Source organism: Aeromicrobium sp. Root472D3 (assembly GCF_001426485.1).
GTDB lineage: Bacteria > Actinomycetota > Actinomycetes > Propionibacteriales > Nocardioidaceae > Aeromicrobium.
On sequence record NZ_LMET01000001.1, the window covers coordinates 2,011,514 to 2,066,568 of the forward strand.

Below are 55,055 nucleotides of genomic sequence, written 5' to 3' on the forward strand. Positions count from 1 at the left end.
TCGCGGGTGGCCTCGAGGCCGCCAAGGCGTTCATCAAGCAGCTGTGCGCGGCGCAGATCGAGCTCGCGTCGACCGCCGCCAAGCCGGTCCGCGACTTCCCGATCTTCCTCGACTACGAGGACGACGCGTTCGAGGCCGTCGAGGCCATCGCGAAGGCCCCGCTCGCCGAGGCCGCGACGATCCTGCACAAGGCCGAGCGCGAGGACCGCGAGGCCGAGATCAAGGCCGACGTCATCGACCAGCTCGGCGAGAAGTTCGCCGGACGCGAGAAGGAGCTCGGCGCCGCCGTCCGCTCCGTCCTCAAGTCGGTCATCCGCGAGCGCGTCCTGCGCGACAAGGTCCGCATCGACGGCCGTGGCCTCGAGGACATCCGTGCCCTCAGCGCCGAGGTCGGCATCGTCCCCCGCGTGCACGGCTCGGCGCTGTTCCAGCGCGGCGAGACCCAGATCATGGGCATCACGACGCTGAACATGCTGGGCCTGGAGCAGAAGCTCGACACCCTCTCGCCCGAGACGTCGCGCCGCTACATGCACAACTACAACTTCCCGCCCTACTCGACCGGTGAGACCGGCCGGGTCGGTTCGCCGAAGCGTCGCGAGATCGGTCACGGCGCCCTCGCGGGCCGTGCGCTGCTGCCCGTGCTGCCGACGCGCGAGGAGTTCCCCTACGCGATCCGTCAGGTCTCCGAGGCGCTGAGCTCGAACGGCTCGACGTCGATGGGCTCGGTCTGCGCGTCGACGCTGGGCCTGCTCAACGCTGGCGTCCCGCTGCGCGCGCCGGTCGCCGGCATCGCGATGGGTCTGATCTCCGGTGAGGTCGACGGCCAGCAGACGTTCGTGACGCTGACCGACATCCTCGGAGCCGAGGACGCCTTCGGCGACATGGACTTCAAGGTCGCCGGAACGCGCGAGTTCGTCACGGCCCTGCAGCTCGACACCAAGCTCGACGGCATCCCCGCCGACGTGCTGGCCGGTGCCCTGCAGCAGGCCTACGGCGCCCGCGTCGCGATCCTCGACGTCATGGCCGAGGCCATCGACGAGCCCGACGAGATGAGCCCCTACGCGCCGCGGATCATCACGATCAAGATCCCCGTCGACAAGATCGGCGAGGTCATCGGCCCCAAGGGCAAGATCATCAACCAGATCCAGGACGAGACGGGCGCCAACATCTCGCTCGAGGACGACGGCACGGTCTACGTCGGTGCCGAGAACGGCGAGGCCGCCGAGGCCGCGCGCGACGCGATCAACGCGATCGCCAACCCGACGATGCCCGAGGTCGGCGAGCGCTACCTCGGCACCGTCGTCAAGACGGTCGACTTCGGCGCGTTCGTGTCGCTGGCGCCGGGCCGTGACGGACTGCTGCACATCAGCAAGCTGCGCGACCTCAACGGTGGCCAGCGCGTCAACAACGTCGAGGACGTCGTCAAGGTCGGCCAGAAGATCCAGGTCGAGATCGCCGAGCTCGGCGACCGCGGCAAGCTCTCGCTGATCCCGGTCATCGAGAAGTCGGACGAGCCCGAGGCCGTTGCGGCCGAGGAGCCGGCCGACGCCTGATCGTCGCTCCAGAAGGGCCCCGCTGCCACGGCAGCGGGGCCCTTCTGCGTCCCATGACAGGATCGGCGCATGACGACGCCCCCCGACGAGCTCGACGCCGCCGACCCGCTCGCCCCGTTCCGTGACCGCTTCGTGATCGACGACGACCTCGTCGCCTACCTCGACGGCAACTCGCTGGGACGCCTGCCGCGGGCGACGCTCGACCGGCTGGCCGCGTTCGTGCGTGAGGAGTGGGGTGGGCGACTGATCCGCGGGTGGTCCGAGGGGTGGGTCGACCTGCCGGTCGAGGTGGGCGACGAGCTCGGCGCGGCCCTCCTCGGTGCCGCGGCGGGCCAGACCGTCGTGGCCGACTCGACGTCGGTGTGCATCTACAAGCTGCTGCACGCCGCGGTCGGCCTGCGTCCGGGGCGCGACCAGATCGTGATCGACGCGACGAACTTCCCGACCGACCGCTACCTCGTCGAGTCCGTCGCCTCGGCACGCGGCATGGAGGTGCGGTGGCTCGAGCCCGACCTCGTCGAGAACGTCACGGCCGACGTGCTCGCGGCGGCGCTCGGCGACCGCACCGCGGTGGTGCTGCTCAGCCACGTCGACTACCGGTCCGGCACGCTGCTCGACCTGCCGGGGCTGACGCGGCAGGTGCACGGGGCCGGGGCGGTCGTGATCTGGGACCTGTGCCACTCGGCGGGCGCCGTGCCGATCGACCTGGACGCGGCCGAGGTCGACCTCGCCGTCGGCTGCACCTACAAGTACGTCAACGCCGGCCCGGGCGCGCCGGCGTACGTCTACGTCGCGCAGCGCCACCTGGCCGACGCCGCCCAGCCCATCGCGGGGTGGTGGAGCGCCGCCGACCTGTTCGCGATGTCCGACACCTACGAGCCGTCGGGCTCGGTGCGCCGGATGCTCAGCGGCACGCCGCCGGTCGCCGGCATCCTCGCCGTGCAGGAGGGGGTGCGGCTCATCGCCGAGGCAGGGGTCGACGCCGTCCGCACCAAGTCCGAGCAGCTGACGGCGTACGCCGTCGAGCTCGTCGACGAGCTGGGGCTCGAGGTCGTCACGCCGCGCGACCCGGCGCGGCGGGGGAGCCACGTGACGGTGCGCCACCCCGACGCCCGCGCGGTGACCGAGCGCCTCGTCGAGCGAGGCGTCGTGCCCGACTTCCGCGAGCCCGACCTCATCCGCCTGGGCCTGTCTCCGCTGACGACGTCGTACGCCGAGGTGGCCGCGGCGGCGCGCATCCTGGGCGAGGTGACCGCGCCGATAGGCTGAGCGGCATGACACGGGTCGCAGTGCTGGGCGCCAAGGGGCGCATGGGGTCGGAGTCGGTGCGGGCCATCGGTGCCGCCGACGGGCTCGAGGTCGTCGCCGAGATCGACCAGGGCGACCCGCTCGACCTCATCACGTCGTCGGGCGCCGACGTCGCGCTCGACTTCACGCAGCCGGCGGCCGCGCTCGACAACGTCACGTGGTGCGTCGAGCACGGCGTGCACGTCGTCGTCGGGACCTCCGGCTTCGACGACGAGCGCATCGCGGCGGTGCGGTCGTTGCTGGGCGAGGCGCCGACGACCGGCGCCCTGATCGTCCCGAACTTCTCGATCGGCGCGATCCTGATGATGCGGTTCGCCGAGACGGCGGCGCCGTTCTTCGAGTCGATCGAGGTCATCGAGATGCACCACCCCGACAAGATCGACGCCCCCTCCGGCACGGCCGTGCGCACCGCCGAGGTCATGGCGGCGGCCCGGGCGGCTGCCGGTTCCGCGCCACTGCCCGACGCGACGACGTCCGACCCCGACGGGGCCAGGGGCGCGCGGGTGTCCGGCATCCCCGTGCACGCGGTGCGTGCGCGCGGGTTCGTCGCGTCGCAGGAGGTGCTGTTCGGCGGCGTCGGCGAGACGTTCTCGATCCGGCACGACTCGCACGACCGCGGCTCGTTCATGCCGGGCGTCGTGGCCGCGGTGGCCGGCGTCGCGGAGCGTCCGGGCGTGACGGTGGGTCTCGACGCCGTCCTCGGCCTCTGATCCCTCGGTCAGAGCTGGCGGACGAGCGCGGCGACCAGCGCCGCCGCGACGACCATCGGCAGGAACGGCACCCGCAGGGCCAGCAGCAGGGCCGCGACGCCCAGGGCCAGCAGGCGGGCGTCGACCTGCACCGACGACCCGTCGGCGAGCACCTGCACCGCGATCAGCGCCCCGAGCAGCCCGGCGGGGATGAGCTCGACGGCCCGGACGGTCAGCGGGTGCTGCAGCACGGTCGGCGGCACCGACAGCCCGGCGTACTTCAGCGCGAAGCACCCGACCACCATGATCGCGATGCCCGCCCAGACGGTCGTCACGCGGCCGCCCTCGGCCGCCACAGCAGCCCGAGCAGCACCGCGACGCCACCCCCGAGGACGATCGGCAGCCCTGCGCTCGTGACGGGCACGAGCCCGAGCGCGACAGCGGCACCCACGAACGCCACGAGGCGTCCGGTCCACGACGACAGGCGGGGCCACAGCAGCCCGAGGAACGCGGCCCCCACCGCCGCGTCGAGGCCGTACGTGCGGGGGTCGCCGATCGCGTCGCCGGCGAGGGCACCCGCGAACGTCGTGGCGTTCCAGAGCACGAAGATCGAGATGCCGGTCCAGTAGAAGCCGAGTCGCGCCTGTCGCCGGGTCTCGCGCGTCACGCCCATCGCGGTCGACTCGTCGATCACGAAGTGCGCCGAGGCGAGCCGAGCACGCGGGTCGAGGTCGAGCCGCGGGGCCATGCTGACGCCGTAGAACAGGTTGCGGCTGCCCAGCAGCACCGCGGTCAGCGCGCCCGTCAGCGGGTTGCCGCCCGACGCGACGATGCCGACGAACGCGAACTGCGACGCCCCCGTGAACACCAGCAGCGAGATCAGGCACGTCTGCAGCACCGACAGTCCCGACGCCGTCGAGATCGCCCCGAACGAGACGCCGTACGCACCCGTCGCGAGGCCGACGCCGAGGGAGTCGACGACGATGCTGCGATCGGTCGTCATGCCAGGCTGGTGTGCAGCCGCACCTGCTTGATCGTCGCCCCGGTCGCGGAGCCGAGCTCGCGGTGGGCCCCGTCGGCCGCCCACCCCGACTCGGTCACGAAGGCCCGCAGCGCGTCGTCGGCGGCATTGACCCACCACACGGCGCGGGTGAACCGGTCGGCAGCCAGCGTGTCCATCGCGGCCTGCAGCAGGCGTGAGCCGTGCCCGGCCCGCTGGTGCCCGGCGTCGACGACGAACTCGCCGACCTCGCCGTCGGCCACGCGGTCGCTGTCGGGGTCGAACGAGGGGTGCACCAGCGCGAACCCACGGACGTCCGCGCGCTCGAGCGCCACCAGCACGCGCAGGCGGGCGTCCTGCGGCGTCGTGATGGTCGAGATCCACCGCTCGGTCAGCGCGGCCGGGTCGAGTGCGTCGAGCTCGGCCGCGGGGATCAGGTGCGCGTAGCTCGTGCGCCAGGACGCGAGCTGCACGCGCACGATCGCGGCGGCGTCGTCGGGCCACGCCAGGCGGGCGCTGACGTCGGCGGTGGGGCCGCTCACGACGTCGTCCGATCGGCCGGACGCTCGACGACGACGGTGCCGCCGTGGCGCGCGGCCGTCTCGACCAGGCGGATCGAGGCGAGGAGCGGGTGGTCCTCGAGGACCTTCGCGCCGTTGGCGAGGGCGCGGGTGACGGCGACCTCGCCGCGGGCGCGCTCGAGGCCGATCTGGGCCTGCTGGCGCGCCGTGACGAGCTCCTCGGCGGCCCGCCGGATCTCGGCGGGCACGATCACGTCGCGCACCGCGAAGTCGGTGACGGCGTAGCCGGTGGCGGCCGCGGCGGCGGCGACGGCAGGGGGCACGGTCTCGACGACGATCCCGGTCAGCACCTGCTCGAGCGTGTGCTGGCGCACCGTGTCGCGCAGCCACGCCTTGACCGCGTCGTAGACGACCGCGTGGGGGTCGACGGCGTGCTCGACGTGCGCGACGGGGTCGACGACGGCGACGAGCGCGTTCGCGCCGACCTTGACGCTGATGCCGTCGGAGGTGGGGGTCTCCTGGGGGCGCACGTCGAAGACCTGCACCCGCGTGTCGACCCGGGTGAACGTGTGGCCCGTCGTCCAGAACCGGTACCGGCCCGGCTCGAGGACGTCGACGAGTGCGCCGTGCCGGTGGTGGACGACTCGTTCGTGCGTCATGACGGTGACCATGGGGGACTCTCCTCGATCGGGTCCGGCCGCAGGTCGGTCACGTCCGGCGGGCGGGGGACCCGGAGTCCCGCAGAGCCCGGCACACGCTGCCCCGAGGGGCCGACCGACCCACGACCGGTTGCATGTTCCATTCCACAGATGGTTCCTCGGGGGTACGACGCGTGGACCGTCCGGCTACCGCGTTGGGCCCACTGATCCCCGAGGGCATCAGTCTGTCACGGCGGACGGTCGACGTCCGGCCCGGTCAGACCTCGAGGAAGCTCTCGACCAGGCGCGACTCGGCGCCCTGCGAGTCGAGCATCGCCGCGGACAGCGACGTGTTGCGCGGGCTCGGCCAGACCTCCCAGGTCAGGACGAGCATGCCCGGGAAGCCCGCGACGACGATCGGCCAGCCGCCGTGGTCGGTCACGAACGAGACGACGACCGCGACCAGCAGGGGCGTCTCGGCGTAGATCAGCTTGCGGACCGTCTGGGCCGCGAAGATGCCGACGGCCTCGCGCTGCGTGTCGGCAGGGTCGCCGGCGGCGGGCAGCGGCGAGGCGCTGAGCCACACCCGCTCGGCCAGGAAGGCGCCGGCGGCGACGAGGGCGAGCAGGACGACGGTCAGCCAGATCGGCGGGAACGGCTGGTCGGTCGCACCGAGCATGAAGAACAGGAGCACCAGGAACACACCGGTGAGGACGATCTGGAGGAGGGCGAAGCTGCGGACCTCCCGCGGGGTCGCGTCGTACTCAACACTCGGCATGGACCGAGTTTGGCATACCGTCGGCACGCTCCCGGATTGATAGGGTGACGACATGCGGGCCTACCTCGATCTCGTCCAGCGCATCCTCGACGAAGGGGTCGCCAAGGGCGATCGCACCGGCACCGGCACGCGCAGCGTCTTCGGCCACCAGATGCGGTTCGACCTGTCGCAGGGCTTTCCGCTCGTGACGACCAAGAAGGTGCACGTCCGGTCGGTCGTCGCCGAGCTGCTGTGGTTCATCAAGGGCGACACCAACACCGCCTACCTGCGCGAGCACGGCGTCACGATCTGGGACGAGTGGGCCGACGGCAACGGCGACCTCGGGCCCGTCTACGGCTACCAGTGGCGCACGTGGCCGACGCCCGACGGCGAGCACGTCGACCAGCTGGCCCGGGTCATCGACGACATCAGGGCCAACCCCGACTCGCGACGCCACGTCGTCAGCGCGTGGAACGTGGCCGACCTCGACGCGATGGCGCTCATGCCGTGCCACGCGTTCTTCCAGTTCTACGTCGCCGACGGCAGGCTGTCGTGCCAGATGTACCAGAGGTCGGCCGACGTCTTCCTCGGCGTGCCGTTCAACATCGCCTCCTACGCGCTCCTGACGCACATGGTCGCGCAGGTCACGGGGCTCGAGGTCGGCGACTTCGTCCACACGCTCGGCGACGCGCACCTCTACGTCAACCACCTCGACCAGGCCCGCGAGCAGCTGACCCGCGAGCCGCGCGCCCTGCCCGAGCTGTGGCTCGACCCCGCGATCACCTCGATCGACGACTTCACGCTCGACTCGATCAAGGTCACCGGCTACGACCCGCACCCGGCGATCAAGGCCCCCATCGCGGTATGAGCGTCACGATCGTCGTCGCGATCGGCGACAACGGCGTCATCGGCCGCGACGGCGCGCTCCCGTGGCCGCCGACGGGCGACCTGTCGCACTTCAAGGCGCTGACGATGGGCCACCCGATGGTCATGGGGCGGGCGACGTTCGAGTCGATCGGACGGCCGCTGCCCGGGCGCACCTCGATCGTCCTGACCCGCGACGCCGGGTGGTCGGCCGGGGGTGTCGAGGTGGCGCACGACCTGGAGTCCGCGCTCGCCGCGGCAGCGACGCTGGACGACGAGGTGTTCCTGATCGGAGGGGCCCAGGTCTACGCCGCGGCGCTCGCGGCCGGCTCGGTCGACCGGATGGTCGTCACCCGGGTGCACCAGTCGCCGGACGGTGACGCCTGGTTCCCGGACGTCGACTGGTCGCGCTGGCCCGAGACGTCCCGCGAGGCCCACGACGGATTCGACATCGTCACCCACGACCGCACCTGAGCGGTGTCGTGCGACCCCGCTCCTCCGAGTCCTGGGACCAGCCCGCTCAGCCCGCGCGCTCGGTCGGGGCGTCGGTGACGGGGGTCTGGGTCGTCAGGCGGGCGGCGCGCTCGTCGGCGTCGTCGTCGCCCGAGTAGAGGCCGCTCGGCTCGACCGTGCTGCCGCGGCGGGGCGGAACCCGCTCGACGGTCTCGACGCGGTGGCGGGGGAGGCCGCCCTCGTTCGACGACTGCAGCCAGTCGATCATCCGCTCGCGGACGTGGCAGCGCAGGTCGAACAGCGTCGGGGCGTCGCGGGCCGTCACGAGGATACGGACGTGGACGAACCCGCCGACCGCGTCGGTCACCTGCAGCACCTTGACGCGTCCGTCCCACAGGTCGGTGAGCGGCAGGATGCGGTCGAGCTCGGCGCGCATCCCGTCGGGACTGACCCGCCAGTCGAGGTCGAACTCGACCGCGCCCAGCAGCTCGGAGTGGTTGCGCGTCCAGTTCTGGAACGGGGTCGTCGTGAAGTACGTCGACGGCAGCACCATGCGGCGGTCGTCCCACAGCCGCACCACCACGTAGCTCAGCGTGATCTCCTCGACCCAGCCCCACTCGCCCTCGACGATCACGGCGTCGTCGTACCGGATCGAGTCGCTGAACGCGATCTGGATGCCGGCGATGACGTTGCCGAGCGTCGACTGCGCCGCGAGGGCCGCCACGATGCTGATGACGCCGGCCGAGGCCAGCACGCTCGCGCCGATCGCCCCGGCCCCCGGGAAGCTCAGCAGGATCGCCCCGATCGCCAGCACGACCACGACCATCAGGGTCAGCCGGCGGATGACCAGCACCTGGGTGCGGGCGCGGCGGGCGTTGCGGTTGTCGGCGACGTCGATGCGGTAGCGCCGCAGGCTGAGGTCCTCGACGAACAACGCGATCGAGGCCACGAGCCACGCGACTGCCACGATCGTCGCGATGCGGCACACCAGGTTCAACGGCTCCCACGCCTCGTTGGTCGGTCCTCCGGGCAGCGTCGACCTGATCGACACCCACACCGCGACGACGAGCAGCAGCGCCCGGACGGGCAGGCGGGCGGAGTGGTGCAGCGCCGCGGCCGACGACGAGCGTCGCGCCGCCAGCCGGATCAGCAGCGCCAGCACGCCCAGCAGCACCGCCGCGACGACGACCGCGCCGCCCAGGGTCAGCAGGAAGTCGGTCCAGGAATCGGTCATCCGTCCACTCTGGCAACCCGGGCCCCCGGGACAAACCTCTGAGGACGTGAGTCGAGTCTCGTTCGCCCGGGAGCACCAGCAACGAGGCGGACGTCGGTGACCGGGGAACGGGGGGGGGCGGAGCCTGCTACAGCAGGATGCCGAGCTGTCGGCTCTGCGCGACGAGGTGGCCGTCCTCGTCCCACAGCTCGCAGTCCTCCTCGTGGAAGCCGTTGACGACGTGGCGCGTCGACAGCCTCGTCGCGATCCACCCGGGGCGCGGCAGGCGGTGCAGGTGCACCGTGAGCTGCACGGTCATGGACTGCTGGTGCCCCTCGCCGAGCTCGAGCACGGGGGGAGCGAACGAGTCGCACAGCAGCGCGAGCGCCGGGAAGTCGATCTCGCGGCCGCCCTGCAGGCGCTGCCACAGGTCGATCGACGGGTCGCCGCTGGGTGCGCCGGCCGCCCACCCGGGCATCGACGCGAGCCGGTAGTCGACGCGGCCGAACAGGCCGTCGGCCGGCATGCCGTGGTCGAGCGGGTCGGCGCAGCGGTCGGGCGCCGGGAGGGCGGGGGGCGCGCCGAGCTCGGACGACGGCCCGTCGCCGCGCGGACCGAAGCTCGCGGTCATCGTGGCGACCTGCCGCTCGCCCTGCCACAGCGAGGCGCTGCCGGTCTGGACGCGACGCCCCATGCGGACCGTGGCGGTGCGCAGCTCGGCCGGCCCGGCGACGGGCGGCGACACGTACGTGACGGCCGCGACCATCGGGTCGTCGGCGCCCATCTCGTCGCGCAGGCCGCGCAGCATCGTCGCGAGGATGTAGCCGCCGTTGGGCGTGCCGAGGGGCGTGTGCCAGCGATCGGTCAGCTCGACGTCGCGCACGCCGTCGCCGCGCGGGACCGACGTCGTGTCGGCGTCGTAGATGTCTGGGGCCATGCCGCCATCCTGCCGGTAGCGGGGGACAGGTCGCCAAGCGGTAGCCTCGTGGGTATGACGTCGCCCCTCGCTTCCGACGCCGCGCCCTTCGGGCGCGTGCTGACGGCCATGGTCACGCCGTTCACCCGCGAGGGCGGGCTCGACCTGGACGCGGCCCAGAAGGTGGCCTCCTACCTGGTCGACCAGGGCAACGACGGTCTCGTCGTCAGCGGCACGACGGGCGAGTCGCCCACCACGACGGTGGCCGAGGACGGACGTCTGCTGGCGGCCGTGCTCGAGGCCGTCGGCGACCGCGCCACCGTCATCGGCGGGGTCGGCACCAACGACACGCGCCACTCCGTCGAGCTGGCCCAGCAGGCCAAGAAGCTCGGCGCCCACGGCCTGCTGATCGTCACGCCGTACTACAGCAAGCCCCCGCAGGCGGGTCTGCTCGCGCACTTCACCGACGTCGCGCGAGCCGGCGACGACACCCCCGTGATGCTCTACGACATCCCGGGCCGCAGCAGCATCACGATCGCCGACGAGACCTACCTCGCGATGGCCGACGACCCCCTGATCGTCGCGATGAAGGACGCCACGGGCGACCTCGACCGCGGCGTGTGGCTCATGAACGAGACCGGCATCGCCATCTACTCCGGCGACGACCCGGCCAACCTCGCCTGGCTCGCCCTCGGTGCCGCCGGCATCGTCAGCGTGGTCAGCCACGCCGCCAGCCGCCAGTACGCCGACATGGTCGCCGCGGTCGACGCCGGCGACCTGCCGGCCGCCCGCGCGATCAACATCAGACTTCAGCCCGCCGTCCGGGCGTTGATGAACCACACGCAAGGTGCGATCACGGCCAAGGCTGCCCTGCAGCTGCTCGGCGTGCTCGACCACCGCACGATGCGTGCCCCCCTGCCGGCCGCGACCGAGGAAGAGGTCGCGATCGTTCGCGACGGTCTCGTCGCTGCCGGCCTCCTCCAGCACCACTGACTCGAAAGCTGAACATCTCGATGAGCCACATGCACCTGGAGCTCAATGCTCCGCCCGCACTGCCCGAAGGCGGTCTCCGCGTCATCCCCCTGGGAGGACTCGGCGAGATCGGCCGCAACATGACGTCGTTCGAGTACGGCGGCAAGATCGTCATCGTCGACTGCGGCGTCCTCTTCCCGGAGGAGACCCAGCCCGGCGTCGACCTGATCCTGCCCGACTTCGGACCCATCCGCGACCGGCTCAAGGACGTCGTCGGCATCGTGCTGACGCACGGCCACGAGGACCACATCGGCGGCGTCCCGTACCTGCTGCGCGAGCGGGGCAACATCCCCGTCATCGGCTCCAAGCTGACGCTGGCGTTCCTCGACCCCAAGCTCAAGGAGCACAAGCTCAAGGACGCCCCCAAGTACGAGGTCTCCGAGGGCGACATCATGGACCTCGGGCCGTTCGAGCTCGAGTTCGTCGCGGTCAACCACTCGATCCCCGACGCCCTGGCGGTCGCGATCAAGACCCCCGCCGGCGTCGCGCTGCACACCGGCGACTTCAAGATGGACCAGCTGCCGCTCGACGGCCGCATCACCGACCTGCGGGCGTTCGCCCGTCTCGGCGAGGAGGGGGTCGACCTCTTCCTGACCGACTCGACCAACGCCGAGGTGCCGGGCTTCACGACGTCCGAGCGCAACATCACGCCGGCGATCGACGCGGTCTTCCAGAACAGCACGGGCCGCATCATCGTCGCGTCGTTCGCCTCGCACATCCACCGCGTCCAGCAGGTCATCGACGCCGCCGCCAAGCACGGTCGCAAGGTCGCGTACGTCGGACGCTCGATGGTCCGCAACATGCAGATCGCCCGCGAGCTCGGCTACCTGCACGTCCCCGACGGCGTCGTGGTCGACAAGATCGACGCCGCACCGCCGAACAAGATGGTGCTGATGTCGACCGGCTCGCAGGGCGAGCCGATGGCGGCGCTGTCGCGCATGGCCAACAACAGCCACCAGCAGGTCAGCCTCGAGCCCGGCGACACCGTGCTGATGGCGTCGTCGCTGATCCCCGGCAACGAGAACGCGATCTACCGCGTCATCGACGGCCTCACCAAGCTTGGCGCCAACGTCGTCCACAAGGGCAACGCCCTGGTGCACGTGTCGGGCCACGCCTCGGCCGGCGAGCTGCTCTACTGCTACAACATCGTGCAGCCCACCAACGTGCTGCCGGTGCACGGCGAGATCCGCCACCTGCACGCCAACGCCAAGCTCGCGACCAAGACGGGCGTCCCCAACGTCCTGCTGGCCGAGGACGGCTACGTCATCGACCTGGTCGACGGCCACGCGTCCATCACGGGTGCGGTCGACGTCGGCTACGTGTACGTCGACGGCTCGTCGGTCGGCGACCTGACCGACTCCGAGCTCAAGGACCGTCGCGTGCTGGCCGAGGAGGGCTTCGTCTCGGTCGTCGTCGTCATCGACTCGGCCACCGGCAAGATCCTGACGGGCCCCGAGATCCACGCCCGCGGCATCGCCGAGGACGACTCGGCGTTCGACGAGATCGTGCCGAAGATCGTCGCGGCCCTCGAGGAGGCGCTTTCGGACGGCACGCGCGACAATCGCCAGCTGCAGCAGGTCATCCGCCGCGTGCTGGGCTCGTTCGTCGGACGTCGCCTGCGTCGCCGCCCGATGATCCTGCCCGTCGTCGTCGAGGCGTAGGCCACCGGTCCGCCGGTCCGTCCCCTCATGGACACCGCTCCCCGCGCGTACGACGCGATCGTGCTCGCGGGGGGACGTTCGGCCCGCATGGGCGACGTCGACAAGCTGCAGGTCGTGGTCGACGGTGCGACGCTCCTGACGCACGCCCTCGCGGCGGTGGCCGACGCCCGCCGCGTCGTCGTGGTCGCGCCCGACGGCACGGCCGGGCTGCCGCCCGGGGTCGACCGCGTGCAGGAGGAGCCGCCGTTCTCCGGCCCGGCCGCCGCGATGGGGGCGGGCCTCACGGCCCTGCGGCGCCACGGCGACGCCGCCGACCACGTGGTGGTGGTCGCGGCCGACGTCCCGCGCATCGGCGACGTCGTCGACGCGCTGCTGGCGGGGCTCGCGGCCCATCCCGGACGTGACGGCGTCGTGGCGTCGGGGGTCGACGGACGCCGCCAGCCCCTGCTGGCGGCCCACCGCGTCGCACCGCTGCGCGCCGCGCTCGACGCGCACGCGCCCCTCGCGCACCTGTCGGCGACCCGCGTGACGAGCGGTCTCGACCTGGCCGAGATCGACCTGGCCGAGGTCGCCGACGACGTCGACACCCCCGACGACCTCGACCGGCTCGCCCGCCGGGGCGACCACGACGAAGGAGACCACGATGGATGAGTCCGCCCTCGCCGCATGGGCCGCGGGCCTCGCGGCCGACCTCGGCGTCGACCAGGTGCTCGACGTCGACGCCGTCCTCGACCTGGCGTCCGACGCGGCCCACGGCGTCGTGCGGCCCGCCGCGCCCCTGACGACCTACCTGGTCGGCCTCGCGATCGGCCGCGCCGGGGGAGACCCGGACCGGGTCGCCGAGGTGCTCGAGCACGTCCGCGCCGCGATCGAGGCCTGGGACGCGCCCGATCCCTGACGGCGACGCGCCGCCAGGTTGTTACCCCGACGGTTCTCACAGTGGCGCCCCCGCGACCGTGCGCGAACTGTTACGCGTCGCTGACGTCGTGACACGTCCGGTCGAAACACGCGCTCCCTAGGTTCGGTCGCACGAGATCCGGCACGCCGCCGGGTCGCCGACCTCCGGAGCGTCCCATGACCAGCACCGTCACCAGCCCTCCCGACCAGCAGTCGGCCCCGCCTCCCGCGACGCGACGCCGCACCGGTCGCTGGATCGACGAGTGGGACCCGGAGGACCCCGCCCAGTGGCAGGCCGGGGGCCACCGGGTCGCCCGCCGCAACCTCGTCTGGTCGGTGTTCGGCGAGCACCTCGGCTTCTCGGTCTGGCTGCTGTGGAGCGCGGCTGCGGCGCTGCTGGCCAAGGTGGGCTTCGCGTTCTCGCCGCTGCAGCTGTTCTGGCTCATCGCGGTGCCGAACCTCGTCGGCTCGCTGCTGCGTCTGCCCTACACGTTCGCGGTCCCGAAGTTCGGCGGGCGCAACTTCGCGGTGTTCAGCGCCCTGATGCTCGTGGTGCCGACGCTGCTGTTCGCGTACTTCGTGCAGCGGCCCGAGACGCCCTACTGGGTCTTCGTCGTCATCGCGGCGACCGCCGGCGTCGGCGGCGGCAACTTCGCGTCGTCGATGGCCAGCATCAACTTCTTCTTCCCGGCACGGCTCAAGGGCACGGCGCTGGGCCTCAACGCCGCGGGCGGCAACCTCGGCGTCGCGGTGATCCAGTTCTTCCTGCCGATCATCGTGGGCGGAGCAGGCGCGTTCGGCCTGGTGAAGGCCAGCGAGAGCGGCATCGTGCTGGAGCGTGTCGGCTACCTCTACGCGGCGCTGGCCGTCGTCGCGGCCCTGACCGCGTACTTCTTCATGAACAACCTGTCGGCGGCGTACTCGAGGCCGCGCGAGCAGCTCGCGGTCGTCCGCTACCGGCACACGTGGGTCATGTCGTTCCTGTACATCGGCACGTTCGGCTCGTTCATCGGCTACTCCGCCGCCATGCCGCTGCTGATCAAGATCAACTTCTTCAACCAGCCGGTCCCCACGATCCCCGGCATCGGCATCAACTTCGCGTTCTACGGCTTCCTCGGGGCACTCGTGGGCTCGCTGATGCGTCCGCTGGGCGGCTGGATGGCCGACCGGCTCGGCGGGGCGCGCGTCACCCTGCTCGCGTTCGTCGGGATGATCGTCGGCACCGTGCTCGTCATGGTGTCGCTCGCGGCGCTCGACCCGGTGCCGAAGGCTCCTGCCGGCGCCCCCGCGCCCGATCCGGCGACGTTCCAGTACTCCGACGCGGTCCGCGCGGCCGTCGACCACAACTCCGACGTCTTCCCGTGGTTCCTGGCCGCGTTCCTGCTGGTGTTCGCGGCGACGGGCATCGGCAACGGCTCGACGTACCGCATGATCCCGCTGATCTGGAAGGCGTACGCGACGCAGGCCGGTCCCGACGGGTCGCCCGAGCGCGTGGCGGCCGAGCGTCGCACCACCAAGGAGGCCTCCGCCGTCATCGGCATCGCCGGGGCGATCGGGGCCCTCGGCGGCTTCCTGATCCCGATCACGTTCAGCGCCCCGTGGATCTCGGACCCCGTGGACGCCGTCAAGAGCGCCTTCGTGGTGTTCACGGTCTTCTACGTCGTGTGCCTCGCGGTCACCTGGGTGTTCTACCTGCGGCCGCGCTCGGTCATGGCGAAGGCGGGGGTCTAGCACCGCATGACCGACACCCACTGCCCCTACTGCGCCCTGCAGTGCGCCCAGGTCGTGACGGCCGGCGACCCCGTGTCGGTCGCGGCCCGGGCGTTCCCGACCAACGTCGGCGGCATGTGCCAGAAGGGGTGGACGAGCGCCGACGTGCTGCGGGTGCCCGATCGCATCACGTCGCCGCTGCGACGGGTCGCCGACGGCGGCTTCGAGGTGGTGAGCTGGGAGGTCGCGCTCGACGAGATCGCGGCCCGCGTGCGGGCGATCAGCCAGCAGGACGGGTCCGACGCGATCGCGGTGTTCGGCGGCGGCGGGCTGACCAACGAGAAGGCCTACCAGCTCGGCAAGTTCGCGCGGCTGGCGCTGCGCACCCGCCACATCGACTACAACGGGCGCTTCTGCATGTCGTCGGCGGCGGCCGCCGCCAACCGCTCGCTCGGCATCGACCGCGGCCTGCCGTTCCCGCTGACCGACGTCGCCGACGCGGACGTCGTGGTGCTGTTCGGCAGCAACCTCGCCGACACCATGCCGCCCGCCGTCCAGCACCTCGGGCCGGTGCGGGAGCGGGGAGGGCTCGTCGTGGTCGACCCGCGCCGCAGCGCCACCGCGCGGCTGACCGACGACGGCGCCGGCGAGCACGTGCAGCTCGTCCCGGGCACCGACCTCGTGCTGGCGCTCGGCCTGCTGCACGTCGTGCTGGCCGAGGGCCTCGCCGACGACGCGTACCTCGCCGCCCGGGTCGACGGGGTCGAGGACGTCCGGCGCAGCGTCGCGGAGTGGTGGCCCGAGCGCGTCGCCGCGACGACCGGGGTGCCGGAGACCCAGCTGCGTCGCATCGCCCGCACGCTGGCGCACGCGAGCCCCCACCGCGGCGGGCGCGGTGCCTTCCTCCTGACCGGACGCGGCTCCGAGCAGCACGCCGACGGCACCGACACCGTCACGGCGGTCATCAACCTGGCGCTGGCCCTGGGCCTCGTCGGCGCCGAGCGAGGCGGCTACGGCGCCATCACGGGTCAGGGCAACGGCCAGGGCGGGCGCGAGCACGGCCAGAAGGCCGACCAGCTGCCCGGGTACCGCATGATCGCCGACCCGGCGGCACGTGAGCACGTCGCGGCGGTGTGGGGCGTCGACCCCGACGTGATCCCCGGACCGGGCGTCCCCGCCGTCGAGCTGCTGACGAGCCTGGGGCAGCCCGGCGGCCCCCGGGCGCTGTTCGTGCACGGCAGCAACCTCCTGGTCAGCGCGCCCGACGCGGACGTCGTCCGGCGTCGCGTCGAGGCGCTCGACCTGGTCGTGGTGTGCGACTTCGTGCCGTCCGAGACCGCGATGCTGGCCGACTACGTCCTGCCGGTCACGCAGTGGGCCGAGGAGGAGGGCACGATGACGGGTCTCGAGGGACGTGTGCTGCGTCGTCGCCGGGCCGTCGCACCCCCGCCCGGCGTCCGGTCCGAGCTCGAGGTGTTCGCCGAGCTCGCCGCCCGGCTCGACGCACCCGGCACGTGGTCGACCGACCCGCGCGAGGTCTACGACGAGCTGCGGCGCGCGAGCGCGGGCGGCCGGGCCGACTACGCCGGCATCTCGTACGACCGCCTCGACGCGGGGGAGGCGCTCTACTGGCCGTGTCCCGACGAGCAGCACCCCGGCACCCCACGACTGTTCGCCGACGCGTTCCCGACCCCGTCGGGCCGCGCGCGAATGGTGGCGGTGCGGGCCGTCGGCCCCGACGAGCCGTTGCGCGCCGAGGCGCCCGTGTGGCTCGTGACCGGCCGCGTGCTGCAGCACTACCAGTCGGGCGCCCAGACGCGCCGTGTCGCGCGGCTCAACGACTCGATGCCGTGCGCGTACGTCGAGATCAACCCCGTGCTGGCGTCACGGCTCGGGCTGGAGGGCGTCGAGGACGTCCGGATCACCTCGAAGCGCGGCACGATGGTCGCGCAGGCCCGCATCAGCGCCGACATCCGGCCCGACACGGTCTTCGTGCCGTTCCACTTCGCCGGCGACGGCATGGTCAACGCCGTGACGAACGCGGCCACCGACCCGGTCTCCGGCATGCCCGAGTTCAAGGTCTGCGCCGTGCAGGTCGCGAGGGCCGGCGCGTGAGCGGCACGCGGGTCGTCGTGGTCGGCGCCGGCATGGTCGGCAACCGGTTCGCCGACGAGCTGGGCCGTCTCGCGCCGCACGTCGAGGTCGACGTGCTGGGCGACGAGTCGTACGAGCCGTACAACCGCGTCATGCTGACCGAGCTGGTGGCCGGCCGGATCGACCTGGCGGGCCTGACGCTCCCGACCCCCGACAGCGGGCGCGTGCGGGTGCGCGCGGGGGTGCGGGCGCTCGGGATCGACCGCGCGCGACGCACCGTCGTGACCGCCGACGGCGACTTCGACTACGACGTGCTGGTGCTCGCGACGGGGGCGCGCGCCCGTGTCGTGGACGTCGCGGGGCTGCGCGACGGGCTGCCGCGGGGCGTGCACGTGGTGCGCCGGCTCGACGACGCGCGCGACATCACCGCCGCCGCGCTCAACGCGTCCCACGCCGTCGTCGTCGGCGCGGGTCCGCTGGGCCTCGAGACGGCGTGCGCCCTGCGCCACCGCGGTGTCGGCGTCGCGCTCGTCGCCTCGTCGGCCGGCGTGCTGGGACGCGACCTCGACCCCGAGGTCGCCCGGGTCGTCGCCGACCACGCCGGGACGCTCGGCATCGACGTCGTGACGGGCGCGGCCCTCGCCTCGGTCGGGGTGCGGGAGGGGCGCGTCGACGCCGTGCGCCTCGACGACGGACGCGGCCTGCCGGCCGAGCTGGTCGTGCTGGCCTGCGGATCGGCCCCCGACACGGCGCTGGCCGCCGAGGCCGGCCTCGAGACGAACGTGGGCGTCGTCGTCGACGACGGCCTGCGCACCAGCGACCCGTCCGTGTTCGCGATCGGCGACTGCGCCGAGACGCCCGCCGGCGTCAGCGGACTCGTCGCGCCCGGGTGGGACCAGGCCCGTGCGCTCGCCCGGAGCATCGCCCGCGGCGAGGAGGTCGGCCTTCCCCCGATCGCGGGGTCCGCGATGCGTCTGAAGGCCGTCGGCATGAGCGTCGTGACGATGGGCGTGCGGTCGTCGACGGCCGGTCCCGACGACCGGGTGGTCTCGCTGTCGGACCGGCGGGCGCACCGGCACGTCGAGCTCGTGACGCGCGGCGACACCCTCGTCGGCGTGACGTGCGTCGGCTCGCCCGACCTCGCGTCGTACCTGTCGACGCAGTTCGACCGCCCCGGCATGCTGCCGGCCGACCCGATGCAGCTGCTGATGGGTGCCTCGACGTCCGGGGCCGCCGAGAGCTCCTCGCCGACCACGATGCCGGCGGCGACGACGGTGTGCCGGTGCAACGGCGTCACGAAGGGCGACCTCGTGCGCGCCTGGGACACCGGAGCGACGTCGGTCGCGTCGCTGGCGGGCGCGACGCTCGCGACGACGGGCTGCGGCGGCTGCACGCAGCTCGTCTGCGGCATCGTCGACTGGTTGCGGACGACCGATCCCGCACCCGTCTCACACGGGTCCGACGAGGTCCGTGAGACAAACGTTCCGACGAGGTAACACGCGCATCGCCGTCATGACACACGCCGTTCCTACCGTCGGGACATGACGATCGATCAGCACGCCTCGCGAGGCGCCAAGCAGAAGCTCGCCGTCGTCGGAGCGGGCATGGTCGCCCACCGGCTCGTCGAGGCCCTCGTCGAGCGCGGGGCCGACCGGACGTGGGACATCGAGGTGTTCGGCGACGAGACGCGTCCGCCGTACGACCGCGTCGCCCTGACGTCGTTCTTCTCGGACCGCGACCCCGAGGACCTCCTGCTGGGCGATGGCAGCCTGTGGCGCCGTCCCGGAGTGCGCCTGTACCGCGGCTCGGTCGTCAGCCGCATCGACCGCGAGGCCAAGCAGCTGCACGCCCGCGGCACGACGTTCGACTACGACCGGCTCGTGCTGGCCACGGGCTCGTACGCCACGGTGCCACCCGTCGACGGCGCCGACCTGCCGGGCTGCTTCGTGTACCGGACGGTCGACGACGTCGCCGAGCTGCGGCAGTGGGTGCTCGACCGGGAGGCCGCCCTCGGCCGGAAGGTCAGGGGAGCCGTCGTCGGCGGGGGCCTGCTGGGTCTCGAGGCGGCCGGGGCCCTGACGGCGCTCGGCGCCGACACGACGGTCGTCGAGTTCGCCGAGTGGCTCATGCCGCTGCAGGTCGATCGCGCCGGTGGCGGCGCGCTGCGCCGCATCATCGAGCAGCTGGGCGTCTCGGTGCGCACCTCGACGGCGACCTCCAGGCTCAAGGCGGGCCGTGACGGCAAGGTGGCGCGCATGCAGTTCGCCGACGGCGAGCGGATCGCCGCCGACGTCGTCGTGTTCGCGACCGGCGTGCGGCCGCGCGACGAGCTGGCCCGGTCGAGCGGGCTCGAGGTGGGGGAGCGGGGCGGCGTGGTGGCCGATCCCGGCTGCCTGACGAGCGACGACTCGATCTTCGCGATCGGCGAGGTCGCGCAGATCGCCGGACGTGTGTGGGGGCTGGTCGGCCCGGGCTACACGATGGCCGAGGTCGTCGCCGACCGCCTGCTCGGCGGTACCGCGACGTTCGACGGAGCCGACCTCTCGACCAAGCTCAAGCTGCTCGGCGTCGACGTCGCGAGCTTCGGCGACGCGTTCGCGGCGACCAGCGGCAGCCTCGAGGTCGTCTACGCCGACCCGACGGCGGGCGTCTACAAGAAGCTCGTCATGAGCGACGACGCGCAGACGCTGCTGGGCGGCATGCTGGTCGGCGACGCCGGCGCGTACACGAACCTGCGGCCCATGGTGGGTCGCGCGCTGGGCAGCGACCCGACGGGTTGGCTCCTGCCCGAGGGCACGGAGGCGCCGGGGGCGGGCGCGGCGCTGCCCGACGACGTCACCGTCTGCTCGTGCAACAACGTCACGGCCGGTCAGGTCCGCTGCGCCGTCACCGAGCAGGGCTGCACCGACCTGGCCGGCGTCAAGGCCTGCACCAAGGCCGGCACGAGCTGCGGGTCGTGCGTGTCGCTGGTCAAGAAGCTCGTCGACGTCCAGCTCGCCGAAGCCGGCATCGAGGTCAGCAACGCCCTGTGCGAGCACTTCGCGGTCACCCGTGCCCAGCTGTTCGACATCGTCCGGGTCAGCGAGATCTCGACGTTCAGCGAGCTCGTCGCCCAGCACGGCACGGGCCAGGGCTGCGACATCTGCCGTCCCGTCGCGGCCTCGATCCTGTCGACCCTGCGCCACGGGCACGTGCTCGACGGCGAGAACGCGGCGCTGCAGGACACCAACGACCACGTCATGGCCAACCTGCAGAAGGACGGCACGTACTCGGTGGTCCCGCGCATCCCCGGGGGCGAGGTGACGCCGGAGGGGCTCGTCGCGATCGGGCAGGTCGCGGTCGAATACGGCCTGTACACCAAGATCACGGGCGGTCAGCGCATCGACCTGTTCGGCGCGCGCATCGAGCAGCTGCCCGCGATCTGGAAGCGGCTCGTCGACGCGGGGTTCGAGTCGGGCCAGGCGTACGGCAAGTCGTTGCGCACCGTGAAGTCGTGCGTCGGTCAGTCGTGGTGCCGCTACGGGGTGCAGGACTCCACGACGCTCGCGATCGACCTCGAGCTGCGCTACCGCGGGCTGCGGTCGCCGCACAAGATCAAGCTGGGCGTCTCGGGCTGCGCGCGCGAGTGCGCCGAGGCCCGCGGCAAGGACGTCGGCGTCATCGCGACCGACCGGGGCTGGAACATGTACGTCGGCGGCAACGGGGGGTTCACGCCCCGGCACGCCCAGCTGTTCGCCGAGGACCTGACGACCGACGAGCTGGTCCGGGCCATCGACCGCTTCCTGATGTACTACGTGCGCACCGCCGACCGGCTGCAGCGCACCGCGCCGTGGCTCGAGTCGGTCGAGGGGGGCATCGACGCGGTCCGCGCCGTGGTGCTCGACGACAGCCTCGGCATCGGAGCCGACCTCGACGCCGCGATGGCCTCGCACGTCGACGACTACGAGGACGAGTGGGCCGCGACGCTCGCCGACGAGCAGAAGCTGCAGCGGTTCGCGTCGTTCGTGAACGCCCCCGACACGCCGGATCCCGACCTCGCCTATGTTGAGGAGCGCGGCCAGCGACGTCCGGCCGACGAGGCGGAGCGTGCCGTGCTGATCGCCGGCGCGAGCATCCCGGTGCGGACCACGACGGAGGTGACGGCATGACGACCACGGCGACCACGACGGCGACGACGACGGGCTGGACGCGGATCTGCCGGCTCGACGCGCTCGTGCCCGACCGCGGCGCCGCGGCGCTCGTCGACGGCCACCAGGTCGCGGTGTTCCGGCTCGGCGGCTCCGGCGACGTCCACGCCGTCGACCACCACGACCCGTTCAGCGGCGCCAACGTCATGGCCCGAGGGCTCGTCGGCAGCCGCGGGGGCGTCCCGACGGTCGCGTCGCCGATGCACAAGCAGACGTTCGACCTCGCGACGGGGCACTGCCTCGACGACGCGTCGGTCGCCCTGCGCTCGTGGCCCGTGCGGGTCGTCGACGGCTGGGTCGAGATCGGGAGCGGGACGGCGTGACGGCTCTCGGGCCGGTGCTCGCCGGCACCCGGGTCCTCGTGACGGCGCAGCGCCGGGCGTCCGACCTGTCGCTGGCCCTCGGCCGCCGGGGAGCCGAAGTCACGGTGGCGGCGTCGCTCGGCGTCGAGTCGCACATCGACGAGGACACGCTGCTGGCCCAGACCCGACAGATGATCGCGACGGGCACCGACGTGGTCGTCGTGACGACGGGCATCGGGTTCCGCGGCTGGCTCGACACCGCCGAGGCCGCGGGCATCGGCCACGAGCTGGTCGAGGCACTGCAGGGCGTGCGTCTCGTGGCCCGAGGGCCCAAGGCACGTGGTGCCCTGCAGGCCGCGGGCCTGACCCCCGACTGGGTCGCGGAGTCCGAGACCTCGGCCGAGATCGCCGACTTCCTGGTCGCCGAGGGCGTCGACGGCCTGTCGATCGCGGTGCAGCACCACGGGGCCGGCGACGACGGGCTCGAGAAGCGGCTCGCGGCGGCGGGCGGACGTCCGTTCGGCCTGGTCGTCTACCGCTGGGGCCCGCCGCCCGACCCGGCCGCGGTCGAGCGGTCGGTCCGCGACGCGGCGGCCGGAACCTACGACTCGGTTGTGTTCACGTCCGCGCCGGGTGCCTCGGCGTGGTTGTCGGCGGTGCGCGCGAGCGGGGTCGAGGACGACCTCAAGCGGCTCGAGCAGGAGCGACGCCTCGTGCTCGCCGCCGTCGGGCACGTCACGGCCGATCCGTTGAGGAGCGCCGGGTTCAACCCGCTGCTGCCCGAGCGCGCGCGGCTCGGCGCGCTCGTGCGCCTGCTCGTGATGCACCTCGGCGACGCCTCGGTGGGGGTGGCCACGGCGTCCGGCGCCCTGCGGGTGCGGGCGACCGCCGCGACGCTCGACCACGTCGTGCTGCCGGTGTCGCCCAGCGGCATGGCGATCCTGCGGCTGCTGGTCTGTGAGCCGGGCGTGGTCCGGTCGCGCGAGGAGCTCCTGGCCGTCCTGCCGGGGGAGTCGGACGACCCGCACTCGGCCGAGGTCGCCGTCGCACGGCTGCGCGAGGCCGCCGGACGTCCGCTCGTCCAGACCGTCGTCAAGCGCGGCTACCGCCTCGCCGTCAGCGAGGAGGTCACGCCATGACGACCATCGCCCTGGTGGCCACGAGCCACGGGACCGACGTCGCGGCGGCCCAGAGCGCGATCACGGCGCTCGTCGACGCGGTGGGCGAGGCGGCGCCGCACCTCGACGTGCGCGAGGCGTTCGTCGACGTCCAGCTGCCACGTGTCGACACGGCCCTTGACCTCGTCGACGGCCTGGCGGTCGTCGTCCCGCTCCTGCTCGCACCCGGCTTCCACGTGCGCGTCGACATCAACGGCGCGGCCCGGCGCGAGTGGGTCGTCGCGGCGGGCACCCTCGGCGCCGACGACCGCCTGACGGACGTCATGCTGCGTCGCCTGGCGCAGGTCGGGGCCACGCGCGACGACGTCGTCCTGCTCGGTTCGGCCGGCTCGACCGACGCCGACGCCCTAGGCAGCATCGACGAGGCGGCCGAGCGGCTCGCCGCCGCCTGGGGCGCCCCGGTGGCGGTCGGCCACGTCGGCGGCTCCGGCACGCCCATGGCCGACGTGGTCCGCGCGGCGACCCGCGAACGGCCCGGGCGGAGGGTCGTCATCGTCTCGTACCTCATGGCGCCGGGCTTCTTCCAGGGCCGCATGCAACGGTGCGGCGCCGACCTCGTGACGGGGCCCCTGCTCGACGGCGGGCCCGTCGCCGACGAGCTCGTCTCGCTCGTCCTCGACCGGTTCGCCGAGGCGGCCGAGGGCCTCGACTGGTCGGCCGGCGGACCGCCGCGCGCGTCCGCGGACCCAGTTGTAACCAAATCCGGCACCTGAGTTAACGACCTCGAAACAGCCGTCGGTGAGGCTGGAGGTGCTGGTGGGGAGACACCGGTCCGACGGTCGAGGGGGTGCACATGCTGGTCGATGTGACCCCGACGGCCCCGGCCCGATCGGACGCCGTTCACGCAACGGCGCCGCACCTCGGGCGACCGGTCGCCACCAGCGGGGTGCGAGCTGCCGGCGGAACCAACGGGGGTGTTCCGTCGGCAGCTGCGCATCCGTGCGGCACGGTGACCACCGCGGACGTCTCGGGTTCCGCGGTCGGCCGGCTGCGGGGGAGCGTGTGAATCGCCGACTCGTCCTGTGCGCCCACGGCTCGCAGGATCCCCGCGGGCGCTCGGCGCTCGCGGGGCTCGTCAACGCCGTGCGGCGCGAGGCGAGCGACCTCGACGTCGTCGACGCGTTCGTCGACGTCCAGGAGCCCGGCATCGCCGAGGTGATCGGCGAGACCGCGGGCCCACGCGCCGTCGTGCCGCTGATGCTGGCCTACGACCGTCCCGTCGGGGTCACGATCGTCCAGGCCTCGCACCTCGACCCCGCCGTGGCGGTGACGGCACCGCTCGGACCGGACTGGGTGCTCGCCGAGGTCGGCGTGCGGCGGCTCTTCGAGGCCGGCGCCCGCTCGGACGACACGATCGTCCTGGCGGCCGACCTCGCCACCGACGCCCGCGCGATCTCCGACGTCGGCAAGGCCGCGCGGCTGCTGAGCGCCGTCTGGGGCGGGCGGGTGCACGTCGGGACGCTCGGCGGCCCCGACACGCCACTGGCCGACGCGGTCGACGTGGCGAGGGCGTACGGGCGGCGCGTCGTGGTGTCGAGCTACGTCCTCACGCGGGGGGCCGCCCACGACCGCATGGTCGACGCGGGTGCCGACGTCGTCACCGTCCCGCTGCTCGACGCGGGCCCGGCCGATCCGCGCCTGGTCTCGCTCGTGCTGGCCCGGGCGCGCTCGCGGGGCGGCTGGACGTCCGCCGATCCGGCGCCGCGCAGCCGCCTCGCCAGCTCCTGAGCCCACCGGTCGGCTGGAACCCGTTCCGCGTGCCTGCGGCGCAACCTTCGACCTGTGCTTTACCCTTTGGACCATGGCGACCCGAACGACTTCCCCGCCGCGCAAGCGGCCGTCCGGCAGCCAGGCCCGCAAGAAGCCGACCACGAGCAAGCGCAAGCCGCAGGCCCGCAAGCCTGCCGCCCGCAAGCCCGCGGCCAAGACCGGGCCTGGTCCCTTTGCCGTTGTCCTCACCGCGCTCCTGCGCGCCTCGACCGCCCTGTGGCTCGGCCTGGCCGGCATGGTCGGTGCCGTCGCGCGCAGCATCGGGCACGGCGCGCGCGACCTCGATCCCGAGCAGCGGCGTGACGGCATCGGCTTCGCCCTGCTCGCCCTCGGCATCGTCGCGGCGGGCTCGGTGTGGTCCGACATGCCCGGCGCGATCGGCAACGTCGTGCGCGACGTCACCGGCAGCGCCGTCGGCCTGCTGGCCTGGGCCGTCCCGATCCTGCTGATCGTCGTCGCGTGGCGCACCCTGCGCCACCCCGACCGCAACGGCCCCGTCGGCCGTCAGGTCATCGGGTGGGGCGCCATGAGCGGAGGCATCCTCGGGCTCGTCCACATCGCCCACGGCGTGCCGCGTCCCAGCGACCCCGACCCCGACGCGATGCGCGAGGCCGGTGGAGCCATCGGCTTCCTGTTCTCCGCGATCCCCATGGACCTGCTCAAGAGCGGCTACGTCGTGTCGCCGATCCTCGTGCTGGTCGTGGCCTTCGGCGTGCTGGTGGTCACCAACACCCCCGTCTACGCCGTGCCCGACCGCCTGCGCGAGCTGCGCGACCTCGCCGTGGGGCGCAGGGCCGACGCGGAGGAGTCCGAGCCGGCCGTCGAGCCCGCCAAGCGTCGTCACCCGCGCACGACCCCCGACGAGCCCTACGACAACCCGCTGGTCGACGGCCCCGACGACGTGCGGACCGAGCCCGCGCCCGCCCGCGTCTTCGAGCCCGAGCCCGTCGCGCCGTTCGTGCCCGACCTCGACGCCTACGACGACGAGCCGGAGCCCGAGGCCGAGGTCGAGCTGCCGCCCATGGAGCCGATCCCGGCGCGCGCCGAGCAGCTGGCCCTGTCGGGCGACGTCGTCTACTCCCTGCCCGACAGCACGATGCTGCGCGAGGGCTCGCCGCACAAGGCGCGCTCCAAGGCGTCCGACGACGTCGTCGCGCGCCTCACCGAGGTGCTCGAGCAGTTCCAGATCGACGCCGCCGTGACGGGCTACACGCGCGGCCCGACCGTCACCCGCTACGAGGTCGAGCTCGGCCCCGCGGTCAAGGTCGAGAAGGTCACGGCGCTGAGCAAGAACATCGCGTACGCCGTGGCGTCCAACGAGGTGCGGATCCTCAGCCCGATCCCCGGCAAGTCGGCGATCGGCGTCGAGATCCCCAACGTCGACAAGGAGATGGTCTCGCTCGGCGACGTCCTGCGCTCCGCCAAGGCGCGCAGCGACCACCACCCCATGGTCATCGGCCTCGGCAAGGACGTCGAGGGCGGCTACGTCGTGGCCAACCTCGCCAAGATGCCCCACCTGCTGGTCGCCGGCGCGACGGGCTCGGGCAAGTCGAGCTTCGTCAACTCGATGATCTCGTCGATCCTGATGCGCTCGACCCCCGAGGAGGTGCGCATGATCATGGTCGACCCCAAGCGGGTCGAGCTGACGGCGTACGAGGGCGTCCCGCACCTGATCACGCCGATCATCACCAACCCCAAGAAGGCTGCCGAGGCGCTGCAGTGGGTCGTGCGCGAGATGGACATGCGCTACGACGACCTCGCGAACTTCGGCTACCGGCACATCGACGACTTCAACAAGGCCGTGCGCGCCGGCAAGGTGCAGCTGCCGCCGATGAGCGAGCGCGTGCTGGCGCCCTACCCGTACCTGTTGGTGGTGGTCGACGAGCTCGCCGACCTCATGATGGTCGCCCCCCGCGACGTCGAGGACTCGATCGTCCGCATCACGCAGCTCGCGCGAGCCGCCGGCATCCACCTGATCCTCGCGACGCAGCGGCCGTCCGTCGACGTCGTGACGGGCCTGATCAAGGCCAACGTCCCGAGCCGTCTGGCGTTCGCGACGTCGTCGCTGGCCGACAGCCGGGTCATCCTCGACCAGCCCGGCGCCGAGAAGCTCGTCGGGCAGGGCGACGGACTGTTCCTGCCGATGGGCCAGAACAAGGCGATGCGCATGCAGGGCGCGTGGGTCACCGAGGCCGAGATCCAGACGATCGTCGAGCACTGCAAGACGCAGCTGCAGCCGACGTACCGCGAGGACGTCACCGCCGTCGCGGCCACCAAGCGCGAGATCGACGACGACATCGGCGACGACATGGACCTCGTGCTGCAGGCCATCGAGCTGTGCGTCACGACCCAGTTCGGCTCGACCTCGATGCTGCAGCGCAAGCTGCGCGTCGGCTTCGCGAAGGCCGGACGCCTCATGGACATCCTGGAGAGCCGCGGCATCGTCGGCCCGAGCGAGGGCTCGAAGGCACGTGACGTGCTGATCAAGCCCGACGAGCTCGAGCAGTGCCTCGCGACGATCCAGGTCGGCTGATGACCGACGACGCCTTCGAGATCCGCCGCCGCACCGGGCTGTACCTGCTGCTGGTGCTGCTGTGCCTGGCGCTGGCGGCGGGCTTCGGATGGGTCGCGTACGACCGCCAGCAGCCGCTCCTCGCGGTGCCGGCCGTCGTCCTGGTGCTGGTCGCGGGCACCCACGCCCGCGGTCTGCGCGACGCCCGCACGCCCCTGTTCGTCGCGGACGACCACGGGGTGCGCCTGCGCTCCGACCACGGCTGGGTCGGTCTGCTGTGGAGCGAGCTCGGCGAGATCAAGGTCGAGCCCCGCGAGGGCGTGCGCCACGACCCCCGGATCAAGGTCGTGAGCACCGACGGGCTGCGCTTCTACACGTCGCCGCTGGGCCTCGCCACGAACGTCTCGCCGGGCGAGGCGGAGATCCAGTTGGCGCGCCGCCGTGAGGCTGCCGCATACTGAGGAGTCGTTCCAGCCGCGCCGAGGAGAGGTACTCATGGACGGGGCAACCCAGCCGAGCAACCTGAACATCGCGAACGCCCTGACGCTCGTGCGGATCGTGGGCGTGCCGTTCTTCGGATGGCTGCTGCTGACGCACGACGGCGAGTCGATCGGATTCCGCGTCGCCGCGTGGGTCGCGTTCGCGCTGCTGATGATCACCGACCGCATCGACGGCGACCTGGCCCGCAAGTACGACCTGGTCACCGACTTCGGCAAGCTCGCCGACCCGATCGCCGACAAGGCGTTGACCGGCATGGCGTTCGTCGGCCTGTCGATCATCTTCTCCGACGAGTCGTACGGATGGCTGTTCTGGACCATCACGATCGTGGTGCTGGTGCGCGAGTGGGGCATCACCGTCATGCGGTTCTTCATCAAGAAGTACGGCGTGATGCCCGCGAGCCAGGGCGGCAAGATCAAGACCGCGCTGCAGGCGCTCGCGATCGGCGGGTTCGTCCTGCCGTTCGAGATCTGGAACAACCCGCTGACCGACCTGCTGCTGTTCGTCACGTGGGTCGCCATGGCGGCGGCGGTCGCCGTGACGGTCGTGACGGGCGTCATGTACGTCCGCGACGCCCGGGTCATCCGCCGCGAGGCCAAGGCCGCCGCGCACCCATGACGACGGCCGGCGACGCGGTCGAGGCGCTGCGCGCGGCGGGAGCCACGGTCGCGACGGCCGAGTCCCTGACGGGCGGTCTCGTCTGCGCGACGCTGGTCGGCGTGCCCGGGGCGTCCGACGTGGTCCGCGGGGGAGTCGTCGCGTACGCGGCCGACGTCAAGACGTCCGCGCTGGGCGTGCCGGCCGCGCTGGTCGCCGAGCGCGGCACGGTCGACGCCGACGTGGCGGCCGCGATGGCCGCCGGCGTCCGCGACCGGCTGGGCGCGACGTACGGCGTCTCGACGACCGGGGTGGCCGGGCCGGGCCCCGCCGAGGGCAAGCCCGCCGGCACCGTGCACGTCGCCGTGGCGGGTCCCGCGGGCGTCCGGACGAGGCTCCTCGAGCTGGCGGGCGACCGGGCCGAGATCCGCGCGGGGACGGTCGATGCGCTGCTGTCGTGGCTGGTCGCTACGCTGGGGGAAGAATCTCGGCACGTCCGGGGTTGAGCACTACATGGCAGCGATGGACGGAGGCGCCCGATGACCGCGATGCGACAGCTCGTCGGTGAGGTGCTCCGCGCGCGCCGGATCGCCCAGGGCCTGACCCTGCGCGACGTCTCGGGCAAGGCCCGGGTGTCGCTGGGCTACATCTCCGAGGTCGAGCGCGGCCAGAAGGAGGCGAGCTCCGAGCTGCTGGCGGCTCTCGCCGGAGCGCTCGACGTCCCCCTCTCCAAGGTCCTGCTCGACGTCAGCGCGATGCTCGAGCTCGAGGAGGCGTCGGTCGACCAGATCGCCAGCATCTCCTCGATCGCCCCCGACGTGTCGGTCTCGGCTGCCTGAGGGCCCGCCGCGCCCCGTCCCCGCGGACGGGCGCGAGACGCGACGGACGGTCTGCCGGCCGGCTCAGTCGTGGTGCTCGGCGTTGGCGTCGATCACCGCCCGCAGCCAGGTCGCCAGACCGGGTGCCAGCTCCTCGTAGGGGCGGGCGTACCGCTCGTCGTCGGTGTACAGCGACGCGACCTGCCGGTGCATCGCGTGGTCGGCGTCGTAGTACGTCCGCAGGCCCGCCAGGTGCTCCTCGGCGAGCCGGTCGGCCTCGTCGCTGCCGGGCGACACACCCGCCGCGAACGCAGCGGCCAGGCGGGCGTTGAAGGCGTCGGTGTCGGCCTTGATGCGGCGCCAGTCGTCCGGCGTGAACGCTGCCGTGCGCTCCTGCGACTGGCGCCACGCCTCGGTGTCTCCCCACCGCTGCTCGGCCTCGACCTCGTACGCGGGGTCGTAGTCGGCGCCGAAGATCTCCAGCTTCTGCTCGGCCGTGAGCTCGTTCCCGTTCATGTGTGCACTCATCTCCTTCTCCAGGGCTGCGACCATCACCCGGATCCGCGCCAGACGGTCCGTCAGCAGACCGTGCTGTCGCCGCAGCTGCCCGACGTGGTCGTCCGACTCGTCGAGCAGCGTCGTGATGGTCTCGAGGTCGAAGTCCAGGTCGCGGTAGTACAGGATGCGCGTCAGGCGGTCCAGGTCGTCCCGCGTGTACAGCCGGTAGCCGGCCGACGTCCGCGCACTCGGCGCGAGCAGCCCGACCGACTCGTAGTGGTGCAGCGTGCGCACCGTGGTGCCCGACAGCCGCGCCACGTCCCCGATCAGGTACTCGTCATCGGTCCTGTGCATGACACTCCCTGGTCTCGGTCCTCGGGCCGACGGGGTGTCGGCCACGGTCGACGGTGCCGCCTCACGCTACGTCAGGGTCAAGTCCGTCGGGACCGGCCCGGCATACTGGTTCGGTGAGGCACAGCGAGTTCTGGGACCTGATGGACCGGCACCTCGGTCGCGGCTACGCGCGGGTGTGGGCCGACAGCCACGTCATGAGCGTCCTGGGCGGCCGCACCGCGGTCGAGGCGCTCGACGCCGGCGAGGACCCGAAGGTCGTCTGGCGCGCCGTGCACGCGACGCAGGGCCTGCCCGCCTCCGAGCGCTGACCCCCGGGCCCGCGAGTGGTGCGTCGTGGACGTTTCGGGACGGCGTGTCCGACCGGATCGCACCGCTCGGGGTCGGGAATGCACCACTCGGCGTGTCGGCGATCCGTCGAACACCTGTTCGTATAGGCTCGTGCACAGGTTGGACGCGAGAAGGACGGCATCCACAGACGGGTCGACGAGGCCCACTTCTGTCTGAGGGTCCTTCTAGCGTCGTCGATGACCGGCCACCCACCAGCAGAAACGGATCCACCATGGCTCAGCCCAACAGCTCCATCGCCACGAGCAAGGACAAAGGCAAGTCCCTCGAGAACGCGATGGCCCAGATCGACCGCGCACACGGCAAGGGTGCCGTCATGCGACTGGGCGACCAGGCCCGCGCCCCGATCGAGGTCATCCCGACGGGCGCCACGACGCTCGACATCGCGCTCGGCATCGGCGGCCTGCCGCGTGGCCGCGTCGTCGAGATCTACGGTCCGGAGTCCTCCGGAAAGACGACCGTCGCCCTGCACGCGGTGGCCAACGCCCAGCGCGCCGGCGGCGTCGCGGCGTTCATCGACGCCGAGCACGCGCTCGACCCCGACTACGCCCGCAAGCTCGGTGTCGACACCGACGCCCTGCTGATCTCGCAGCCCGACAGCGGCGAGCAGGCGCTCGAGATCGCCGACATGCTGATCCGCTCCGGCGCCCTCGACATCATCGTCATCGACTCGGTCGCGGCGCTCGTGCCGCGCGCCGAGATCGACGGCGAGATGGGCGACAGCCACGTCGGCCTGCAGGCCCGCCTCATGAGCCAGGCGCTGCGCAAGATGACCGGTGCCATCAACGGCTCGGGCACGACCGCGATCTTCATCAACCAGCTGCGCGAGAAGATCGGCGTCATGTTCGGCTCGCCCGAGACCACGACGGGCGGAAAGGCGCTCAAGTTCTACGCCTCGGTCCGCCTCGACGTGCGCCGCATCGAGACGCTCAAGGACGGCACCGACATGGTCGGCAACCGCACCCGCGTCAAGGTCGTCAAGAACAAGCTCGCCCCGCCGTTCAAGCAGGCCGAGTTCGACATCATGTACGGCCAGGGCATCAGCCGTGAGGGCAGCCTGATCGACGTCGGCGTCGACATCGGCCTGGTCCGCAAGGCCGGTGCCTGGTACACCTACGACGGCGACCAGCTCGGTCAGGGCAAGGAGAAGTCGCGGCAGTTCCTCAAGGACAACCCCGACCTCGCCGAAGAGCTCGAGAAGCGGATCATGGAGGCCAAGGGCATCGGCCCGCAGGCCGACAAGCCGGCGCTCGAGGTCGCACCCGAGCCCGATCTGCCCGCCACCGAGTTCTGATCTGGCGGTCCTGATCCATGGCGCGCACGCCCGTCGACGAGATGACCTCCGAGGAGCTGGCCGGCTTCGCCAAGGAGGTCGTCATCCGCAAGCTCAGCGAGCGTGCGCACAGCCGCAGCGACCTCGCTCAGGCACTTGCCAAGAAGCAGGTGCCTGAGGGGGTCGTCGAGGCCACGCTGGCCAAGTTCGAGGTGGCCGGCCTGATCGACGACGAGGAGTTCGCCCGCTCGTGGGTGCAGGCGCGGCAGCGCGGCAAGGGCCTCAGCTCGCGCGCCCTGGCCAACGAGCTGCGCACCAAGGGCGTCGACGACGAGATCTCCAAGGAGGTCATCGGCGAGCTCGATCCCGCCGACGAGCTCGCGGCGGCCCATCGCCTGGTCCGCACGAAGCTGCGCTCGATGAGCCGGTTCGACGACACGACCAAGACCCGCCGGCTCGTCGGCATGCTGGCGCGCAAGGGGTACCCCTCGCAGCTCGCGTTCCAGGTCGTCCGAGACGAGCTGGGGGCCGAGATCGAACCGCTCGAGAGCATGTGAGGCCTCCTCACAGCGAGTCGCGGGTGCGATCGATCGCGGTGGCCTCGGCGTCGAAGAACGTCAGGCCCCACTCGGCCACCCGCGCGGCGTAGGCGACCGACTCCCGGTCGCCCAGCATCGCGCGCACGGCCTCGAGCTCCTGACGTCGCTCCGACAGCGCCTGCTCGTAGCGGTCGAGCATGTCCCTGACCGCGTCGGTCCCCATCATCGCGCCGAGCATCAGGCGCAGGGCGACGGGATGCTTGAGCACCGGGAAGTCGTCCGTGGGGTCTCGCAGCCACGTGTCGAGCGCCTCCCGCCCGGCGGGCGTGATGCGGAACCTGCGAGTCGTCCGGCGGCCGTCGACGTCCTCGTCCACGCTGACGCAGGCGTGCGACGTCAGTCGCTCGAGCTCGGTGTAGATCTGGCTCATGGCCGGCGAGACCCAGTAGAAGCGCAGGGTGAAGTCGGCACGCTGCTTGAGCTCGTAGCCGGTGAGCCCGTCCTGGTTCTCGCTGTCGATGACCAGCAGGCTCAGCAGGGCGTACGACGTCATTGACAGAGGGGAAGCCACGGTCCTAGCGTACTGTTCCTAATCGGAATATCGGAGGCGATGGCCGTGAGCGACGCAATCCTGCTGGCCGGCACGCGCAAGGGCCTGTTCATCGGCCGCTCGGACGAGCGACGCGAGCAGTGGAGCTGGGACGCCCCGGTGTTCCCGATGGAGGAGGTCTACTCCGTCGCGATCGACGAGCGCGGGCCGGTCCCGCGGTTCCTCGCGGGCTCGACGAGCATGCACTACGGTCCGCAGGTCGTGCGCTCCGACGACCTCGGGCGCACCTGGGACCGGTCGCACGCCGGCACGGTCCGCTTCCCCGAGGGGCTCGGCGCCTCGGTCGAGCGGGTCTGGCAGCTGGCCCCGTCGCCGGCGGACGGCGACGTCGTGTGGGCCGGCACCCAGCCGTCGGCGCTGTTCCGTTCCGGCGACAGGGGCGAGACCTTCGAGCTCGTGCGCAGCCTCTGGGACCACCCCCACCGGCCCGAGTGGGGCGAGGGCTTCGGCGGTCAGGCGATCCACACGATCGTGCCGCACCCCACCGATCCCGATGTCGTGACGATCGCGATGTCCACCGGTGGCGTGTACCGGTCGAGCGACGGGGGAGCGACCTGGGCGCCGCACAACCGGGGCATCACGACGGAGTTCCTGCCGGGGGAGGCCCCGGAGTTCGGCCAGTGCGTCCACAAGGTCGCGGTCGACGCCGCCGACCCCGACCGTCTGTACGCGCAGAACCACGGCGGCGTGTTCCGGTCCGACGACGCCGGTCGCAGCTGGACGTCGATCAGCGCCGGGCTGCCCGCCGACTTCGGATTCCCGATCGTGGCGCATCCCCGTCGCGGCGGCACGGTCTACGTCTACCCGCTCGTCGGCGGTGACGAGCGGTTCCCGCCGCACGGGCACCCGGCCGTGTGGCGCTCGCAGGACGCGGGCGAGACCTGGCACGAGCTGGCCGCGGGGCTGCCGGCCGAGGCGTGGACCGCGGTGCTGCGCGACGGCTTCGGCACCGACCGCGGCGAGCCGGTCGGCCTGCACGTCGGCACGCGGCACGGCGCGATCTGGTCGAGCAACGACGAGGGCGAGAGCTGGCGGGAGATCCGCACCAACCTGCCGGACGTCCTGTGCGTCCGCGCGGCAGTGGTCTGACGGCCGGAGTTACTCGCCGGTAGCATGGCGGCATGTCCTCGACTCTCGCGCTGTACAAGAAGGTCACCGCCCTGCCGCAGGGCAAGCGACTCTTCTCCGTCCTCTACGGGCAGAAGGCTCCGTACTTCGCCTCGATCCACATGACGGTCGAGGAGATGAAGCCCCACCTCGGCCGGGTCGTGATCCCCAAGCGACGGTCGGTGCAGAACCACATCGGCACGGTCCACGCGATCGCGGCGTGCAACGGGCTCGAGGCCGCGATGGGTCTGCTGGCCGAGGCCACGTGCCCGCCCGACATGCGCTGGCTGCCCAAGGGCATGGACGTGCAGTACCTCGCGAAGTCGACGACGTCGCTGACGTGCACCGCGGAGACCACCGAGGCCGACTGGGCGGGTGCCCCCGACGTCCCCGTGACCGTCAAGGCCGTCACGAAGGACGGCACCGTGACGGTGGCGGGCACGATCCACCTGTGGGTCGTCCCGAAGAAGTAGTCGTCCGGCGTCAGCGGGTCGGGTCGAGCAGCACCTTGGCCTGCGACGTCCGGCCCGAGTCGAGCTCGTCCATCATGGCGGCCAGGCCGTCGAGACCGATCGTGTCGGTGTGCAGCGAGTCGACCTGCACCGATCCGTCGGCGATCGAGCGCATCGCCCCGACGAAGTCGTCGTGCGTGTAGGCCAGCGAGCCGATGACGGTGAGCTCGCGCACCTGCCAGTCGCCGTAGCTGACGGTCGAGTCGGTCATCGGGAAGCCGAGCAGCGACAGCGTCCCGCCGCGCCGCACCATCTCCGACGAGGGCTGCAGCAGCGCGGCCGCTCCCGTGCACTCGTAGAGGACGTCGGCGCCGAGCCCGCTCGTGACGTCCTCGATCCACGTCGTCGCGGTGTCGCCGGGCGCGACGACGTCGGTGAAGCCGAGGGCGGTGGCGGCGGCCCGGCGCTCCTCGTTGGGCTCGATGACGAGCAGCCGTCCGGCGCCGGCGTGTCGGGCGTGCTGGGCGGTGAGCAGGCCGATGGGCCCGGCTCCCTGCACGACGACGACGGCACCGAGGGGCTGGCGGGTGCGACGGACGGCGTGGAACGTCACAGCCGTGGGCTCGACGATCGCGGCCTGGACGTCGGTCAGTCCGTCGAGGACGGCCATGACGCGACGTGCCGACACGACGAGCGACGTCGCGAAGCCGCCGTGGGCGGGGGAGTCGGGGGTGACGCCGTTGGCCTCCGCGAACGCGGTGTCGCAGTGGTCGGCGTGACCGGCCAGGCACATCGCGCACGTGCCGCACGCCGGTCCGACGCAGGCGATGACGCGCTGGCCGACCGCGACCGACGTGACGTCCGCCGCGGCGCGCGCGATCGTCCCGGTCCACTCGTGCCCGAACGTCGCGGGCGGGATCTGGCCGCCCGACGTGTAGTTGTGCGTGTCGGTCGCGCAGATGCCGCACAGCGTGATGGTGACCTTGACCTGCCCCGGTGCGAGCTCCTCGGGGGGCGTCTCGCGGTCGAGGACGAGTGAGCTGGGCGCGTCGATGCGGGCGTAGGTGGTCATGCCTCCACCGTACCCAGTGGTTGAATCTCGAACTACATGAGCGGTCGTCGCGACTCTTGGACGGAGCGTCGACGGCCCCCGGGGCTGGCAGGATGTGCGCCATGTCCGTCCTGACCGCGCAGCGCCCGCCCGCGGTCGACGACCGCCGCGAGCGCCGGGCGATCGGCTGGCTCACGCTGGGCCTGCTGCTCGGACCGATCGGCCTGACGGTCGGGTGGTACCACGTGCTCACGGCACCGCGGTGGTCGTGGCGCGACAAGCTCGCGGCGGCCCTCCTGCCGTTGCCGCTCGCCGGCGCGCGGCTGGCGATGCGAGCAGAGCTCGACGTGCCCAGATGCCGCCAGTCGGCCGACGGGTCCGTGGCGTGCACCGACTCACCGCTGTCGACGATCCTCGGGTGGGTCGTCCCCATCGTGATGCTGGTCGTGCTGGCGGTGATGATCCGGCACCTACGGCGGTCGGCGCGACGGCTCGAGACGCACCCGGTGACGTCCGCAGCGGCGGCACTGGCGCTGGCCGTCGTGGCTGCGTGGTGCGCGCCCGTCGTCGTCGACACCGTCGAGGACACCTGGTCCCATCGTCAGCAGGACGCGGTGCTCGACGCGGCGGCGGACGCCGACCGGGCGGGGGAGGCATACACCGTGATCGGCGAGGACGCGCAGAGCGACTGGACGTCCGACGTCGCACGCCCCGACGAGCGCGAGGCCGAACGGCTGGTCGGCGCCGGCAACCGCCGCTTCGACCGGCTGTTCGAGGAGCTCGCGGCCGAGACCGACGAGGACGGCGAGTGGAGCATCTCCGCCGCCGGGCGCCGCAGGTGCCACGTCTTCCCGGTCGTGCCCAGCGGGGATGCAGGCGACGTCCAGGACGTGACGGCCCTCGTGCGGCTCTGCTACGGCGCGGTCGAGGGATCGGCGTCCCTGACGCTCGACGCCCCGCGGTGATCCGATGCGTCGTCACCGGCAGGCGGTCGCGATGCATCAGGATCGGTCGCCGGCGGCGCCACGCCGATCACGGACACGTCCCCGCGCCTGTCGCAGCACATCTGGGATGAGGCGTCCAAGTCGGACGACGCGGACAGCCTCAAGGCCGAGAACTGAGACCCCGCTGGAATTGCCTCACTCCTTCGGGAGTAGGTATCAACCCCCCCCCGGGTCTTTGGCCGGGGGGTTGTTGCCGTTGTGCAGGGCTAGCGGGACTTGCCGTACTCCACCAGCCAGACGACGAAGGCCGAGAACGCGAGCATGACTCCGATGACCAGCAGTCCGAGCGATGCAACCATCACGCCGTTGGAGACCCCGTGGGGGGTTGCGAGGGTAAGGAACACAACGTTGACGGCGATCAGGAAACTAGCCGTGAATCCGAAAGCTATGGGGAGTTGCATCGCCACAGACTAGGCCAGTGCCTACTTCCGTCCATACCTCATGTACAGCACTCCGACGCCGAGCACTGCCCAGACCGCAACGAACGTGACAACGGCCCACGTCGGCCATGTGCCGTTGTCGTGACCGCCTCGGGGTATCGCCGTGAGCGAGTCCAAGCCGCTCAACGGGCTCTCCAGTACACGAAGAGGAAGCCGCCGACGAGAAAGGCGAGTGCTACGCCCGCTAGAGGCCACGGGAGTTCCCACCCTCGGCCCGCCCCCGAGGGAGCGACCTGCATCAGCGTTCTCATGCCGGCGATTCTGCCACTAGTCCTTGGGGCTGATGGACTGACTCAGTCGAAGGCCGCCGAAGGAAAGCAAACCGATCAGAGCCGTGATGAGTCCTGCCTTTACCTCGCCCGTCACACACATGTAGACCGCCCCGAGGGCTAGGAGCGGCAGAGTGCACCACGTCACGAATCTGTAGTACTTGACCATCTCCCAATCGGGTTCGCGCGTCATGGACACATCGTGCCCGTCGGACAGGGCCAGTCCTTCTCCAGTAGGCGCTGATAGCGCCCGGGTATTTAGACGGTCGCAGTCCTTGTGGGCGCGTCGGTCACCCGCGTTTGCTGCCACGTCCTCATGGCGCGACCATCGACCAGTGAAGAATTTCGGTCAGTACGAGGTGTGGTCTGTTCGGGTATGGGCAGGCGCAGGCTTCGCGGTCGGCCTCGCAATCCTGCTGATGGGTGTGCTGTTCGCGAGCCCCAGCGGGTCCTTCTTCCTAGCGCCCGTCGTGTTTGCAGGATCGGCAGAATTTGCCGCGCGGGGTCACAACAAGTCGCTCGGACGCACCTGACTAGTCGGGCAGACTGGTCTTCATGCCCGATGACTTCTGGCCCAGATTCTGGACCAATGTTGTGATGATGTTCCCGTCTATTCGGGGATGCCTTACGCCATCATGACGTGGGGATGGTGGCCGGGCTTCGTGATTGCTTTCGTCCTGGCAATGGCATGGTTCGCTCTGGTCGTGCTTGTCGCACGCCGTCGTCATCAAAGGCATGCGACCGCCAGCGACTCAGTCCCTGACGGCCGGGCCTAGGTTCTGCGCCATCACCCACACAATCGCTGTGCGGCCCGCTCCACTACTTCCTCCCTATGCGCTTGAACAGCAGCAGTCCCAGAATGATGGCCATCAGTGGAAGGAAGATCCACAAGGGAAGGCCGTCGCCCGCCGGGGTTGCCACCGCTACCAAGTTGCTCGTCATGGTCTCTCCTTCAGTTGGTGGGTACGGCTGGGCCACGCCGTTCAGCACGGCAACCCCAGGAGATGTACGCGTCGATCCTTCACGACGGGGGAGAGGTTGCGCGCCGGTGCCCACACCGTCGTGGTCCCGTCAAAGTCCTCGTGTGCACTGGTCTTCGTCAGCATGATCACGAGGCCTTCCCGGTCACCAGCAGCGTCCTTGCGCCATTCCAGCAGCAGGCCGAGTAGGGACGGCTGTTGGTGCATGACGCGGGAGCGCAGCAGCAGTTTTGCCTGCCAGGGATGGTCAGCGTCACAGTCGCCGCACGTCTCGAGCTGTACATGGGGCTAGGTGCCGCTCTGACAGGGCACAGTCCGCTAGGCCGAGGGCTCCTACACGTGCATGATGAAACTGTAGGTTTGTTGGATAATCTAAGGCGCATATGACGAAGACCTACGAAGTGCGCACCTACGGCTGCCAGATGAACGTCCACGACTCCGAGCGCCTGGGCGGGCTGCTGGAGACGGACGGCTACGTCCGCGCCGAGGACGGCACGACGCCCGACCTCGTCGTGTTCAACACGTGCGCCGTGCGCGAGAACGCCGACAACAAGCTGTACGGCAACCTCGGCCACATCGCGTCGGTCAAGCAGAAGAACCCCGGCATGCAGATCGCCGTGGGGGGCTGCCTGGCGCAGAAGGACCGCGACACGATCACGAAGAAGGCGCCCTACGTCGACGTCGTCTTCGGCACCCACAACATCGGCTCGCTGCCGGTGCTGCTCGAGCGGGCCCGCATCGCCGAGGAGTCGCAGGTCGAGATCCTCGAGTCGCTCGAGGTGTTCCCATCGACGCTGCCGACCAAGCGCGACTCGGTCTTCGCCGCCTGGGTCTCGATCAGCGTCGGCTGCAACAACACGTGCACGTTCTGCATCGTCCCGGCGCTGCGCGGCAAGGAGAAGGACCGCCGGCCCGGCGACGTCCTCGCCGAGATCCAGGCACTGGTCGCCGACGGCGTCGTCGAGGTGACGCTGCTGGGCCAGAACGTCAACGCGTACGGCGTCGAGTTCGGCGACCGCCAGGCCTTCGCGAAGCTGCTGCGTGCGTGCGGCGAGATCGAGGGGCTCGAGCGCGTGCGGTTCACGAGCCCCCACCCCAAGGACTTCACCGACGACGTCATCGCCGCGATGGCCGAGACCCCCAACGTCATGCCCCAGCTGCACATGCCGCTGCAGTCGGGCAGCGACCGCGTGCTCAAGGCGATGCGCCGCTCGTACCGCCAGGACAAGTTCCTCGGCATCATCGACCGCGTCCGCGAGGCCATGCCCGACGCCGCCATCACGACCGACATCATCGTCGGCTTCCCCGGCGAGACCGAGGAGGACTTCGCCGAGACGATCGACGTCGTCCGCGCGGCCCGGTTCACCAGCGCGTTCACGTTCCAGTACTCCCAGCGGCCCGGCACGCCCGCCGCCGACCTGCCCGACCAGCTGCCGAAGGACGTCGTGCAGGAGCGCTACATGCGCCTGACCGCCGTCGTCGACGAGGTCGCGACCGCCGAGGCGAGGAAGCAGGAGGGTCGCGTCGTCGAGCTGCTCGTCGCCGACCACGAGGGCAAGAAGGACGGCGCCAACCGCCGCCTCAGCGGGCGCGCCCGCGACAACCGCCTGGTCCACTTCGTGCCCGGCGACCACGACGTCCGTCCCGGCGACATGGTCGAGGTGCGCATCACCCACGCCGCCCCGCACCACCTGGTCAGCGACGACGCCCCGCTCTCGTACCGCCGAACGCCGGCCGGCGACGCGTGGGAGTCGCGCCAGGGACGCACCGAGGTGCGGTCGGTCGGGCTCGGCATGCCGTCGCTCGGCGTGCCGGCACCCCTGCCGGTCGTCGAGTCGCCCTGCGCGGTCTGAGGGGCTGACCCGTGCGGCCGGACGACGTCATCGACGACTTCGACGGCGACGGGCTCGACGCGGCCGTGTGGTTGCCTCACTACCTGCCGCACTGGAGCACCCGCGAGACGTCCGCGGCGACGTTCGACGTCCGCGACTCGGTGCTGCGGCTGACGATCCCGGTCGATCAGGAAGTCTGGTGCGAGGGCGTGCACGATCCGGCGCTGCGGGTGTCGGCGATCCAGTCCGGCGAGCTCTCCGGACCAGCGGGCAGCACCCTCGGTCAGCAACCGTTCCTGCCCGGGCAGCTGGTCGTGCAGCAGCAGCCCGAGCTCCGCGGTTGGCTGCCCGAAGGGGGACGGATCGAGGTGCGTGCCCGGATGGACCTGTCACTTAGGTCGATGGCGTCGGTGTGGATGGTCGGCTTCGAGGAGGCACCGGAGCAGTCGGGGGAGATCTGCCTGTTCGAGATCTTCGGCGACAGCGTCTCGAGCGACGGGACGATGGTCCACGTCGGCAGTGGGATCCACCCCTTCCGGGACCCTCGGCTCACGGACGACTTCGCCGCGATCGGTCGCACCATCGACACCGGAACCTGGCACGTGTTCGCCGCCGACTGGCACGACGACCACGTCGCGTTCTCGGTCGACGGCGAGCTGCTCCGTGCCGTCGAGCAGTCGCCCCGATACCCCCTGCAGATGGTCATCGGTGTCTTCGACTTCCCGGACCGGGACGGTCCGGAGGGGCACGAGCCGTGGCTCGAGGTCGACTGGGTCCGAGGACCGTCCGGACGGTACAAGGTGTCTGGGTCGGCGTAGCGAATTCGACACCCGAGTTCTGTTGCACTTCGAAACCGTCCGTGTGATGTTGAACTCGGTCGACACAGGGTCGACCCGTCCCAACGGGGGGAACATGCACAAGAAGTTCACAGGCGTGCTGGCGGCGACCGCCGTCGCCGCGGTCACGCTCAGCGGGCCCGGCGTCTCGAGCGCGCAGGCCGAGTCGGCGTCCGACAGCGGCGTGACGATCGCCAAGTCGTCCATCAAGTGGGGCACGTGCACCAGTGCGCGTCTGCAGCAGGCCGGCGCCCAGTGCGCCAAGGTCGCGGTCCCGCTCGACTGGAGCAAGCCGCGCGGCAAGAAGATCAAGATCGCGATCTCGCGCAAGAAGCACACCGTCAAGGCCAGCAAGTACCAGGGCGTCATGCTGGTCAACCCCGGCGGACCGGGCGGCTCGGGCCTCTCGCTATCGCTGCTGCAGGGCGCCGTGCCCGAGTACAAGGGCCAGGACGTCGGCGGCGCCTACGACTGGATCGGCTTCGACCCGCGCGGTGTCGGCGAGAGCGAGCCCGCCGTCAGCTGCGACCCGAGCTGGGCGGGCTACAACCGTCCCCGCTACGAGCCCACCAGCGCCACCCCGTACCGCACGTACACCAAGAAGGACCCGTGGCCGGCGATCACCAACGCCTACACGAACGCCTGCAAGGCCAACAACAGCAAGGGCATCCTGCGACACCTGACGACCAAGGACGTCGCCAAGGACATGAACCTGATCCGCCAGCGCCTCGGCGCGTCGAAGATCAACTACTACGGGTTCTCGTACGGCACGTACCTCGGCCAGGTCTTCGCGTCGATGTTCCCGAAGCAGGTGCGCCGCATGGTCTTCGACGGCACCGTCGACCCGCGCGGCGTCTGGTACGAGGCCAACCTGAGCCAGGACACGGCCTTCGACCGCAACATCAACATCTGGTTCAAGTGGGTCGCCAAGCACGACAGCACCTACCACCTGGGCAAGACCGGCGCGGCCGTCCGCAACCTGTACTACGCGACCCGCAACCGGCTCTACGCCAACCCCGTGACGGCGCCCGGCGGCGTCCACGGCACGAGCGACAAGCTCGGTGGCAGCGAGTGGACCGACGCGTTCCTGTACGCCGGCTACTACGAGTCGACGTGGACCGACCTGGCCAACACGTTCTCGTCGTTCGTCAACAACAACGACGTCGCGGCCCTCGAGGCGTCCTACCTCGACGCGTCGGGCTTCGGTGACGACAACGGCTACGCGGTCTACCTCGGCGTCCAGTGCACGGACACGTCGTGGCCGAAGAGCTGGAAGAAGTGGCGCGCCGACAACCAGCGCATCGCCCGCAAGGACCCGTTCCTGACGTGGTCGAACGCCTGGTACAACGAGTCGTGCCGCCACTGGCCCGCCCCGTCGCGCACGCCGAAGAAGATCGACGGGTCGAAGGTCAAGAGTGTCCTGATGCTCAACGAGACCCTGGACGCCGCCACGCCGTACGCGGGCAGCCTGCAGGTGCGCAAGCTGTTCCCGAACGCCAGCCTCGTCGCGACGAAGGGTGGCACGACCCACTCCAACTCGCTCAACGGCTACGCGTGCGTCGACAACAAGATCGCCCGCTACCTGTACGACGGCAAGCTGCCGAAGCGGGCGAAGGGCAACCGGGCCGACGCCTACTGCAAGGCGATCCCGCAGCCGCGGCCCGAGCCCGTCACGGGCTCGACGCAGCTGCAGGCGCAGTCGCAGAAGAAGTTGACGGTGCTGGAGCAGGTCAGGCTCGAGCAGCAGAAGATCGCGGCCCCGCGCTGACCGCAGGGTCCGCACGCACCGCGTCCACGTGACCAGGACGGCCCGCTCCCCGCTCGCGCGGGGGACGGGCCGTCCGACGTGCGGGTGACACCCGCAGGTGCTGGAATGAGCCGATGAATCGGGGCGGTGCGGGCGTGAGGGCTCTTCTCGGCGTGATGACGTCCGTCGTCGTCACCCTGACCCTGGTCGTGGGAGTGGCGCCGACACCTGCGTCGGCAGAGACAGCCGAGGCGCCCGTCGCGGGTGCCACCGAGACGACGGTGACCGCCCCGGCCCAGGTCGCGCTGCGGCGGCCCGTCACGATCAGCGCGACGGTCGTCGCCGCGGGCGCGCCGGTGACCGAGGGCTCGGTGCGGTTCGAGCGACCGTCGCCGGCGGGTTGGGTCGGCATCGGCGAGGGTGTCGTCGACGCGCAGGGGACGGCCGCCGTGCGGGTCGTCCTCGACGCCGACCCCGGTGCGGTGAGGGCCGTCTACACCGGCTCCGGGTCGTTCGGGCCGTCGACCTCCGCCGCCGTGCCCGTGCAGGGCGTGCCGCAGGCCGCGTCCGTCGTGCTGCGCGCCCCGCGGTCCGTGGTCGACGAGCGGACGCTCGACGTGTCGGCCGCCGTCACGACCCCCGACGGGCCGGTGCCGGGGGCCGCGGTGTCGTTCCAGGTGTACCGCTCGAAGGCGTGGCGGACGTACGGGGTCGTCGCGACCGACGCGAACGGTGTCGCGCGCACCGGGTCGCGTCCGCGCCTCACCTACCGCTACCGCGCCGTCGTGGCCGCCGGGAGCTGGTACACCGGGGCCCGGACGGCGACCGCGACGGTCAGGAACGTCCCGCCCGGCACCGTCGTCAAGCTCCCGCGCAAGGCACCCCGACCCACGAGGCTCCCCGCCCAGCCGCGGGCGTCCGGTGACGGTGCGAACGCGTCGGTCTCGCGCATCGGCGACGCGACCTGGCGGAGCATGAAGGGACGCTCGTGGCGAGCTGGCTGCCCGGTCGGGCGCGCGTCGCTGCGCCTCGTGCGCGTCAACTACTGGGGCTTCGACGGCTACCGGCACCGCGGCGAGATCGTCGTGCACTCATCGATCGCCGGCAAGACCGCCCGTGCCTTCTCCGACCTCTACCGCAACCGCGTGCCGATCCGGTCGATGTACCGCGTCGACCGGTTCGGCTACTCCTCGCGCGTCAAGGGCGCCGACGACCACGCGTCGATGCAGGCCGACAACACGAGCGGGTTCAACTGCCGCAGCGTCATCGGGCGGCCGAGCATCCGGTCACCCCACGCCCACGGCCGCGCGATCGACATCAACCCCTTCGAGAACCCGTACCGCTACCGCTGGGGCAGGTGGGCGCCCAACTCGTGGTGGAAGGACAAGGCAGCCGGGACGTACGCGTGGACCAAGCGCTCGCACCTCGTGCCGACGATCATGCGGCGCAACGGATTCCGCTGGACCTACGGCGCGATCGACGGGCAGCACTTCGACGGGTGAGCAGGTCGGCGGATGATGGACGCATGACCGACGTCAAGGACCACCTGCACACCCGCCTGCGCGTCGTCCGCGCCGCCGTGCTGGCCGCGGTCGACGGGGTCGGCGAGCACGACCTGCGGCGTCCGCTCACGCCGACCGGCACCAACCTGATCGGTCTGGTCAAGCACCTGGTGGGCGTCGAGCACGTCTACCTGGGGGAGTCGTTCGGACGTCCGGCACCCGACGTGCTGCCGTGGGTCGAGGACGGCTCGGTGTGGGACGGTGCCGACATGTGGGCGACGGCCGACGAGTCGAGCGCGCACATCGTCGACCTGTACCGGCGGGCGTGCGCCCACGGCGACGAGACGATCGCCGGGCTCGACGTCGACAGCCCCGGTCGCGTGCCGCACTGGCCGGACGACAAGGCCGACACGACCCTGGGGTTCCTGCTGGTGTGGATCGTCTCCGAGACGGCCCAGCACGCGGGGCACGCCGAGATCGTCCGTGAGCTCGTCGACGGTCGCCCGGCCGCTGCCACGTCGGCCGGCGGCACCGACTGGCCGACGTACGTCGAGCACGTCCGGGCCGCGGCCGACGCGCACCGCTAGACCTGCAGCGTCGGGTGCAGCCGTGCCACGGTGACGGTCTGCCGCCGTCGCGCGGCGATCACCGTCACGCCCAGCGCGAGCGCCGTGAACAGCCCCAGCACGAGGAAGTCGCGCACGACGCCGTCGCTGCCACCGGCGAGCGCCGCCCTCAGGCCGTGCACGGTGTACGTCATCGGCAGCAGGTCGTGCAGCACGTTGAAGAACGGCGGCGCGGTCTCGATGGGATACGTTCCGCCGGCCGAGGTGAGCTGCAGGCTGACGAACACGAGGGCCGCGAACCGTCCGGCCCCGCCGAACAGCGCCACGAACATCTGGTTGATCGCCGTGAAGACCGCACCGGTCGCGAGCGCGATGCCGACCAGCAGCGGCTCGTCGGCCGGCTGGACGCCCAGCACGCCCTGCAGCACCACCAGCAGCAGGACGACCTGCACGACCGACAGCGCGAGTCCGGGTGCGTAGCCCGCCAGGGCCACCCGGACGCTGCCGGTGGTCGACGCGATCGCCCGGGCCGAGAGCGGCCGCAGCAGCAGGTAGATCGCCATCGCGCCGACCCACAGCGCCAACGAGACGAAGTACGGGGCGAGGGCCGCGCCGTAGTTCTCGACGGGGTTGACGCGGTCGGCCGCGTCCTCGATCGGGGTCGCGGCGGTCTTGGCGAGCTGGTCGCGCTCCGACGTCGAGTAGTCGGGCACCTTGTCGCTGCCGTCGTTGAGGCCGTTGCTGAGCTCGAGCGCACCGGCCGAGAGCTGGTCGGCGCCATCGACGAGCTGGTCGCCCCCGTCGGCGAGCTTCCGGCTGCCGTCGGCCAGCTGGTCGGCGCCCCCCACGAGCCGTCCGGCGCCGGCGGCCGCGGCGACGGCCCCCTCGCGCAGCTGCGACGTGCCGTCGGTCAGCCGGTCGGCACCGTCGGACGCCTGGCCGATGGCTCCGACGAGCGCCGGGACGTTGCGGGCTAGCTTGGCGTTGCCGTCGGCGACCTGAGCGGCCCCGTCGGCGAGCTGCCGGGTCTGCTGCCCCGCGCTGGTGGCCTGCCCACGGACGTCGCGGACGAAGGTCTTGAGGTCGCCGGCACGTGCGGCGGCGTCCTCGATCGCGCCGCAGTCGACCCCGGCCGGCGCGCCGTCGGCCCGGCACTGGTCGGCCAGCGTGCGCAACGTCGTGGCGAGCCGGTCGATGTCGGCGTCGGCGGTGCCCGTCGCGTCGAGGATGCCCTGGGTGAAGGCCTGCACCGTCCGGTCGACCTGGGCCGTGCCGTCGGCGACCTGGCGCGAGCCGTCGGCCAGACGACGGGTGTCGCGCGGGAGGGTCAACGTGCTCGACTCGAGCTGCGACAGCCCGCGGGACAGCTTCTTCGCGCCCGAGTCGAGCTCGGTGGCGCCGTCGGCGAGCTGGCGGTTGCCGTCGGCCAGGGTGCCCGCCCCGTCGGCGAGCGCGCCGGCCCCGTCGGCCAGGGTCGTCGCGCCGTCGGCCAGGTCGGAGGCCCCGGACGAGAGGCGGTCGGCCCCGTCGGCCAGGTCGGAGGCCCCGTCGGCGGCGTCTGACAGCGAGGTCTTGATGTCGGAGAAGCTCAGGTAGACGTTGTCGAGGTACGTCTCGGTGACCTGTGCGTTGAGCGCGCCCTTCGCGGCCTGCAGGATCGTCTTCGCGATCGTCCCGTTGATGTAGTTGACGGCGTCGTTGGTCTGCAGGTCGAGCTGGCCCTGCACCGCGGCCGTGGGGTCGCCACTGGTCGACGTCGCCGCCGCCGACAGGTTCTCGGGGATTGTCAGGACGGCCTTGTAGTCGCCGTCGGCGAGCCCGCGCTGGGCGTCCTTCGCGTCGGTCAGCACCCAGTCGTAGTTGTCGTCGGCGTCGTTGCTGACGAGGTTGCCGGCCAGCTGGCGGCCGACCGCGACAGGCTGCGCGGCCCCGTCGGTGCCGGTGACCTCGACCATCTGGTCGTGGTTGACGACGGCTGCGCGCACGTGGTCGAGGCGGCCGGTCGGGTCGAGATTCGCCCAGACGTACATCGCGCCGTAGAACAGCGGCACGAGCATCACGGCGACGACCGCTGCGCGCGTCAGCCGGCTGCGCCGGAAGCGCGCGAGCTCGAACCAGGGGAGGGTGGGGGACGGGATCATGGCAGCATCAGCTCGTGGAGGGTGCGGTGGGTGTCGAGCTCCAGGCGGTGGAGCCGGCCGGACGGAACGCGGTCGGAGGGTGACGGGGCCGACGACGCGGCCTGGACGCTCGCGACGAGGGTGACGTCGCGATCGGCGAGCAGGATCGCGAGCGCTGACCACAGCAGCTCGACGTGCTCGGCGGCCCGCAGGTCGTCGGCGTCGTCGACCACCACGACGCGGGGGTCGTCGGTCAGGGCGAGGACGACGCCGAGCAGCTTGCGCTCGAGCCGCGTCAGCGTCGACACGAGCGCGTCGCCGTCGACGGGCTCGAACGGGATGCCGGCCTCGTCGTGGGCGCGGGCGAGGGCCGCGTTGAGGTCGCCGACGATCGGTGCGACGCGGCGCCGGCTGACCCACAGGCCGAACGACCGGATCGACAGCCGCTCGGCGACGTGCTGCTCGACGCTCAGGTTGTCCTCGAGGTCGTTGATGCCCGGCAGCTCGGCCAGCGCGACCGAGTGCCGGACGGCACGGGCCTCCTGCGGCAGCAGGTGCCCCATGACCCGCATGCGTCCGGTGTCGAAGGCCATGCGTCCGGCCACCGTCAGCAGCAGGGCGGTCTTGCCGGCGCCGCTCGGGCCGTGGACGACCAGCCAGTCCCCGGTCTCGACCTCGAACGAGACGTCGTTCAGCACGGGGCCGTCGGGTCCGTCGGTCGTGACGGACGCCGCGGTGATCGCGGCCGTCGACCCTCGACGCGGCCACGTCTCGAGCTCGACCCGGCGGTGCAGGCCCTCTCCCTCGACGTCGACGTGCGGCAGGCGCCGGCCGAGCCACCCGGGCAGGGCCCACGCGCGGTCGCCGAACAGCTGCATGACGGCCGGTGCGAAGAGCATGCGGATGAGGAAGGCGTCGACGAACACACCGACGGCCAGCGCGAACGCGATGGGCTTGATGTTCGGGTCGCCCTCGGGCACGAAGGCCGCGAACACCGCGAGCATGATGACGGCCGCGGCCGTGACGACGCGCGAGCTGCCGACGAACCCGTCCGAGATCGCGCGGTGGGCGTCGCCCGTGCGGGTGTACTCCTCCTTCATCCGCGCCATCAGGAAGACCTCGTAGTCCATCGAGAGGCCGAACAGCACGGCCATCAGGATGATCGGCAGGAAGCTGATCAGCGGACCGGTCTGGTCGAGGTGCACGAGGTCCATCAGCCAGCCCCACTGGAAGACCGCGACGACCGCGCCGAACGACGCCCCCGTCGAGAGCAGGAAGCCGAGGGTCGCCTTGAGTGGCACCACGAGCGACCGGAACACGATCATCAGCAGCAGCACCGACAGGCCGACCACGACGACGCCGAACGGCACCAAGGCCTCCTGCAGGCGGTCCGAGACGTCGATGCCCCCGGCGGTCAGACCCGTCACGGCGACGGGCACACCGTACTCGTCGGTCCACTGCGGCGCGCGGTCGCGGATCTCGCGCACCAGGTCGGCGGTGCGGACGTCGGTCGGTCCGGTCGCCGGGACGACCTGCACGATGCCGGTGTCGGCGGTGCGGTTGGGCGTGGCCAGCCCGATCGCGGCGACGCCGTCCATGCCGCGCAGGTCGTCGGCGATGCCGTTGACGACACCGACGGGATCGGTCGAGGAGATGATGTCGATGCTGACGAGCAGGGTGCCGTTGTAGCCCGGCCCGAAGTTGTCGTCGACGAGGTCGTAGGCGGTGCGCTGCGTGCTGCCCAGCGGTGCGGTGCCGTTGTCGGGCAGCGCGAGCTGCAGGTCCTTGGCCGGCACGGCCATGACGGCGAGCCCCACGACGACCAGCACGATCGCGATGAGGGGGAAGCGGGTCGTGACGCTGACCCAGCGACGCGAGAAGACGCCCGGAGGGGCGTCCCGACGGGGCGTGAGACGGTCGCCCGCGCGGCCGAGCAGGGCCGGCAGCACCGTGAGCGCGACGGCGACGGCGATCACGACCGACAGTGCGGCGACGGCGCCCATCACGGTCAGGAACGGGATGCGCGCGATCGACAGGCCCAGCAGGGCGATGACGACGGTGACGCCCGCGAACACGACCGCCGACCCGGCGGTGGCGACCGACCTGGCGGACGCCTCCTCGGGCTCGAGGCCCTCGGCGAGCAGCTCGCGATGGCGCGACACGATGAACAGGGCGTAGTCGATCCCGACGGCCAGGCCGATCATGAGCGCCAGTAGGGGAGCGGTCGCCGAGATCGTGACGAAGCCGGTCAGCGCGATCGTGATCGCGATCGTCACGAGCACGCCGAGCAGGGCGGTCACGATCGGCATCACCGCGGCACGCAGCGACCGGAACATCAGGAACAGCACGATGAACGCGACGACGACGCCGACGACCTCCGTGATCGACAGCTGGGGGCCGGTGCTCGTGAACACGTCGCCGCCGAAGGCCATCGTGTAGCCCGCGGCCTTCAACGCGTCACCGGTCTCGACGAGCTGCTCGCGGTCGGCCGGGGTGACGGCGGTCAGCTCGCGGTCGAACTGCACCTGCACCTGCAGCGCGCGCCGATCGGCCGAGATGCCGACCGTGTTGCCGTCCGCGTAGGGGGAGACCACGTCGCTGACGCCGTCGACCTTCTTCATCCCGGCGACGGCGTCGGCCACGAGCCGCTTGGTCTCGCCGTCGTCGACGGTGCTGCCGCGGTCGGCGACGACCACGAGGTAGGCCGACGTCCCGCTGAGCTCGGGGAACGTGCGGCCGAGCGAGTCGATGGCCTCCTGCGACTCGGTGCCGGGGATGTCGAACGAGTTCTTGGTGCCGCCGCCGAGGCCCGCCGCGGCGACGCCCGCGACCAGCAGCACGAGGATCCAGGCGGCGATGACGCGGCGCGGGTGACGGAAGGCCCACCGGCCCAGCGAGTACAGGGAGTTCGACACGGCATCGACGATACGTTTGTGTATTGGATGCGTCAATGTATCGAGTACGCTGTGTGCGTCACACGGATGAACGGGGATCACCATGACGACATCGGACGCCCGTCCCGCGGTGCGCCGACGCTCGGCCACGCGCGAGCGCCTCCTCGAGGCGACGCGCGAGGTGCTGGCCCGCGAGGGCATCCAGGGCGCGTCGGTCGAGCACATCTGCGAGCAGGCCGGCTTCACCCGCGGCGCCTTCTACTCCAACTTCTCGAGCAAGGACGTCCTGCTGCTGGCGCTGTTCCGACGCGAGCGCGACCTGATGTTCGAGAGCCTGAGGGCGGCGACGGCACCGGAGTCCTACGAGGGCCTCGAGCCCACCGAGGCCATCGCCGTGATCATCGACCGCTTCCTCGGGCTGCAGTCGGTCGACCGCGCCGGCTTCCTCGTGCACCTCGAGTTCTCGATCCGCGGCATCCGCGGCGGCGAGGTCGGCGACGAGTTCAACGACTCGTGGCGCGAGATCAAGGACGAGCTCGTGTCGCTGATGACCACGATCGTCGCGTCGCTCGGGCGCGAGTTCACGGTCGACCCTCGCCACGCCGCGACGGTGCTCACCGGCACGTACGACGAGGCCGTGCGCGAGGCCATCACCGACGAGCGCGAGCTCGACGCCGAGCTGCTGCAGACGACCCTGCCGATGCTGCTGCTGGCCGCGACGCGGCCGCTCGACGCGGTGCCCGTCGACGTCAGTGCAGGAGCTTGAGCCCGGCGACGGCGGCGACGATCACCAGGATCAGCAGCACCTTGACGACCGACGCGGACTCCTCGCCGGAGATCATCGCGTAGGCGACGGTCAGCGAGGCGCCGATGCCGACCCACACGGCGTACGACGTGCCGACGGGCAGCTCGCGCATCGCGTAGGCCAGGCCGGTCATGCTGAGCACGACCGAGACGGCGAACACCAGCGACGGGACGAGGCGGGTGAAGCCGTCCGAGCGGCCGAGGGCCGTGGCCCACACGGCTTCGAGGACGCCGGAGACGGCGAGGACGATCCAGGACATGTCATGCTCCCTGGCGCCGTCTTGTCGCTGTCCGGGTACGGCACCGCTCGTCCGGGAGCCCGTCGGGGCTCTGCCCCCAGCCTCTCACACCATCAGGCGGAGGTGGATCCTCAACCATCTCAGCGTCGGGACGGTTGCGGATCCACCTCCTGCCGGTGGGACGATGGGGGCATGGCCATTCGGATCGCCCAGGACGCCCACGCCGACCAGGTGCTGACGGACAGCCCGTTCGCCCTGCTGGCCGGCATGATGCTCGACCAGCAGTTCCCGATGGAGCGGGCGTTCGCGGGCCCGGCGAAGGTGCTCGAGCGCTTCGGCTCGCTCGACCCGGCCGCCATCGCGGACGCCGATCCCGAGGCGTTCGCCGACCTGTGCGCCACCCCGCCGGCGATCCACCGCTACGGCCGCTCGATGGCCGCGCGGATGCAGGAGCTGGCACGGGTCGTCGTCGACGAGTACGACGGCGACGCGTCCCGCATCTGGTCGGACGCCCGGAGCGGCGAGACGCTGGTCAAGCGGCTCAAGGCGCTGCCGGGCTTCGGCGACCAGAAGGCCACGATCTTCGCGGCGCTGCTCGCCAAGCAGCTCGACGTCAAGCCGCGCGGCTGGACGACCGTCACGGGCGACTACGGGCGCAAGGGGTTCCGGTCGGTCGCCGACGTCGTCGACCCCGAGTCGCTCGCCAAGGTGCGCGAGTTCAAGCAGGCCGCGAAGCAGAAGGCGAAGGCGGCCGGCGAGAAGAAGAAGCCCTCAGCCTGACAGCGCGTCGGCGTCGGGCGAGTCGATCGTGGGCGGCACCTCGCACGCGGCGTCGCCGAGCCACACGTCGGCCATCCGCTCGGTGACGGGGTCGCCGTCGCCGTCCACGGGCACCACCAGCGACGCGTTGGGGTCGCGCAGCAGCCGTCGGGCGAGACGCTCGCGGGCGCCGACGAGGCTCTCCCAGTCGTCCAGCCACTGGTCGGACGGACGATCGCGCGCGATCGCCGCGGCGGACTCGGTCCTGATCGCGTCGACCATGAGCCGGACGGCGCGGTCCTGGTCGCGGATCGTCTCGGACTGCTGCTGGGCCGTGCCGTAGACGGGGAGCATGTCGACGGTCGACGTCATGAGCGAGCACTCGACCGCGATCGTCGTCAGCAGCTCGTCGTCGTCGATCACGCCCGGCAGGTCGCCCGAGCCGAGTCGCGCCAGCACGACGACGAGCCCGCCGGCCACGACCAGGCCCGTCAGGGTCGCCAGCACCGCGACCCACACCCAGCGGGCGGACGAGGGCGGCGGAGGGAACTCCCACGTGTTGCGGGCCGGGGGATACGCGGCCCCTCCCGTGGCATCGAGCACGGTGTCATCGTGCCACGCCGGGTAGCGTTCCACCCGTGATCGTCGCCGCCGCCGTCTGCCCGCACCCGCCGCTCCTGGTGCCGGAGATCGCGCCGGGCACCGACGCCGAGCTCGGCGAGCTGCGCGACGCCTGCCGGGCGGCCGTCGCGGGCCTCGTGGCGTCCGGCGCCGGGCGCGTCGTCGTCATCGGTGCGGGCGACCTGGCCCACGACGTCGACGAGCACGCGGGCGGCACCCTCGCCGGCTTCGGCGTCGACGTGCGCGCCGGGGGAGACGACCTCGTGCTGCCGCCGAGCCTGACGATCGGGGCCTGGCTGCTCGACGCTGCCGGGTGGTCCGGCCCGCGCACGTACGCGGCGGGAGCGCCCGACACGTCAGACGACGTCGCGCTGCTCGTGATGGCCGACGGCTCGAACGGCCGCTCCGAGAAAGCGCCGGGCTTCCTCGACGAGCGGGCCGAGCCGTTCGACGCCGCCATCGCGCGGGCGCTCGCGGACGGCGACCCGGCGGCGCTGGTCGCGTTCGACGCCGAGCTCGGTGCCGCACTCGGCTCGACCGGCGTCCCGGCCCTGCAGGCGCTCGGCCGCGCGGTCGGTGCGACGACGAAGGGCGCCACCGTCGCAGCACGCGTGCTGTTCGACGGGGCGCCCCTTGGCGTCGGCTACGTCGTGGCCGAGTGGGTGCCGTCCGGACGGACGGCGTAGCCGCTACGGCTTCTTGCGGCTCTCGTCGGCGAGCTTGTCGGCCGCGTCCTTGGCCTTGAGCGCGGCGTTGTCGATCTTGTCGTCGTACTTGCCCTTGGTGGCCTTGCTCGCCATGCCGGCGGCCTTCTGGATGCCCTGGTCGATCTGGGAGTTCTTGCTGGCCGCGAGATCGGCGGCCTTCTCCTTGAGCTCAGGAGCCTTCTTCTTCAGGTTGTCGAGGAAACCCATGGCTTCCCTCCTCGCGTGTCGTGTCGGGGTGCGGTCACCGGGGCGTGACCGCCACCGGATTCCCTCCAGCGTACTGGGATGATGGGCGGCATGTCCGTGCGAGAAACCGTCGTGGCCGTCGTCGGTCCCACCGCATCGGGCAAGTCGTCCCTGGCCGTCCGCATCGCGCAGCGGGTCGGTGACGCCGAGGTCGTCAACGTCGACTCGATGCAGCTCTACCGGCACATGGACATCGGCACCGCCAAGCCCACCGCGGCCGAGCGCGCGGTCGTCCCGCACCACCTGTTCGACGTGCTGGACGTCGCCGACACCGCGAGCGTGGCGGAGTTCCAGCAGCAGGCGCGGGCCGTCGTCGCCGACTGCCACGCCCGCGGCGTCGTCCCGGTGCTGGTGGGCGGCTCCGCCCTCTACGTGCGCGCCGTGCTCGACCGGCTCGACTTCCCGGGCACCGACCCCGCCGTGAGGCAGCGCTGGGCCGACGAGCTCGAGCGCCGCGGCAGCCGGGCGATGCACGACGAGCTGGCGCGGCGCGACCCGGCGGCGGCCGCGCAGATCCAGCCGACCAACGACCGGCGCATCGTCCGGGCGCTCGAGGTCGGCGAGCTGACGGGCCGGCCGTTCGTCGCGACGATGCCGCCGCTGGAGTCGATCTACCCCGCTCTGACGATGCTGGGCCTCGACGTGCCCCGCGACGTCCTCGAGGTCCGTCTGGCCGACCGCGTCGACCAGATGTGGGCCGACGGGTTCGTCGACGAGGTCAGGGGCCTGCTCGAGCACGGCATCGAGGACAGCCTGACGGCGTCGCGGGCCCTGGGCTATCAGCAGATCCTGGCGTTCCTGCGCGGCGAGATCTCCGAGGACGAGGCGCGGGCCGACACCGTCACCGGCACCCGCAAGTTCGCCCGGCGGCAGGACCGCCTGTTCCGCAAGGACCCCCGCATCCACTGGCTGCCCCACGACGCCGACGACCTGCTCGAGCGAGCCATGGCCACCGTCCTGTCGCAGTAGACTGGCGGCATGACGTTCGCATGGCTGAAGGGGCACGGCACCGAGAACGACTTCGTGCTGCTCCCCGACCATGACGGCTCGGTCCACGGCGGGCTTGACGGTGGCTTCGTCGCCGCCCTGTGCGACCGGCGCCGCGGCATCGGGGCCGACGGCGTGCTGCGCGTCGTCCGGACGTCCGCGCTGAGCGGGATCGAGCCCGGCATCACCTCGGCCGGCGAGTGGTTCATGGACTACCGCAACGCTGACGGCTCGATCAGCGAGATGTGCGGCAACGGCACCCGCGTCTTCGCCCTGCACCTCGTGCAGGAGGGGCTCGCCGACCCGTCCGCCCCGTTCGTGATCGGCACCCGCGACGGCGACAAGACGATGTCGTTCCACGGCGAGCAGATCAGCGTCGACATGGGCGTGCCCCGGGTGCAGGACGTCTCGAAGGTCTCGGCCGCCGGAAATACGTGGGAGGCGCAGGACGTTTGTACAGGTAATCCCCACGCCGTGGCCTTCGTCGACCGGCTGGACGACGTCGGCCCGCTGCTGACCGAGCCCGGCTTCGACCAGGTGGTCTACCCCGACGGCGTCAACATCGAGTTCGTCGTCCGCGAGGGCGAGCGGCACGTCGCGATGCGCGTGCACGAGCGCGGTGCGGGGGAGACGCGTTCGTGCGGCACCGGCGCCTGCGCCGTGGCCGTGGCCACCGCAGTGGCCGATCGGGCCGAACGACCCGTCACCTACCGGGTCGACGTCCCGGGCGGCACGCTGCACGTGACCTGGGACGCCGACGACCACATCACCCTGACCGGACCCGCCGAGATCGTCGCGCGGGGCACCATGGATTGGACTGCATGACCGAACCGACGACAGGCCCCACCACCACGAGCCAGCCCCAGGGCACCGAGGGGCTCGACCTCGAGGAGCGCCACTCGCTGCGCCGTGTGGTCAACCTGCGCACCGAGCTCGAAGACATCACCGAGGTCGAGTACCGCCAGCTGCGCCTCGAGCGCGTCGTCCTGGTGGGCGTCTGGACCGAGGGCACCGTCGAGGACGCCGAGAACTCGATGGCCGAGCTCAAGCTGCTGGCCGAGACCGCCGGTTCCGAGGTGCTCGACGCCCTGATCCAGCGGCGGCA

57 protein-coding genes, 1 pseudogene and 1 riboswitch (2 of these 59 running past the window's edge) are annotated in these 55,055 nt (G+C 71.7%); of the genes and pseudogenes, 40 read left to right on the forward strand and 18 right to left on the reverse strand.

The annotated features are described in order from the left end of the window. From ASD10_RS09880 to dapB, 3 genes are all read left to right on the forward strand, one after another. A protein-coding gene (locus ASD10_RS09880) for a polyribonucleotide nucleotidyltransferase (RefSeq protein WP_056607790.1) crosses the window boundary here: on the forward strand, positions 1 to 1,553 show its 3' portion. The gene continues 670 nt to the left of window position 1, outside the view; 1,553 of the gene's 2,223 nt are visible here — the last part of the coding sequence; the start codon falls outside the window, past its left edge; the stop codon is at positions 1,551 to 1,553. Between the two features lie 69 nt (positions 1,554 to 1,622). Continuing rightward, entirely contained in the window at positions 1,623 to 2,822 is a 1,200-nt protein-coding gene (gene kynU / locus ASD10_RS09885) for a kynureninase (protein ID WP_056607791.1), read from the forward strand. A gap of 5 nt (positions 2,823 to 2,827) precedes the next feature. Next, complete coding sequence (gene dapB / locus ASD10_RS09890) at positions 2,828 to 3,571, forward strand: 4-hydroxy-tetrahydrodipicolinate reductase (protein WP_056607792.1); 744 nt, start codon at positions 2,828 to 2,830, stop codon at positions 3,569 to 3,571. A gap of 8 nt (positions 3,572 to 3,579) precedes the next feature. Here the strand turns inward: dapB and ASD10_RS09895 are convergent, their stop codons facing one another. The 5 genes from ASD10_RS09895 to ASD10_RS09915 all read right to left on the reverse strand — a co-directional run bounded on the left by ASD10_RS09895 (position 3,580) and on the right by ASD10_RS09915 (position 6,487). Beyond that, positions 3,580 to 3,885 carry an AzlD domain-containing protein gene (locus tag ASD10_RS09895; protein WP_082556292.1) on the reverse strand — a complete coding sequence of 102 codons (306 nt, stop codon included), beginning with the start codon at positions 3,883 to 3,885 and terminating at the stop codon, positions 3,580 to 3,582. Next, complete coding sequence (locus tag ASD10_RS09900; protein WP_056607794.1) at positions 3,882 to 4,553, reverse strand: AzlC family ABC transporter permease; 672 nt, start codon at positions 4,551 to 4,553, stop codon at positions 3,882 to 3,884. Before ASD10_RS09900 ends, ASD10_RS09895 begins: the two co-directional genes overlap by 4 nt. Then, a complete protein-coding gene (locus tag ASD10_RS09905) occupies positions 4,550 to 5,092 on the reverse strand; it encodes a GNAT family N-acetyltransferase (RefSeq protein ID WP_056607796.1) in 543 nt (180 codons plus the stop codon). Before ASD10_RS09905 ends, ASD10_RS09900 begins: the two co-directional genes overlap by 4 nt. Continuing rightward, positions 5,089 to 5,730: an SPFH domain-containing protein gene (locus ASD10_RS09910; RefSeq protein ID WP_162248840.1), complete on the reverse strand. Its 642-nt coding sequence runs from the start codon at positions 5,728 to 5,730 to the stop codon at positions 5,089 to 5,091. Before ASD10_RS09910 ends, ASD10_RS09905 begins: the two co-directional genes overlap by 4 nt. A gap of 256 nt (positions 5,731 to 5,986) precedes the next feature. Continuing rightward, on the reverse strand, positions 5,987 to 6,487 hold the full coding sequence (locus tag ASD10_RS09915) for a hypothetical protein (protein ID WP_056607799.1): 501 nt from the start codon (positions 6,485 to 6,487) through the stop codon (positions 5,987 to 5,989). Positions 6,488 to 6,539: 52 nt separating this feature from the next. On the opposite strand from ASD10_RS09915, the gene ASD10_RS09920 reads away from it, so the two are divergent. Both ASD10_RS09920 and ASD10_RS09925 read left to right on the forward strand, forming a co-directional pair. Further along, the gene (locus ASD10_RS09920; protein ID WP_056607801.1) at positions 6,540 to 7,334 is read left to right on the forward strand and encodes a thymidylate synthase; all 795 of its coding nucleotides are present in this window, start codon (positions 6,540 to 6,542) and stop codon (positions 7,332 to 7,334) included. Beyond that, positions 7,331 to 7,804: a dihydrofolate reductase gene (locus ASD10_RS09925; RefSeq protein ID WP_056607804.1), complete on the forward strand. Its 474-nt coding sequence runs from the start codon at positions 7,331 to 7,333 to the stop codon at positions 7,802 to 7,804. The genes ASD10_RS09920 and ASD10_RS09925 overlap by 4 nt, the downstream gene beginning before the upstream one ends. 46 nt (positions 7,805 to 7,850) lie before the next feature. Here ASD10_RS09925 and ASD10_RS09930 read toward each other — a convergent pair whose 3' ends face one another. Together ASD10_RS09930 and ASD10_RS09935 are read right to left on the reverse strand one after the other, a co-directional pair. After that, positions 7,851 to 9,017, reverse strand: coding sequence for a mechanosensitive ion channel family protein (locus tag ASD10_RS09930; RefSeq protein ID WP_056607807.1), 1,167 nt, complete (start codon positions 9,015 to 9,017; stop codon positions 7,851 to 7,853). A 127-nt stretch (positions 9,018 to 9,144) separates the two neighbouring features. Further along, on the reverse strand, positions 9,145 to 9,933 hold the full coding sequence (locus tag ASD10_RS09935) for a thioesterase family protein (RefSeq protein WP_056607809.1): 789 nt from the start codon (positions 9,931 to 9,933) through the stop codon (positions 9,145 to 9,147). 54 nt (positions 9,934 to 9,987) lie between these two features. Between ASD10_RS09935 and dapA the strand changes: the two genes are divergently transcribed. The 17 genes from dapA to ASD10_RS10020 all read left to right on the forward strand — a co-directional run bounded on the left by dapA (position 9,988) and on the right by ASD10_RS10020 (position 29,189). Beyond that, positions 9,988 to 10,905 (forward strand): 4-hydroxy-tetrahydrodipicolinate synthase, encoded by a 918-nt coding sequence (gene dapA, locus ASD10_RS09940; protein WP_056607811.1) that lies wholly within the window; start codon positions 9,988 to 9,990, stop codon positions 10,903 to 10,905. Positions 10,906 to 10,925: 20 nt separating this feature from the next. Further along, positions 10,926 to 12,605, forward strand: coding sequence for a ribonuclease J (locus tag ASD10_RS09945; RefSeq protein WP_056607813.1), 1,680 nt, complete (start codon positions 10,926 to 10,928; stop codon positions 12,603 to 12,605). A 27-nt stretch (positions 12,606 to 12,632) separates the two neighbouring features. Beyond that, entirely contained in the window at positions 12,633 to 13,256 is a 624-nt protein-coding gene (locus ASD10_RS09950; protein WP_056607815.1) for a molybdenum cofactor guanylyltransferase, read from the forward strand. Continuing rightward, positions 13,249 to 13,503 carry a DUF6457 domain-containing protein gene (locus ASD10_RS09955; protein WP_056607817.1) on the forward strand — a complete coding sequence of 85 codons (255 nt, stop codon included), beginning with the start codon at positions 13,249 to 13,251 and terminating at the stop codon, positions 13,501 to 13,503. Before ASD10_RS09950 ends, ASD10_RS09955 begins: the two co-directional genes overlap by 8 nt. A gap of 176 nt (positions 13,504 to 13,679) precedes the next feature. Then, the gene (locus ASD10_RS09960) at positions 13,680 to 15,233 is read left to right on the forward strand and encodes an MFS transporter (protein ID WP_056607819.1); all 1,554 of its coding nucleotides are present in this window, start codon (positions 13,680 to 13,682) and stop codon (positions 15,231 to 15,233) included. Between the two features lie 6 nt (positions 15,234 to 15,239). Continuing rightward, entirely contained in the window at positions 15,240 to 17,327 is a 2,088-nt protein-coding gene (locus tag ASD10_RS09965; RefSeq protein ID WP_056607820.1) for a molybdopterin oxidoreductase family protein, read from the forward strand. Continuing rightward, positions 17,324 to 18,802, forward strand: coding sequence for an FAD-dependent oxidoreductase (locus ASD10_RS09970; protein WP_056607823.1), 1,479 nt, complete (start codon positions 17,324 to 17,326; stop codon positions 18,800 to 18,802). Before ASD10_RS09965 ends, ASD10_RS09970 begins: the two co-directional genes overlap by 4 nt. A gap of 45 nt (positions 18,803 to 18,847) precedes the next feature. After that, positions 18,848 to 21,454, forward strand: a complete 2,607-nt coding sequence (gene nirB, locus ASD10_RS09975; protein WP_056607825.1) for a nitrite reductase large subunit NirB — start codon at positions 18,848 to 18,850, stop codon at positions 21,452 to 21,454. Then, complete coding sequence (gene nirD, locus ASD10_RS09980) at positions 21,451 to 21,816, forward strand: nitrite reductase small subunit NirD (protein WP_056607826.1); 366 nt, start codon at positions 21,451 to 21,453, stop codon at positions 21,814 to 21,816. The genes nirB and nirD overlap by 4 nt, the downstream gene beginning before the upstream one ends. Next, positions 21,813 to 22,934 carry a uroporphyrinogen-III synthase gene (locus ASD10_RS09985; RefSeq protein WP_235501803.1) on the forward strand — a complete coding sequence of 374 codons (1,122 nt, stop codon included), beginning with the start codon at positions 21,813 to 21,815 and terminating at the stop codon, positions 22,932 to 22,934. The genes nirD and ASD10_RS09985 overlap by 4 nt, the downstream gene beginning before the upstream one ends. Further along, positions 22,931 to 23,686: a sirohydrochlorin chelatase gene (locus ASD10_RS09990; protein WP_056607828.1), complete on the forward strand. Its 756-nt coding sequence runs from the start codon at positions 22,931 to 22,933 to the stop codon at positions 23,684 to 23,686. Before ASD10_RS09985 ends, ASD10_RS09990 begins: the two co-directional genes overlap by 4 nt. 289 nt (positions 23,687 to 23,975) lie before the next feature. Continuing rightward, positions 23,976 to 24,701, forward strand: a complete 726-nt coding sequence (locus ASD10_RS09995; protein ID WP_056607830.1) for a sirohydrochlorin chelatase — start codon at positions 23,976 to 23,978, stop codon at positions 24,699 to 24,701. 73 nt (positions 24,702 to 24,774) lie between these two features. Next, positions 24,775 to 27,276: a DNA translocase FtsK gene (locus ASD10_RS10000; protein WP_082556132.1), complete on the forward strand. Its 2,502-nt coding sequence runs from the start codon at positions 24,775 to 24,777 to the stop codon at positions 27,274 to 27,276. Beyond that, positions 27,276 to 27,716: a hypothetical protein gene (locus ASD10_RS10005; RefSeq protein ID WP_056607832.1), complete on the forward strand. Its 441-nt coding sequence runs from the start codon at positions 27,276 to 27,278 to the stop codon at positions 27,714 to 27,716. The genes ASD10_RS10000 and ASD10_RS10005 overlap by 1 nt, the downstream gene beginning before the upstream one ends. A 34-nt stretch (positions 27,717 to 27,750) precedes the next feature. Beyond that, positions 27,751 to 28,371, forward strand: coding sequence for a CDP-alcohol phosphatidyltransferase family protein (locus tag ASD10_RS10010; RefSeq protein WP_056607834.1), 621 nt, complete (start codon positions 27,751 to 27,753; stop codon positions 28,369 to 28,371). Continuing rightward, positions 28,368 to 28,856 carry a CinA family protein gene (locus ASD10_RS10015; protein WP_056607836.1) on the forward strand — a complete coding sequence of 163 codons (489 nt, stop codon included), beginning with the start codon at positions 28,368 to 28,370 and terminating at the stop codon, positions 28,854 to 28,856. The genes ASD10_RS10010 and ASD10_RS10015 overlap by 4 nt, the downstream gene beginning before the upstream one ends. A gap of 33 nt (positions 28,857 to 28,889) precedes the next feature. Next, positions 28,890 to 29,189 (forward strand): helix-turn-helix domain-containing protein, encoded by a 300-nt coding sequence (locus ASD10_RS10020; protein ID WP_056607837.1) that lies wholly within the window; start codon positions 28,890 to 28,892, stop codon positions 29,187 to 29,189. Positions 29,190 to 29,252: 63 nt separating this feature from the next. Here the strand turns inward: ASD10_RS10020 and ASD10_RS10025 are convergent, their stop codons facing one another. After that, positions 29,253 to 30,020, reverse strand: coding sequence for a MerR family transcriptional regulator (locus ASD10_RS10025; RefSeq protein ID WP_056607839.1), 768 nt, complete (start codon positions 30,018 to 30,020; stop codon positions 29,253 to 29,255). A 113-nt stretch (positions 30,021 to 30,133) separates the two neighbouring features. On the opposite strand from ASD10_RS10025, the gene ASD10_RS10030 reads away from it, so the two are divergent. After that, positions 30,134 to 30,328 carry a DUF3046 domain-containing protein gene (locus ASD10_RS10030; protein WP_056607841.1) on the forward strand — a complete coding sequence of 65 codons (195 nt, stop codon included), beginning with the start codon at positions 30,134 to 30,136 and terminating at the stop codon, positions 30,326 to 30,328. 251 nt (positions 30,329 to 30,579) lie between these two features. After that, positions 30,580 to 31,659 carry a recombinase RecA gene (gene recA / locus ASD10_RS10035; RefSeq protein WP_056607843.1) on the forward strand — a complete coding sequence of 360 codons (1,080 nt, stop codon included), beginning with the start codon at positions 30,580 to 30,582 and terminating at the stop codon, positions 31,657 to 31,659. 1 nt (position 31,660) lies between these two features. Here recA and ASD10_RS19605 read toward each other — a convergent pair. After that, a pseudogene (locus ASD10_RS19605) lies at positions 31,661 to 31,732 on the reverse strand (hypothetical protein); the annotation flags it as partial. Here ASD10_RS19605 and ASD10_RS10040 point away from each other — a divergent pair. Next, positions 31,701 to 32,195 carry a regulatory protein RecX gene (locus ASD10_RS10040; RefSeq protein WP_056610110.1) on the forward strand — a complete coding sequence of 165 codons (495 nt, stop codon included), beginning with the start codon at positions 31,701 to 31,703 and terminating at the stop codon, positions 32,193 to 32,195. The pseudogene ASD10_RS19605 and the gene ASD10_RS10040 overlap by 32 nt on opposite strands. 7 nt (positions 32,196 to 32,202) lie before the next feature. Here the strand turns inward: ASD10_RS10040 and ASD10_RS10045 are convergent, their stop codons facing one another. Next, complete coding sequence (locus tag ASD10_RS10045; RefSeq protein WP_157432537.1) at positions 32,203 to 32,748, reverse strand: helix-turn-helix transcriptional regulator; 546 nt, start codon at positions 32,746 to 32,748, stop codon at positions 32,203 to 32,205. A 39-nt stretch (positions 32,749 to 32,787) separates the two neighbouring features. Between ASD10_RS10045 and ASD10_RS10050 the strand changes: the two genes are divergently transcribed. Continuing rightward, complete coding sequence (locus ASD10_RS10050) at positions 32,788 to 33,876, forward strand: exo-alpha-sialidase (protein WP_082556134.1); 1,089 nt, start codon at positions 32,788 to 32,790, stop codon at positions 33,874 to 33,876. A gap of 32 nt (positions 33,877 to 33,908) precedes the next feature. Then, entirely contained in the window at positions 33,909 to 34,367 is a 459-nt protein-coding gene (locus ASD10_RS10055; RefSeq protein WP_056607846.1) for a hotdog fold domain-containing protein, read from the forward strand. Positions 34,368 to 34,377: 10 nt separating this feature from the next. Here the strand turns inward: ASD10_RS10055 and ASD10_RS10060 are convergent, their stop codons facing one another. Then, positions 34,378 to 35,418 (reverse strand): zinc-binding dehydrogenase, encoded by a 1,041-nt coding sequence (locus tag ASD10_RS10060; protein WP_056607848.1) that lies wholly within the window; start codon positions 35,416 to 35,418, stop codon positions 34,378 to 34,380. A 101-nt stretch (positions 35,419 to 35,519) separates the two neighbouring features. On the opposite strand from ASD10_RS10060, the gene ASD10_RS10065 reads away from it, so the two are divergent. Next, complete coding sequence (locus ASD10_RS10065) at positions 35,520 to 36,362, forward strand: hypothetical protein (RefSeq protein WP_056607850.1); 843 nt, start codon at positions 35,520 to 35,522, stop codon at positions 36,360 to 36,362. A 245-nt stretch (positions 36,363 to 36,607) separates the two neighbouring features. On the opposite strand, the gene ASD10_RS19050 is transcribed toward ASD10_RS10065, so the two are convergent. Beyond that, on the reverse strand, positions 36,608 to 36,802 hold the full coding sequence (locus ASD10_RS19050; RefSeq protein WP_162248842.1) for a hypothetical protein: 195 nt from the start codon (positions 36,800 to 36,802) through the stop codon (positions 36,608 to 36,610). A gap of 643 nt (positions 36,803 to 37,445) precedes the next feature. Between ASD10_RS19050 and ASD10_RS18795 the strand changes: the two genes are divergently transcribed. Beyond that, positions 37,446 to 37,643: a hypothetical protein gene (locus ASD10_RS18795; RefSeq protein ID WP_157432538.1), complete on the forward strand. Its 198-nt coding sequence runs from the start codon at positions 37,446 to 37,448 to the stop codon at positions 37,641 to 37,643. 286 nt (positions 37,644 to 37,929) lie between these two features. Here the strand turns inward: ASD10_RS18795 and ASD10_RS19500 are convergent, their stop codons facing one another. Then, positions 37,930 to 38,052: a hypothetical protein gene (locus ASD10_RS19500; RefSeq protein ID WP_255355129.1), complete on the reverse strand. Its 123-nt coding sequence runs from the start codon at positions 38,050 to 38,052 to the stop codon at positions 37,930 to 37,932. 421 nt (positions 38,053 to 38,473) lie between these two features. Here ASD10_RS19500 and miaB point away from each other — a divergent pair, with 421 nt between their 5' ends. The 5 genes from miaB to ASD10_RS10100 all read left to right on the forward strand — a co-directional run bounded on the left by miaB (position 38,474) and on the right by ASD10_RS10100 (position 44,594). Continuing rightward, on the forward strand, positions 38,474 to 39,943 hold the full coding sequence (miaB, locus tag ASD10_RS10080; protein ID WP_056607855.1) for a tRNA (N6-isopentenyl adenosine(37)-C2)-methylthiotransferase MiaB: 1,470 nt from the start codon (positions 38,474 to 38,476) through the stop codon (positions 39,941 to 39,943). A gap of 11 nt (positions 39,944 to 39,954) precedes the next feature. Then, positions 39,955 to 40,740 (forward strand): glycoside hydrolase family 16 protein, encoded by a 786-nt coding sequence (locus ASD10_RS10085; protein WP_056607857.1) that lies wholly within the window; start codon positions 39,955 to 39,957, stop codon positions 40,738 to 40,740. A gap of 94 nt (positions 40,741 to 40,834) precedes the next feature. Next, on the forward strand, positions 40,835 to 42,526 hold the full coding sequence (locus ASD10_RS10090) for an alpha/beta hydrolase (protein ID WP_056607859.1): 1,692 nt from the start codon (positions 40,835 to 40,837) through the stop codon (positions 42,524 to 42,526). Between the two features lie 134 nt (positions 42,527 to 42,660). Beyond that, positions 42,661 to 44,007, forward strand: coding sequence for a M15 family metallopeptidase (locus ASD10_RS10095; RefSeq protein WP_235501804.1), 1,347 nt, complete (start codon positions 42,661 to 42,663; stop codon positions 44,005 to 44,007). A gap of 23 nt (positions 44,008 to 44,030) precedes the next feature. Next, positions 44,031 to 44,594 carry a DinB family protein gene (locus ASD10_RS10100; protein WP_056607862.1) on the forward strand — a complete coding sequence of 188 codons (564 nt, stop codon included), beginning with the start codon at positions 44,031 to 44,033 and terminating at the stop codon, positions 44,592 to 44,594. On the opposite strand, the gene ASD10_RS10105 is transcribed toward ASD10_RS10100, so the two are convergent. After that, the gene (locus ASD10_RS10105; protein ID WP_056607865.1) at positions 44,591 to 46,714 is read right to left on the reverse strand and encodes a YhgE/Pip domain-containing protein; all 2,124 of its coding nucleotides are present in this window, start codon (positions 46,712 to 46,714) and stop codon (positions 44,591 to 44,593) included. The genes ASD10_RS10100 and ASD10_RS10105 overlap by 4 nt on opposite strands. Then, complete coding sequence (locus tag ASD10_RS10110) at positions 46,711 to 49,608, reverse strand: MMPL family transporter (protein WP_056607866.1); 2,898 nt, start codon at positions 49,606 to 49,608, stop codon at positions 46,711 to 46,713. Before ASD10_RS10110 ends, ASD10_RS10105 begins: the two co-directional genes overlap by 4 nt. An 82-nt stretch (positions 49,609 to 49,690) precedes the next feature. Between ASD10_RS10110 and ASD10_RS19180 the strand changes: the two genes are divergently transcribed. Next, on the forward strand, positions 49,691 to 50,353 hold the full coding sequence (locus tag ASD10_RS19180; RefSeq protein WP_056607869.1) for a TetR/AcrR family transcriptional regulator: 663 nt from the start codon (positions 49,691 to 49,693) through the stop codon (positions 50,351 to 50,353). Here the strand turns inward: ASD10_RS19180 and ASD10_RS10120 are convergent. Continuing rightward, positions 50,337 to 50,651: a multidrug efflux SMR transporter gene (locus ASD10_RS10120; RefSeq protein ID WP_056607871.1), complete on the reverse strand. Its 315-nt coding sequence runs from the start codon at positions 50,649 to 50,651 to the stop codon at positions 50,337 to 50,339. The two genes, ASD10_RS19180 and ASD10_RS10120, sit on opposite strands and share 17 nt — an antisense overlap. Positions 50,652 to 50,661: 10 nt before the next feature. Continuing rightward, positions 50,662 to 50,725, reverse strand: a riboswitch (guanidine-III (ykkC-III) riboswitch). Positions 50,726 to 50,822: 97 nt separating this feature from the next. On the opposite strand from ASD10_RS10120, the gene ASD10_RS10125 reads away from it, so the two are divergent. Further along, on the forward strand, positions 50,823 to 51,410 hold the full coding sequence (locus ASD10_RS10125; protein ID WP_056607873.1) for an HhH-GPD-type base excision DNA repair protein: 588 nt from the start codon (positions 50,823 to 50,825) through the stop codon (positions 51,408 to 51,410). Here ASD10_RS10125 and ASD10_RS10130 read toward each other — a convergent pair. Beyond that, the gene (locus ASD10_RS10130) at positions 51,402 to 51,992 is read right to left on the reverse strand and encodes a hypothetical protein (protein ID WP_157432540.1); all 591 of its coding nucleotides are present in this window, start codon (positions 51,990 to 51,992) and stop codon (positions 51,402 to 51,404) included. The two genes, ASD10_RS10125 and ASD10_RS10130, sit on opposite strands and share 9 nt — an antisense overlap. A 35-nt stretch (positions 51,993 to 52,027) precedes the next feature. Between ASD10_RS10130 and ASD10_RS10135 the strand changes: the two genes are divergently transcribed. Beyond that, positions 52,028 to 52,696: a hypothetical protein gene (locus tag ASD10_RS10135; RefSeq protein ID WP_056607877.1), complete on the forward strand. Its 669-nt coding sequence runs from the start codon at positions 52,028 to 52,030 to the stop codon at positions 52,694 to 52,696. A 3-nt stretch (positions 52,697 to 52,699) separates the two neighbouring features. On the opposite strand, the gene ASD10_RS10140 is transcribed toward ASD10_RS10135, so the two are convergent. Continuing rightward, positions 52,700 to 52,924 (reverse strand): antitoxin, encoded by a 225-nt coding sequence (locus ASD10_RS10140; protein WP_056607879.1) that lies wholly within the window; start codon positions 52,922 to 52,924, stop codon positions 52,700 to 52,702. A gap of 90 nt (positions 52,925 to 53,014) precedes the next feature. Here ASD10_RS10140 and miaA point away from each other — a divergent pair, with 90 nt between their 5' ends. The 3 genes in view from miaA to hflX are tightly spaced (at most 9 nt apart) and all read left to right on the forward strand, a layout consistent with a single transcriptional unit that may run on beyond the window. After that, positions 53,015 to 53,932 (forward strand): tRNA (adenosine(37)-N6)-dimethylallyltransferase MiaA, encoded by a 918-nt coding sequence (gene miaA, locus ASD10_RS10145; protein ID WP_056607881.1) that lies wholly within the window; start codon positions 53,015 to 53,017, stop codon positions 53,930 to 53,932. Between the two features lie 9 nt (positions 53,933 to 53,941). Beyond that, positions 53,942 to 54,775, forward strand: coding sequence for a diaminopimelate epimerase (gene dapF, locus ASD10_RS10150; protein WP_056607882.1), 834 nt, complete (start codon positions 53,942 to 53,944; stop codon positions 54,773 to 54,775). Then, positions 54,772 to 55,055: the 5' portion of a GTPase HflX gene (hflX, locus tag ASD10_RS10155; RefSeq protein ID WP_056607884.1), read on the forward strand. The gene runs 1,129 nt beyond the window's last position; only the first 284 of its 1,413 coding nucleotides appear in the window; its start codon is at positions 54,772 to 54,774; its stop codon lies beyond the right edge, outside the window. The genes dapF and hflX overlap by 4 nt, the downstream gene beginning before the upstream one ends.

Coding starts and splice junctions, on each gene's coding strand:
- ASD10_RS09965 (WP_056607820.1), top strand. CDS start 15,240: ATGACCGACACCCACTGCCCCTACTGCGCCCTGCAGTGCGCCCAGGTC.
- recA (WP_056607843.1), top strand. CDS start 30,580: ATGGCTCAGCCCAACAGCTCCATCGCCACGAGCAAGGACAAAGGCAAG.
- ASD10_RS10065 (WP_056607850.1), top strand. CDS start 35,520: ATGTCCGTCCTGACCGCGCAGCGCCCGCCCGCGGTCGACGACCGCCGC.
- dapA (WP_056607811.1), top strand. CDS start 9,988: ATGACGTCGCCCCTCGCTTCCGACGCCGCGCCCTTCGGGCGCGTGCTG.
- ASD10_RS10120 (WP_056607871.1), bottom strand. CDS start 50,651: ATGTCCTGGATCGTCCTCGCCGTCTCCGGCGTCCTCGAAGCCGTGTGG.
- ASD10_RS10140 (WP_056607879.1), bottom strand. CDS start 52,924: ATGGGTTTCCTCGACAACCTGAAGAAGAAGGCTCCTGAGCTCAAGGAG.
- ASD10_RS09915 (WP_056607799.1), bottom strand. CDS start 6,487: ATGCCGAGTGTTGAGTACGACGCGACCCCGCGGGAGGTCCGCAGCTTC.
- ASD10_RS10015 (WP_056607836.1), top strand. CDS start 28,368: ATGACGACGGCCGGCGACGCGGTCGAGGCGCTGCGCGCGGCGGGAGCC.
- miaA (WP_056607881.1), top strand. CDS start 53,015: ATGTCCGTGCGAGAAACCGTCGTGGCCGTCGTCGGTCCCACCGCATCG.
- ASD10_RS10060 (WP_056607848.1), bottom strand. CDS start 35,418: ATGACCACCTACGCCCGCATCGACGCGCCCAGCTCACTCGTCCTCGAC.
- ASD10_RS09910 (WP_162248840.1), bottom strand. CDS start 5,730: ATGACGCACGAACGAGTCGTCCACCACCGGCACGGCGCACTCGTCGAC.
- ASD10_RS10125 (WP_056607873.1), top strand. CDS start 50,823: ATGGCCATTCGGATCGCCCAGGACGCCCACGCCGACCAGGTGCTGACG.
- ASD10_RS10025 (WP_056607839.1), bottom strand. CDS start 30,020: ATGCACAGGACCGATGACGAGTACCTGATCGGGGACGTGGCGCGGCTG.
- ASD10_RS19050 (WP_162248842.1), bottom strand. CDS start 36,802: ATGCAACTCCCCATAGCTTTCGGATTCACGGCTAGTTTCCTGATCGCC.
- ASD10_RS10050 (WP_082556134.1), top strand. CDS start 32,788: ATGGCCGTGAGCGACGCAATCCTGCTGGCCGGCACGCGCAAGGGCCTG.
- ASD10_RS10005 (WP_056607832.1), top strand. CDS start 27,276: ATGACCGACGACGCCTTCGAGATCCGCCGCCGCACCGGGCTGTACCTG.
- ASD10_RS10055 (WP_056607846.1), top strand. CDS start 33,909: ATGTCCTCGACTCTCGCGCTGTACAAGAAGGTCACCGCCCTGCCGCAG.
- ASD10_RS09990 (WP_056607828.1), top strand. CDS start 22,931: ATGACGACCATCGCCCTGGTGGCCACGAGCCACGGGACCGACGTCGCG.
- ASD10_RS09955 (WP_056607817.1), top strand. CDS start 13,249: ATGGATGAGTCCGCCCTCGCCGCATGGGCCGCGGGCCTCGCGGCCGAC.
- ASD10_RS09950 (WP_056607815.1), top strand. CDS start 12,633: ATGGACACCGCTCCCCGCGCGTACGACGCGATCGTGCTCGCGGGGGGA.
- ASD10_RS09925 (WP_056607804.1), top strand. CDS start 7,331: ATGAGCGTCACGATCGTCGTCGCGATCGGCGACAACGGCGTCATCGGC.
- ASD10_RS09935 (WP_056607809.1), bottom strand. CDS start 9,933: ATGGCCCCAGACATCTACGACGCCGACACGACGTCGGTCCCGCGCGGC.
- kynU (WP_056607791.1), top strand. CDS start 1,623: ATGACGACGCCCCCCGACGAGCTCGACGCCGCCGACCCGCTCGCCCCG.
- ASD10_RS09900 (WP_056607794.1), bottom strand. CDS start 4,553: ATGACGACCGATCGCAGCATCGTCGTCGACTCCCTCGGCGTCGGCCTC.
- ASD10_RS10090 (WP_056607859.1), top strand. CDS start 40,835: ATGCACAAGAAGTTCACAGGCGTGCTGGCGGCGACCGCCGTCGCCGCG.
- dapB (WP_056607792.1), top strand. CDS start 2,828: ATGACACGGGTCGCAGTGCTGGGCGCCAAGGGGCGCATGGGGTCGGAG.
- ASD10_RS09920 (WP_056607801.1), top strand. CDS start 6,540: ATGCGGGCCTACCTCGATCTCGTCCAGCGCATCCTCGACGAAGGGGTC.
- dapF (WP_056607882.1), top strand. CDS start 53,942: ATGACGTTCGCATGGCTGAAGGGGCACGGCACCGAGAACGACTTCGTG.
- ASD10_RS10010 (WP_056607834.1), top strand. CDS start 27,751: ATGGACGGGGCAACCCAGCCGAGCAACCTGAACATCGCGAACGCCCTG.
- ASD10_RS09960 (WP_056607819.1), top strand. CDS start 13,680: ATGACCAGCACCGTCACCAGCCCTCCCGACCAGCAGTCGGCCCCGCCT.
- ASD10_RS09930 (WP_056607807.1), bottom strand. CDS start 9,017: ATGACCGATTCCTGGACCGACTTCCTGCTGACCCTGGGCGGCGCGGTC.
- ASD10_RS19180 (WP_056607869.1), top strand. CDS start 49,691: ATGACGACATCGGACGCCCGTCCCGCGGTGCGCCGACGCTCGGCCACG.
- ASD10_RS10105 (WP_056607865.1), bottom strand. CDS start 46,714: ATGATCCCGTCCCCCACCCTCCCCTGGTTCGAGCTCGCGCGCTTCCGG.
- ASD10_RS19500 (WP_255355129.1), bottom strand. CDS start 38,052: ATGACGAGCAACTTGGTAGCGGTGGCAACCCCGGCGGGCGACGGCCTT.
- nirD (WP_056607826.1), top strand. CDS start 21,451: ATGACGACCACGGCGACCACGACGGCGACGACGACGGGCTGGACGCGG.
- miaB (WP_056607855.1), top strand. CDS start 38,474: ATGACGAAGACCTACGAAGTGCGCACCTACGGCTGCCAGATGAACGTC.
- nirB (WP_056607825.1), top strand. CDS start 18,848: ATGACGATCGATCAGCACGCCTCGCGAGGCGCCAAGCAGAAGCTCGCC.
- ASD10_RS09945 (WP_056607813.1), top strand. CDS start 10,926: ATGAGCCACATGCACCTGGAGCTCAATGCTCCGCCCGCACTGCCCGAA.
- ASD10_RS10100 (WP_056607862.1), top strand. CDS start 44,031: ATGACCGACGTCAAGGACCACCTGCACACCCGCCTGCGCGTCGTCCGC.
- ASD10_RS10000 (WP_082556132.1), top strand. CDS start 24,775: ATGGCGACCCGAACGACTTCCCCGCCGCGCAAGCGGCCGTCCGGCAGC.
- ASD10_RS10040 (WP_056610110.1), top strand. CDS start 31,701: ATGACCTCCGAGGAGCTGGCCGGCTTCGCCAAGGAGGTCGTCATCCGC.
- ASD10_RS10020 (WP_056607837.1), top strand. CDS start 28,890: ATGACCGCGATGCGACAGCTCGTCGGTGAGGTGCTCCGCGCGCGCCGG.